Source organism: Stenotrophomonas pavanii (genome assembly GCF_900101175.1).
Taxonomy (GTDB): domain Bacteria; phylum Pseudomonadota; class Gammaproteobacteria; order Xanthomonadales; family Xanthomonadaceae; genus Stenotrophomonas; species Stenotrophomonas pavanii.
Genome location: NZ_FNFQ01000014.1, coordinates 1 through 55749 on the forward strand (window position 1 = coordinate 1; position 55749 = coordinate 55749).

Here is a 55749-nt window from a genome sequence, read left to right on the forward strand (position 1 = left end):
TTGCCCGTGCTGCCGGCCAGCGGCCGGCACTACCATCCCGCTACGGCGCGACCTTGCGCACGGTCAACGTCGCGTTCGCTTCAGCACCGCCCTCCAGCTGCAGCCGCAGCGGCAGCGCCTGGCCTTCCTTCAGCGCGCCCTTGCCCTGCATCAACATCAGGTGCAGGCCACCGGGCTTGAGCTCGGCACGCGCCCCCGGCGCCAAGGGCAGGCGTTCAACGGCCCGCATCCGGCTGACCCCGTCGACGATCGTGGTCTCGTGCAGCGACACATCTCCGAAACCACTGATGGTCGCGCCGGTGATTGCCACCGCGCTGCTGCAGCCATTGTGGATCACGCCATAGCCGGCGGTCATCGGCATCGCGGGATTCGGTGGCAGCCGCGCCCAGCCCCGCTCCATCGTGACGCAGGCCGGCTCAGCAGCGGACGCCGATGCTGCGGCCGCACACAGCACCAACAGTACGCCAACGAATGGTTTGGTTATCATCGCCCAGGTTCCTTCTTCGCAACGAGACCGCAGCATGACGACGCTCATCGAGGTGATCAACCATGGCCCCATCCGCGAACTGCGCCTGGCGCGGCCGCCGGTCAATGCACTGGACACCGACCTGTGCCGGCAGTTGATCCATGCCATCGAGCTGGCCATGGCCGAAGACGCGCACGGCATCGTGCTGTCGGGCAGCGAGCGCATCTTCACCGGCGGCATGGACGTGCCGCACCTGCTCTCGCATGGCGATGACAAGCACAAGCTGCTGGACACCTGGAACGCCTTCTTTGGCGCCGTGCGCACCCTGGCCGAGAGCCGCATTCCGGTGGTCGCGGCGATCACCGGCCACGCCCCGGCGGGTGGCTGCGTGCTGGCGTTGTGCTGCGACTACCGGGTGATGGCGCGCAGCGCCGATCCGTCGCGCCCGTATGCCATCGGCCTGAACGAAGTGCAGGTCGGCCTGATTGCACCGGAAGGCATCCAGCGCCTGCTGCGCCGTGCGGTGGGCGTGCACCGCGCCGGCGCGCTGCTGACCACCGGCGCGTTGGTGCCGGCCGAACAGGCGCTGCAGATCGGCCTGGTCGATGAGCTGGCCGAAGGTGACCTGGTGGTGGCACGTGCCGTGGCCTGGCTGCAGAACCTGCTCAGGCAGCCGCGCCAGCCGATGCTGCTGACGCGCGCGATTGCCCGCGCTGACCTGCACGAAGCGCTGCACCCGGACCTGATCCAGCTCGACCGCTTCGTCGAAGCCTGGTTCGCCCCGGATGCGCAGAACGCCCTGCAGGCGCTGGTCGCCCGGCTGGGCAAGTAAACGGTAGTGCCGGCCGCTGGCCGGCATCCGCAGCCCCCCCCAAGAGGATCATGAGGTTGCCGGCCAGCGGCCGGCACTACCGAAGATGGGGCCGCCGCCCTGACCGGTATAATCAGGCCCTCTTTCACTGCTGTGGCCGCCCCCTTGAACGACATGCCCGAACCCGTCGTCTCCGAGCTGATCGACCTGCTCACGCTGGAGCGGCTGGAGGACAACCTGTTCCGCGGGCAGAGCCGCGACATCGGCACCAAGTACGTGTTCGGCGGGCAGGTGCTGGGACAGGCGCTGGCCGCCGCGCAAGCCACGGTCGACAACGGCCGCCACGTGCACTCGCTGCACGCCTACTTCCTGCGCGCCGGCAACATCGACCACCCGATCGTCTACGACGTGGACCGTACCCGCGACGGCGGCAGCTTCTCGGTACGCCGGGTCACCGCGATCCAGCACGGCAAGGTGATCTTCTTCTGCGCGGCCTCGTTCCAGCAGGCCGAGACCGGCGCCGAGCACCAGCACAAGATGCCCGAAGTGCCGCAGCCGGAGGACATCGAACCGAACCGGCCGCTGCCGGCCGAGGTGCTGGAACGCCTGCCGATCAAGGTGCAGCGCTGGCTGTCGCGTGGAGGTCCGTTCGAGTTCCGCCATGTCTATCCGCGCGACGAACTGAACCCGCCCAAGCGTCCGCCCTACCACCAGGTGTGGCTGCGCCTGAGCGAGCCGGTCGGCGATGCCCCGGAGCTGCACCAGGCCCTGCTGGCCTACGCCTCGGACTTCCACCTGCTGGGCACGGCGACCTTCCCGCACGGCATCAGCTACTACCACCCGCACGTGCAGATGGCCTCACTCGACCACGCGATCTGGTTCCACCGCCCGTTCCGTGCCGACGACTGGCTGCTGTACTCGCTGGACAGCCCCAGCGCACAGGATTCGCGGGGCCTGGCCCGCGGCCAGTTCTTCACCCGCAACGGCGTGCTGGTGGCCAGCACCGCGCAGGAAGGCCTGATCCGCGTCGTACCCGACCAGGCAGCGGCGGCCGCCGTGCCGGCCAAGGAGTGATCCGATGCGCCAGATCTTCAGCAGCCAGCGTGTGGAAACCGTCGAAGGCGTGGCCGAGCTCCTGCGCGGGCACGGCATCGACGTCAAGGTGACCAACGGGCGCTCTTACAAGACCCGCCGCCGTGGGCAGTTCAGCTATACCGACCTGGGCAACGCCAACGCCTACCCGGCGGTGTGGATCGTGCGCGCCGACGACCAGCCGCGCGCGCGCGAGATCCTGCGCGAGGCGCGCCTGCTCGACACCACCCGCCGCGACCACCCGACCGCCGAGTTCGCCTTCCGCGATGCCCCGGAACAGGGCGGCGGCGGCCGCAGCTGGGCCTGGCGCATCCGCATCGCCCTGCTGGTGGTGATCGCCGGTGTGGCGCTGGTGATCGGCCTGCGCCACCGCAGCGCCCCGGCCCCGGTGGCGCCGGCGCCCGCTCCCCAGACGCAGCCGGCCCAGCCGGCCCCGCAGGCAACGCCGGAAGAGGAAGAAGTCCGGGTCCGCATCCAGCCATCGAAATAACCCACGGGTCGTACCCGTCGCTGGCCGGCAACTGCAAAAAGGGGACGGAGGGGATTAAGTCGTTTGTGGCACAAACGACTTAATCCCCTCCGTCCCCTTTTTTTGTCGTGAGGTTGCCGGCCGGGGGCCGGCACGACCGTGCAGAAAGCCGGTCACACTTCGCGCGCGGCTCCGTCATGGGACACAATCCCAGCAGGAGAGCCGCCGCCATGACGACGTTCGCCGCATCGATCGACCAGACCCTGGAACGCGAACTGCCCGCCGCCGCCAGCGGTTGCCAGCACGCCTACGGCCGCATCGTGCTGGCCTGCCAGAACACGGTCACCGCCATCGCGCTGGCCATCACCCGCGACCGCCAGGCCAGCGAAGACATCGCACAGGAAGCCTTCGTCAAGGGCTGGCAGCAGCTGCACCAGCTGCGCAGCTCGACCAGCTTCCTGCCCTGGCTGCGGCAGATCACCCGCAACCTGGCCCGCGACTGGCTGCGTGCCCAGCGTGGCCGACCGCTGACCGGCGAGGCGGCCGAGGTGGCGATGGGCATGGCTGCCGACCCGGCCCCGGGTGCCGCCGACCGCCTGCAGCGGGTGGAGGAAGAGATCGCCGCCGAGGACATCATCTCGGCGCTGCCCGCCGACAGCCGCGAAGTGCTGCTCCTGTACTACCGCGAAGGCCAGCGTTCGCAGCAGGTGGCCGACCTGCTCGGGCTCAGCGACGCAGCCGTGCGCAAGCGCCTGTCGCGCGCCCGCGCCCTGGTCCGCGACGGCCTGCTGCAGCGCTTCGGTGAGTTCGCACGCAGCAGCGCGCCGAGCGCTGCATTCGCCACCGCGGTGGTGTCGATGGTCCTGGTGGCCGCGCCCGGCACCGCCAGCGCCGCGATCCTGCTCAGCACCGGCGTCGGCGTGGGCGGCAGCAAGCTGGGCCTGGGCGGCGTCAGTGCCGCAGGCGGCGCAGCCATGGGTTCACTGACGGCCGCCGCCAGCCAGCTGCACCTGATACCCGCCAGCAACTGGGCCGCCGTTGCCGGGGGCGTCGTCGGTGGCATCATCGGCAGCTATCTGGGGGGCCGCTTCCTGCTGCGCTTCGCAGACACCCCGCAGGAGCGGGCGGCCGTGCGACGGTTCGTGCACCTCAATACGTTCACTGCGATGGTCGTCTGCACCAGCCTGCTGGTCTCGCTGATGCTGCAGGTGCCGCTGTGGCTGCAACTTGCCATTCTCGTCATCGGCCTGGGTACGGTGAACTACCAGTGCCTGGTGCCGCTGCAGCGCCTGATGGCCCCCATGATCGCGCGCGATTCGGCGCGGCGCGGCCGCAGCGGAACCAACTGGCAATACGAATCCGTCTACGGGCGCACCGGCATCATCGGGGCGAACGTCTTCGTGATCGGTCTGGTGGTGTATGCGCTGATGCGCAGCGGAAACGTATGACGGACAACGCCGGCACTCTGCCGGCGTTGTCGTCATTCACTGCGTTGAGCCTCAGCGCTGCGGCGCCGGTGCGCCACCGTCACGCGGGCCACCATGGCGGGGGCCGCCATGCATCGGGCCCTTGGCCGCATCGAACTCGGCCTTGCTCAGCTGGCCGTCCTTGTTGGTGTCGGCGGCAGCGAACCAGGCATCACGATGCTGCTTCATGCGCAGCTCGCGGTCGGCCTTGTCCAGGTAGCCATCCTTGTTCAGATCAAGCTGGTCAAAACGCGCGGCCAGGCGCGGATCGGCCTTGGCTTCCTCGCGGCTGATGCGACCGTCCTTGTTGACGTCCAGCGTGGCCCAGCGCTCACCGCCATGGCCGCGGCGGCCATGCTGCCAGCGCGGCAGTTCGTCGCGCGAGAGCTTGCCGTCCTTGTTCTTGTCCAGCTCGTCGAACTTCGCTGCCAGGCGCGGGTTGGCGGCCGCCTCGCTGCGGTCGATGACGCCGTCACCGTTGGTGTCCAGCTTGGCCGGGCGCGGTGCCGGCGTGGCCGGGGTGTCGGCGGCCAGCGCGATTCCGGAAGCAGAGGTGCCCAGCAACAGGGCCAGCAGCAGGGGGGTACGGATCATGAGGTCACTCCTGGGGATGGGAACAGCGTCGGGGTAATCACTTCACCCTCGAGGGACAACAACGCCCGGACGCGACATCGGTTGACGCCGCTGCCGGTTCCGTTCATCCGGCGGACAGTCGCCGCCACTGCGACGGGCTGGGGCTATGCTGTGTCCATGGCGATCCATGGCGACAGAGACGACGAACTGCGACTTTTCCAGACCGGCGAGCACCCTTGCGGGTACTGGTCGGACCGGGTGGCACGCGACCTGGTGCTGGACCCGAACGACCGCCGCCTCGGCGCGCTCTATCCACTGGCACTGAGCTGGGGCTTCCGCCGCAGTGGCGACCTGGTCTACCGGCCGCACTGCGCGCACTGCCAGGCCTGCGTCGCAGTGCGGATCCCGGTGGCACGCTTCGCTCCGGACCGCAGCCAGCGCCGCTGCGCCGCCCGCAATGCCGACCTGGAGGTGCGGATCACCGCCGCCACCGCCCGCGACGACCTGTTCGCGCTGTATCACCGCTACCTCACCCACCGCCACGCCAACGGCGGCATGGACGACCACGGCCCGCACGAGTTCGAGCAGTTCCTGATCGGCAGCTGGTCGCACACCCGCTTCATGGAGATGCGCCTGCCCGGCCACGACGGCCAGCCCAGCCAGCTGCTGGGGGTGGCGGTGACCGACGTCACCGAGCACGGGCTGTCGGCGGTCTACACCTTCTTCGACCCGGACCACGCCGCGCGCGGGCTGGGCACCTTCGCGATCCTGCAGCAGATCGAATGGGCACGCCGCGAGGGGCTGCCGCACGTGTATCTGGGCTACTGGATCCGCGGCCACCAGAAGATGGACTACAAGCGCCGCTTCCATCCGCTGGAGGCGTATGACGGCCGCCGCTGGCACGATTTCGACAATGATCTGGACGGGCGCTGACAAACCGCTGACACCGGGCCGGGTGCACAATACGGCCCATGAACATGACCCGACGCCATCCCCTGATCCTCGCCCTGGCCCTGCTCTGCGGCGCCACGGCCCCTGCCTTCGCCACGTCCCCTGCGATGACCGAAAAGCCGTCCGCTGCGCTGCGCCTGGCCACCTACAACACCTCGCTGTACTCCGATGACGCCGGCGGCCTGATCAAGGAGCTGGAAGGCGACAGCGAGCACGCGCGCAAGATCGCCGCGGTGCTGCAGCAGGTGCGCCCGGACCTGGTGCTGCTGAACGAGTTCGACTTCGACGATGCCCATCTCGCCGCCGACCTGTTCCAGAAGCGCTACCTGGAAGTGGCCCAGCCTGGCGGCGGCAAGCCGCTGCATTTCGCCTACCGCTACCTGGCCCCGGTCAACACCGGCGTGCCCAGCGGCCTGGACCTGGACAACAACGGCGTGGTCGGCGGCGAGGGCCGCAGCCGTGGCAATGACGCGTGGGGCTACGGCCTGCACCCGGGCCAGTACGGCATGCTGGTACTGTCGCGCTACCCGATCGATGAAGCCAAGGTGCGCAGCTTCCAGCTGCTGAAGTGGAGCGCGATGCCCGGTGCGATCCGCCCGGTCGACCCCCGCACCGGCCAGAGCTTCTACAACGATCATGTGTGGTCGCAGCTGCGGCTGTCGTCGAAGTCGCATTGGGACGTGCCGGTGAAGACCCCGGCCGGCGTGGTGCACGCGCTGGTTTCGCACCCGACCCCGCCGGTGTTCGATGGCCCGGAAAAGCGCAACGCGGCGCGCAACCATGACGAACTGCGCCTGTGGCAGGAATACCTGTCCAAGGGTGACAAGCCCTGGCTGTGCGACGACAAGGGCCAGTGCGGCGGCCTGGCGCAGGATGCGCGCTTTGTGATCCTCGGCGACCTCAACAACGACCCGGCCGATGGCGATGGCCGCCATGAGGCGATCGTCGAGCTGATCGAGAACGCCCGCGTGCTGCGCTACCCCACCCCGCGCAGCGTCGGCGGCGAGCAGACCAGCCTGGCCTATGCGGCCAAGGGCATCGAGCGCAAGGGCGCGCCGTTCCACGCCACCGGCGATTTCGGCCCGAAGTCCGGCACGATGCGCCTGGACTACGTGCTGCCCTCGACCGGTTTCGAGTACGTGGGCAGCGGCATCTTCTGGCCGGCCAATGAGAGCCCGGAAGCGAAGATCGCCGACGGCAGCGACCACCACCTGGTGTGGGTGGACGTGCGGTAGCGTCGACTGGGTAGAGTCGACTGTTGGTCGACTGCACGGTGGAAAAAGGGGACGGAGGGGATTAAGTCGTTTGTGGCACAAACGACTTAATCCCCTCCGTCCCCTTTTTCGGTTTACGGGCGCAGTTCGACGCCGATGGCGTCGGCGGCATCACGCGCGATGGCGCGTGCTTCGTCGATGGTTGCCGCGCGCGCCAGGGTCACGCCGACGCGGCGGTGGCCATGCACGCTCGGCTTGCCGAACAGGCGCACGGCGGTGTCCGGCACCTGCAGTGCGGCGGCGACGTTGTTGAAGTACGGCACGCCCTCGCCGTGTGCCAACAGCGCGCACGAGGCCGACGGGCCGCTCTGGCGGATCACCGGAATCGGCAGGCCAAGGATGGCGCGCGCGTGCAGCGCGAACTCGCTCAGCTCCTGCGATACCAGCGTCACCAGACCGGTGTCGTGCGGGCGCGGCGACACTTCACTGAACCACACCTCATCACCCTTCACGAACAGCTCGACACCGAACAGGCCCCAGCCACCGAGGTCATCGGTGATCGCGCGCGAAATCTCTTCGGCACGCGCCAGTGCCGCGCTCGACATCGGCTGCGGCTGCCAGCTTTCGCGGTAGTCGCCGTCCTTCTGCAGATGGCCGATCGGCGCGCAGAACGAGGTGCCACCGGCATGGCGCACGGTCAGCAGGGTGATCTCGTAATCGAAGTCGATGAAACCCTCGACGATGCAGCGGCCGGCGCCAGCGCGGCCACCGGTCTGTGCGTACTCCCACGCCGGGGCGATGTCCGCTTCGCTGCGCAGGGTGCTCTGGCCCTTGCCCGAGGACGACATGACCGGCTTGACCACGCACGGCAGGCCAATGGCGGCCACGGCAGCACGGTACTCGGCCTCGGTATCGACGAAGCGGTACGGCGAGGTCGGCAGGCCCAGGGTTTCGGCGGCCAGGCGGCGGATGCCTTCGCGATCCATGGTCAGGCGTGCGGCGCGCGCAGTCGGGATCACCCGCAGGCCCTGCTCCTGCTCCAGCTGGACCAGGGTCTCGGTATGGATGGCCTCGATCTCCGGCACCACCAGGTGCGGCTGCTCCTGGGCGATCAGCGCACGCAGCGCCATGGCATCGAGCATGTCGATCACGTGCGAACGGTGCGCGACCTGCATGGCCGGGGCATCGGCATAGCGATCGGCGGCAATCACCTCCACGCCCAGCCGCTGCAGCTCGATGGCCACCTCCTTGCCGAGTTCGCCCGAGCCCAGCAGCAGCACGCGGGTGGCGGAGGGGGACAACGGAGTTCCAAGCTTGGCCATGGCGGTTCCAGCAACGGTGTGAAGGCGGAGGGGCATTCTAGCTGGCCGGGCACCCCGGGCAGGGCGTCCGACGAACGGTCGCCCCAATGTGATATCACTTTGATATCTTGAATCGAATCCTCAAGGACGTACCGCCATGAAAGAGAAGTCGCTTGCCTCCCTCAACGGCCTCGGCACGCTGGCCGGTGCCCTGCTCGTCGCCCTCGCCGGCGCTGCCCTGTTCGTACTGGGCGTGGCCGCCAAGGCCAGCACCGGCTCGCCCAACCTGCTGCTGATGCTGCTGGGTGCGCTGCTGGGGGTCCTGGGCGTATTCATCCTGGCCGGCCTGTACACCGTCCAGCCCAACCAGGCCGCGGTGCTGAGCCTGTTCGGCAAATACGTGGGTACCGTGAAGGACAACGGCCTGCGCTGGAACAACCCCTTCTATGCCAAGCGCCGGGTCAGCCAGCGCGTGCGCAACTTCGAGAGCGGCAAGCTGAAGGTCAACGAGCTCGATGGCAGCCCGATCGAGATCGCCGCGGTGATTGTCTGGCAGGTGGTCGACGCCTCCGAGGCCGTCTACAACGTGGACGACTACGAGAGCTTCGTGCATATCCAGTCCGAATCGGCGTTGCGCGCGATGGCCACCAGTTACCCCTACGACCAGCACGAGGACGGCCAGCTGGCGCTGCGCAGCCACGCCAGCGAGATCTCCCAGCACCTGAAGAACGAACTGGCCGAGCGCCTGGCCGACGCGGGCGTGCAGGTGATCGATGCGCGCATCAGCCACCTGGCCTACGCCGCCGAAATCGCCCAGGCGATGCTGCAGCGGCAACAGGCCAACGCGGTGATCGCCGCGCGCACGCGCATCGTGGCCGGTGCGGTGGGCATGGTCGAAATGGCCCTGGCCGAACTGCAGAAAAACGGCGTGGTTGAGCTGGACGAGGAACGCAAGGCGCACATGGTCAGCAACCTGCTGACCGTGCTGTGCTCGGACCGCGGCACCCAACCGATCGTCAACGCCGGTTCGCTGTACTGAACCACCCTCGCAACGGGGCGCCCCACCGCCCCGCCAGGAGTTTTCATGAGTGAGAAGAAAGCCTATCCGCTGCGCATCAACGCCGAGGTCCTGGCCGCCGCGCAGCGCTGGGCTGACGACGAGCTGCGCAGCCTCAACGCGCAGATCGAATACGTGCTGCGCGACGCCCTGCGCAAGGCAGGACGCCTGCCAAAACCCACGCCATCGCCGGAGGACAAGGAATGAGCACGCGCTGGAGCTACCAGACCATCGAGGTCAAGACATCCATGATGGGCGTCCTCAAGGCCGAGGACGTCCAGGCCGAGCTGACCCGCCAGGGCCAGCTGGGCTGGGAACTGGTCAACATCATCATCCCGGCACCGATGCGCCCGGCGATGCTGGTGTTCAAGAAGCAGGCCTGAACCATGACTGCCAGCGATCCGAAGCAGTACGAGGTGGCCGAAAGCTCGCCGTTGCGCGTGCTGTGGATCGTGCTGCCCCTGCTCGCCGCCTTCGTGGCCTGCCTGTATGCGCAGCTGTACAAGGCACCGGCGACGGCACCCTGGATTGAAGTGACGCTGTCGCCGCCCTGGTTCCGGATGGGCGGCAGCGCCGCCTGGAGCCTGCTGGTCATTGCAGCGCTCGGCGTCGGGCTGGGCGCAGCGTTCTTCCGCCGCCGGGTGGAACTGGCCGATGACGTGCTGGACGTGCGCTCGACGATGTACCGCCGCCGTATCCCGGTGACGCAGCTGCGGCTGGACCAGGCCGAGGTGGTCGATCTTGCCCGCGACCGCCGCTATGGCATCCGTTTCAAGACCAACGGCTATGCGATGCCGGGCTTCTACTCCGGGCACTTCCGCCTGCAGGGCGGCGGCAAGGGCTTTGCCCTGGTCACCGACCGCAGCCGCGTTCTGGTGCTGCCGGTACGCGACGGCAGCGCGCTGCTGCTCAGCCTGGACCGGCCGCAGGTACTGCTGGACGCACTGCGCAAGGTGGCCGCACCGGCGCCGCGGCAGTAAGCTGCGGCGATGCAACGACGCGCGCCCCTGCTGATCAATACCGAGGCCATCGAGCTGTGGCCCGCCCACCTGCTGCGCGCACGCAGCACCCTGGATGCCCGCCTGCTGTCGCAGGCACAGTGGGTGCTGCGGCGCAAGCGCGATGGCCGCTTCCTGGCGGCGGTGACGACGCATGGCGTGCATTCGCTGGTACCGCGCCTGCCGCGCGAACCCGGGGTCGAGGAGGCTCTGGCGCTGCTCGATGCAGCGGCGGCGCGGCCGTTCGGCGCTGCGCTGCAGGATCAGTGGTTGCCACTGGCGGGCCTGCAGCAGCGCCTGCAGCAGCTGGGCCTGGATGCCCAGCGCTATGCCGACGACAGCGGCCTGCCATTGGAGCCCGAACCGTGCCTGCTGCACTTCGCCGGTCGTGACCGGTTCGGCCGCCCGCTGTGGCTGCGCCGCGGCGCCGCGCAGGGATGGCGGCGGATGCGCCTGCACGCGGCACGGGAGGGCATCGCGCTCGACGCAATCTCCGGCTTCCGCAGCCATGCCTACCAGTTGGGCATCTTCGAGCGGAAGCTGGCACGCGGGCTGAGCGTGGCGGAGATCCTGAAGGTCAATGCCGCACCGGGGTTCAGCGAACACCACAGCGGCCACGCGCTGGACATCGGCACACCGGGCGATGCACCGGCCGAAGAATCATTTGAAGCCACCGACGCGTTCGCCTGGCTACAGGCCCATGCCGGCAGGCATGGCTTCCATCTGAGCTACCCGCGTGAAAACCCGCACGGCATCGTCTACGAACCCTGGCACTGGTGCTGGAGACCGGCCAACGGCTGAGCCCCGCGTGGCGCCCGCACGCGGAATGGAACGAGAGAGCAGAGACAAAAGCGGACCGCTTCGCTCGAAGCCGAGCATGGCTCGGCTCTACAGCCGCTGCCGCGCAACGCCCCCATGTAATGCCGGGCCATGCTCGGCTGTACCCCGAATTGCCCTCACCGCCTCAACGCATTGATCGCCAGCAACACCCAGCCGGCCATCATGCTGGTGCCGCCGATCGGCGCCATCCGCGTCGGCCACTGCCACAACGCCCCGCCCACCAGACTGCCGGAAAACAGCAGCACGCCCAGCAGCAGCACGTACAGCGCCAGGTGCGCGATCGCTCCGTGCGCGCGCGGCCCCAGCGCCACCAGCACCGCGCCATGCGCGAACGCATACAGCGCTGCCAGGTTCAGGTGCTGCTGCGCCAGCGGGTCGGCTACGCCGTGCGATGCGTAGGCAGACAGGCCGATCGAGGCAGCGGCCAGCAGCGCACCCACGCAGGCCAGCAGGGACGGCTTACGCGCGCGACGTTCAAGGTTGAACATGAAGGCTCCTTGCGCAGCACCCCTCACCGGGTGCGGAATAAAAAAAAACGCGCCGCAGTCAGCGGCGCGTTTTCGTGTCCAACACTACATGGGACAGCCGAGGCTTACTTGACGGCCCAGTAGATGTCGTAGGTACCTTCGGGGGTGAACGACTTGTCGATGCCGTCCTTCCAGGTTTCGTACGGGCGGTCGATGACTTCGTTGCCCGAAGTCACGGCCCAGGCACGCAGGCCGTTGCGGGCCACGTCCAGGCCCGCCATGTGGCCGGTGTAGGCCGCATGCGCCGAACGGTGCGGAGCAACGTGCACGTACTTGACCGGTGCGCCGCCGTCGATCTTGACGGTCAGCTCGTCGGCAGCAGCACCTTCAGCACCCTTCTTCTTCACCGGCTGGGCGATGTCGAAGGCGTACTTCTCCTGGCCGAAGTCGGTGGTGATGATGCGGAACGGACCGGCGGCTTCAAGGCCATTGGCCTCCATCACGCGCTTGATCCACTCCTGGTTGTCCTTGATCGACTTGGTGATGGAATCCTGGCCGCGGTCCACGTTACCAGCGTTGACCACCAGCAGGTTCTCGGCCGGCACTTCCACGATGGCCAGGTCGGTCAGCGGGGCTTCCGGGGTGCGGTAGTCGACGTTCGGAACGCTGGCGAGCATGTTGGCGATGCGCGACAGGCCCAGCTTGATGTCATCGCCGATCTGGCGGCTGACATACAGGCCGGCGTAACGGCCGAACAGGTCAAAGCCGTACTTCACCGAGTAGTCCTGGGTGATCTTGACGTTGCGACCACCCTTGCCGGTCGGCTCCAGGTTGAAGGTGGTGACCTTGTCGTGACCCTTGGTGGCGTCTTCGATGGCGATCACAACACGCTTGTTCTCTTCGGCTTCGGTGATCTTCCAGGAACCGGTACCCAGGTCCTTGGAGTTGAAGTCGAGGGTGGCACCGGTACCGGACGCCGGGCCGGACAGCTTCAGTTCAACGGCGGGATCGCGCAGTACCAGCGGGTTCCAGTCCTTGAAGCGGCGCAGGCTGCTGACCGTGTCGTACACGATCGTCATCTTGCGGTTGGTCTCGATGCTTTCGGTGATGTGACGCTCGCCCGGCAGACATACGCCAATGATGACGAACAGGCCAGCCACGATCCCCAAGGCGATCAGGAACTCGATAATACGGGTCATTCAGAGAGTCTCCGGGGCCGATCCCACGGCCGGGTTGATTGAAGCGAAGCGCCAATCCTAGCAGGCTTCGCGGGCATTGTTTATCGGGATTGGCGCACCGGTTTCCGTGCCGGCTGCGTATTTGTATGGACAAAGAATTCGAAGGGTAACGCATACCGCTGCCCGGCAAGTAGGGGGCAACCTTGGCGGGAACCCTTGGGCGCTACCCAAGTCCTTGTACCAAAAGGAATTTTGTCAGACCAACTGGAGTTCAAACGCCTTCAGTACGGCCCGCGTACGGTCGCGCACGCCCAGCTTGGAGAGGATGTTGGAGACGTGGTTCTTGATGGTGCCCTCGGCCACGCCCAGCGAGTTGGCGATCTCCTTGTTGGAGAAGCCACTGGCCATCAGCCGCAGGATCTCGGTCTCACGGTCGGTCAGCGGGTCCGGGCGGTCCAGGCTGACGAACTCGTTGCGCATGTGCTCCAGGCCGGAGAGCAGCCGCTGGGTCACCGCCGGCTGCACCAGCGAACCGCCATCGGCCACGGTGCGGATGGCACCGACCAGCTGCGCCAGGGTGACATCCTTGAGCAGGTAGCCCTTGGCACCGGCCTTGAGCCCGGCCAGCACCAGCTGGTCATCGTCGAACGTGGTGAGGATGATGGTCGGCGGCAGCTGTTCCTGCCGCGACAGCACCTGCAGGGCCTCCAGGCCCGACATCACCGGCATGCGCATGTCCATCAGCACCACGTCGGGGCGCACCTGCGGTATCAGCTCGACCGCCTGCCGGCCGTCGCCGGCCTCGGCCACCACCTCGATGCCGTCGTCGAGCGCCAGCAGGGAGCGGATTCCCTGCCGCACCAGGGTTTGGTCGTCGACCAGGCAGACGCGAATCATCAACGCACTCCTTCAGGAACCTTGGTAAGGGCGGCCACCAGCACCGTTGCCGGCACCGTTGCCCGCAGCCGGAAGCCTTCACCGGGGCGGGTCTCGATCTGCAGCTGGCCGCCACATTGTTGCAGGCGCTCGCGCATGCCGCGCAAGCCATTGCCCACGTTGACCATATCCGCGCCGACGCCGTCGTCGCGGGCCTCCACCACCACCCGGTCGGGGGCTTCACGGTACACCTTGATCCACAGGTGGCGGGCACTGGCATGGCGCACCGCGTTGGTGATGATCTCCTGGGTGCAGCGCAGCAGCACGTGGGCCCGCTGCGGGTCCTCCACGTTCAGCGGATCCTCGATGTCCAGCTGGATGTCCAGCGAGGGCACGTTCTCGGTCAGCGGGCGCAGCGCCGCCGCCAGGTCGATGGCACCGGTCTCGCGCAGCTGGCTGACCACTTCGCGCACGTTGCCCAGCAGCAGCTTGGCCAGTGCATGCGAGCGCTTGACGTGGTCCAGCGCCTGGCCCTCTGCCAGGTGGCCGGCCACTTCCAGGTTCAGGGTCAGCGCGGTCAGCTGGTGGCCGAGCAGGTCATGCAGCTCGCGCGAAATGCGGGTGCGCTCGTTGACCCGCGCACTCTCGGCCAGCAGGGCCCGGGTGGCGCGCAGCTCCGAATTGAGCCGGCGCTGCTCGTCGCGGGCCTCGGTCTGCTGTCGCGCGACCAGGCTGGTCACGAAGATGAACATGGAAAAGCCGCCATACAGCAGCGACTGCATCACTGCTTCGAACAGCGGGAAGCGCAGCAGCATGTAGTAGACCGGCGCGACCGCCAGCTGGCTGACCAGCAGCCACAGCACTCCCAACCGCACCGACAGCATCCACGGGATGACCCCGGCGGCCACCATCATCAGGATGCTGCCCAGGCCCGAGCCGCTGAGGAAGCTGACCCCCAGCGCCGAGATCGTCAGCAGCAGCAGCAGGCCACGGTCCAGCCAGCTGGTATGGCTGTCGCTGCGCAGGATGCGGGTGAGCCAGTAATAGGCGGTGCCGAAAGACAGATAGGCGACGAACAGCAGGATCGCCCAGCCGCCCATGTCGCTGCGGCTGTGCAGGTTCTCGAACTGCGAGTAGGCCAGCGGCAGGCCGACCATGACCCAGGTGAACAGGCCGGCCAGACGGAGGACGCGGGTATGGCTGAGGACTCCCAACATGCCAGCACTCTACGGGCCCGGGCTGCCTCGCGCACTCCCACGGAAGTCATGCCTGCCCGGTCGCCTGTTCATGCCGCAGCCCACCCCGGGCATGCAATAATCGTGCGCAGGGTCCCTTGATGGACCAACCGCGTTACCCCACGGAGTCACAATGTCGATTGTCATCCGCGACGTGCGCGAGCACGAGCTCGATTCCGTCCTGGCTTTGAACAACAACGCTGGCCTGGCCATCCTTCCCCTGGATGCGGCACGACTGCGCCTGTTCTATGAGACCGCTGAGTATTTCCGCGTCGCCGAGCGCGACGGCAACCTGGCCGGTTTCCTGATCGGCTTCGGCAGCGACAGCCAGCACGACAGCAGCAATTTCGCCTGGTTCAAGCAGCAGCTGGACACCCCGTTCTTCTACATCGACCGCATCGTGGTCGCCAGCCGCCGCCGTGGCGGTGGTGTCGGCCGTGCGTTCTACGCCGACGCGCAGAGCTTCGCCGAGCTGCGCTACCCGCAGATGACCTGCGAGGTCTTCCTCGACCATGGCGCCGATGCCGCCCTGCTCTTCCACGGCAGCTTCGGCTTCCGCGAGCTGGGCCAGAACACCATGCCGCAGGTCGATGTGCGCGCCAGCATGCTGGCCAAGGAACTGTGCAGCTACCCCTGGGTCAAGGAGACCTACGGCGGCAAGCTGCCGGATGTGGCATGGACACGCGCCCGGCAACTGCCGGCGCAGGCACAGCGGCCGACGGGGACCTGAGCGTGGCGGTGAATTTCGATTACGAACAGGCCGGTGAACTGAAGATCGGCCAGGTGGGCATCGCCAACCTGCGCATCCGTACCCTTGACGTCGAGCGCCTCGTGCAGGAAATGCGCGAGCGCGTGACCCGCGCCCCGAAGCTGTTCGGCCGCGCCGCGGTGATCCTCGACTTCGGCGGCCTGAGCCAGGTGCCGGACGTGGCCACCGCGCAGGCGCTGGTCGACGGCCTGCGCAGCGCCGGCGTGCTGCCGGTGGCGCTGGCCTATGGCACCAGCGCGATCGACCTGCTCTCGCAGCAGCTCGGCCTGCCGTTGCTCGCCAAGTTCCGCGCGCAGTACGAGCGTGCCGAGGCCGAGCAGGCCCCGCCGCCGCCCGCACCGGAACCGCGCCGGGCAGCCCGTGCCGAGCCGAAACCGGCCCCGGCAGCGCCGGTGGCCAAGGTGGCCGACGCCGCCGCGCCGCAACCGGGCCGCATGCAGCTGGGCAACGTGCGTTCGGGCCAGCAGCTGTACGCGGAAAACTGCGACCTGACCGTGATGGCCACCGTCGGCGCCGGCGCCGAGGTCATCGCCGACGGCAGCATCCATATCTACGGGACTCTGCGCGGCCGCGCGCTGGCAGGGGCCCAGGGCAACACCGCGGCACGTATTTTCTGCCGTGATTTCCATGCGGAACTGGTCGCCATTGCAGGCCATTACAAGGTACTGGACGATGTCCCGGACAACCTGCGCGGCAAGGCCGTGCAGGTGTGGCTGGAACAGGACCAGATCAAGATCGCTGCGCTGGACTGACGCAGCACCCAAACAGAATCATCAGGAGAAGTCCTTTGGCTGAAATCATCGTAGTCACCTCCGGCAAGGGCGGCGTCGGCAAGACCACTTCCAGCGCGAGCCTGGCCTGCGGCCTGGCGCGGCGCGGCAAGAAGGTGGCCGTGATCGACTTCGACGTCGGCCTGCGCAACCTCGACCTGATCATGGGCTGCGAACGCCGCGTGGTGTACGACTTCGTCAACGTCGTGCACGGCGAAGCGACCCTCAAGCAGGCCCTGATCAAGGACAAGCGCTTCGACAACCTGTACGTGCTGGCTGCCTCGCAGACCCGCGACAAGGACGCACTGACCCAGGAAGGCGTGGGCAAGGTGCTGAAGGACCTGGCCGCCGATGGCTTCGACTACATCATCTGCGACTCGCCGGCCGGCATCGAGAAGGGCGCCTTCCTGGCGATGTACTTCGCCGACCGCGCGGTTGTGGTGGTGAACCCGGAAGTGTCGTCGGTGCGCGACTCCGACCGCATCATCGGCCTGCTCGATTCGAAGACCCACAAGGCCGAATCCGGCCAGGACGTGCCGGCCTTCCTGCTGCTGACCCGCTACACCCCGGTGCGCGTGGAAAGCGGCGAGATGCTGAGCATCGCCGACGTCGAGGAAGTGCTTGGCCTGAAAGCGATCGGCGTGATCCCCGAATCGGGCGACGTGCTCAACGCCTCCAACAAGGGCGAGCCGGTCATCCTGGATGTCGAATCCGCTGCCGGCCAGGCCTATGAAGACGCCGTCGCGCGCATCCTCGGCGAAGAACGCCCGATGCGCTTCACCAACGTCGAGAAGAAGGGCTTCTTCAGCAAGCTGTTCGGAGGGTAAGCATGGGCCTGTTTGATTTCCTCAAAGCGAAGAAGACCACCGCCGAAACCGCCAAGAACCGCCTGCAGATCATCATCGCGCAGGAACGCAGCCACCGTGGTGGCCCGGACTACCTGCCGCTGCTGCAGCGCGAGCTGCTGGAAGTGATCAAGAAGTACGTGAACATCGACGTCGATGCGGTGAAGGTCGACCTGGTGAAGGATGGCCAGCACGATGTGCTGGACATCTCCGTGGCGCTGCCGGAAGGCCCGGACAAACCCTGATCCCCTGCCCCGCCCGTGCCTGCATGGGCGGGGCTGCCCGACCCGCATGACCGATACGACAACCGCCGTGGACATCACCTGCGTGGGCGACATCGCCTTCGCCGATGCGCAGTGCCTGCTCGCCGCGCATGGCCTGCAGCTGCACCACGTGGCCGACGGCGAGCCGATTCCCGGCAGCTACTGGGGCGAGCCCGAGGCCGGCATCATCGCCAGCAACGTGTACGTGCGCGACGACACGCCCGTGCACTCGATGCTGCACGAGGCCTGCCACCTGATCGTGCTGCCGCCGGAGCGGCGGGCGCAGGTGCATACCGACGCCACCGACTCGGTGGCCGAGGAAGACGCCACCTGCTACCTGCAGATCGTACTGGCCGGGCAGCTGCCCGGCGTCGGCAGCCAGCGGCTGATGGCCGACATGGATGCCTGGGGGTATACGTATCGGCTGGGGTCTACGAAAGCGTGGTTCGAGCAGGACGCCGAAGACGCGAAGGCGTGGCTGGTCGAACGCGGCTTGCCGGTGGCGTAAAGCCGCAGGCGCGGTTGGCCACGGGCGCGTGGCGACGCGTCGGACCTCGCGGCGCCCCTCTTTTCACTCGGCGCGGTTCGAGCAGGACGCCGAAGACGCGAAGGCGTGGCTGGTCGAACGCAGCTTGCCGGTGGCGTAGCGCATCGGTAGTGCCGGCCGCTGGCCGGCAACCTCATGAACCCGTGAGGCATCACCGGGTTGCCGGCCAGCGGCCGGCACTACCCCATCAGCCCTGCCCGGCCAGTGCGCGCAGGGTGATGCCGACGATGTAGGCCAGGTAGGTGCCGGTGGCATAGCCCATCGTACCCAGCAGCACGCCCACCGGTGCCAGCGCCGGATGGAACGCGGCCGCCACCACCGGCGCCGAGGCCGGGCCACCGATGTTCGACTGCGAACCGATGGCGAAATAGAAGAACGGCACCTTCAGCAGCTTGCCCACGCACCACAGCAGCACGATGTGCACGGCGATCCAGATCAGGCCAAGCAGGAACAGCCACGGGCGATCCAGCAGCGCCAGCAGATCCATCTGCATGCCGATGCAGGCGATCAGGAAATACAGCAGCAACGAACCCAGGCGCGATGCCCCCGCCCCTTCCAGGTTGCGTGCGCGGGTGAAACTCAGGCTCAGGCCCAGCGTGGTCGACAGCACCACCACCCACACGAACGGCGCGTCCAGGCTGAACTGCGAGGCCCAGCTGACGTTGGCCTTGAACCAGGCCGCCAGCGGCGCACCGATCGCATGTGACAGTCCGACGCCACCGAAGGCCACGGCCACGATCAGCATCAGGTCGGTCAGGCTGGGAATGCGTTCGTGCTCGGCCTGGAAGCGCGCGATGCGCTCCTTCAGTTCGTCGATGGCCGAGGTATCGGCACCACTGCGTGCGTCGATCTTCGCCGCGCGCCCGGCCAGGAAGATCAGCGCCGCCATCCACACGTAGCCGACACCGACATCGACCACCGCGAACTGGCCGAAGGTGGTCGCATTGACGTCGAACACTTCGCGCATCGCCAGCATGTTGGCGCCGCCACCGATCCAGCTGCCGGCCAGCGCCGCCATGCCGGCCCAGGTGTCGCCGGCCACGGTGTCGGGATGGATCGCGCGCATCACCAGGAACGCCACCACTGCGCCCAGCATGATGCTGGCCGAGGCGCCCAGGTACATCAGCACCAGCTTCGGGCCGAGCCGCAGGATGCCCTTGATGTCCACTGCCAGGGTCAGCAGGATCAGCGCCGCCGGCAACAGGATGTCGCGCGCGATCGGGTTGTAGAGCCGGGTGTTCTGGCCGTCGATCAGGCCCACAGTGTTGTAGATGCCGGGAATCAGGTAGCACAGCAGCAGTGCCGGCACGAAGGTGTAGAAGCGCTTCCACAGGCCCTGCTCGCGCGAGGCGGTCCAGAACACGGCACCGAGCGTGGCGGCGATCAAACCGAAGACGACGATGTCATTCTGGATCAGGGCGTTCGAGGGCATGCAGGCGCTCTGGGTAGTGCCGGCCGCTGGCCGGCAATCTCGTACAGGTGGGAAGCGGCAAGCGGTTGCCGGCCAGCGGCCGGCACTACCAGAAAACAGAAGCGCCGCCCCGGAGGGCGGCGCCGCAACCCTCAGTTGCCGATGTGCTGCTTCAGCCAGGCATTGACGGTGTCATGCCACAGGATGCTGTTGTTCGGCTTCAGCACCCAGTGGTTTTCATCCGGGAAGTACAGGAACTTCGATTCGATGCCCTGGCGCTGGGCGGCGGTGAACGCGGCCAGGCCCTGCTCGACCGGGATGCGGAAGTCCTGCTGGCCGTGGATGACCAGGATCGGCTTCTTCCAGTCCGCCACGTGGTTGACCGGGTTGAACTTCTCGTAGTTCGCGGCCTTCTGGTACGGCGTGCCGCCCTGCTCCCACTCGGTGAACCACAGTTCTTCGGTGGCGTAGCCCATCATGCGCTGGTCAAACACGCCGTCGTGGTTGACCAGGCACTTGAACGGGCTGTTCCAGTTGCCGGCGATCCAGTTGACCATGAAGCCGCCGTAGCTGGCGCCCAGCGCACAGGCCTTGTCACCGTTGAGGAAGGAATACTTCTTCAGCGCCGCATCCCAGCCCTTCTGCAGGTCTTCCAGCGGGCGGTCGCCCCAGTGCTGGCTGATCGCATCGGTGAACGCCTGGCCGTAGCCGGTGGAGCCGTGGAAGTCGATCATCACCACCGCGTAGCCCTGGCCCGCATAGGTCTGCGGGTTCCAGCGGTAGCTCCAGCCATTGCCGAAGCTGCCCTGCGGGCCGCCATGGATCAGGAACGCGACCGGGTACGACTTGCCTTCCTGGTAGTTGTGCGGCTTGACCACGTAGCCATGCACGGTGTCGTTGTTCCAGCCCTTGAACTCGAACTGTTCGTAGTCGCCGAAGCTGACGTCCTTGAGCACCTCACCGGCGGCCGGGGTCAGCGCGCGCAGTTCGCCGATGGCTTCGCCCGCGGCCGGCAGCAGGCCGACCAGCACCTGGTCGTTGCTCTTCAGGCTGTTGCGGGTGATCGCCACGCTGTTGCCGGCCACGTCGACCGCGGTCACGCTGCCATCGCCGATCAGCTTGGTCGCCTTGCCGCTGGCCACGTCGATCTGGAACAGCGGGTGCTCGCCGAGGTCATCGGCGGTGGTGTAGATGCTGGCGCCGTCGGCGGACAGGGTGATGCCACCGGCCGAACGATCCCACTGCGGCGCGATCTCGCGGGTCTTGCCGCTGGCCAGGTCCATCGCCATCAGGCCGAAGCGGTCGGCCTCGAAGCCCGGGCGCTTCATCGCGCGGTAGAACAGGGTCTTGCCGTCGGCACTGAACACCGGGCCGGCATCCCAGGCCGGGTTGGAGGCCGTCAGGTTGACCGGCGCCTGCTTGCCGGCGGCGTCGAAGCGGTACAGGTCGAAATTGGTCGACCACGGCTCCTGCTTGCCGGCCACGCGGATGCTGGCCACCACGCTGGCGCCATCCGGCGACCACGCGAAGTCATCATTGCCACCGAACGGCTTGGACGGGGCATCGCCGTCGATGGTCGCGCTCAGCGCGGAAGCGCCCTTGACCGCGCCGGCCTTGGCCGTCGGCAGCGGCGCGACGAACAGGGTGTTGCGGCGGCCGTCGTTCCAGGTGTCCCAGTGGCGCACGAACAGCGAATCGAAGACCTTGCCGCTGGCCTTGGCGCCGGCCACGTCCTTCAGCTTCTTCTCGGTGCAGGCCAGATCCGAGGCACAGGCCTGGAACACGCCGGCGCTGAACAGCACGCGGTCGTCCTGCGGCGACACGTGGTAGCTGTCCACGTCGACCGGGAAGTCGGTCAGCTGGCGCGGGGTGCCGCCGCCGATCGGCTGTGCATACAACTGCTGGCTGCCGTTCTTGGCGCTGAGGAAATAGACGGTCTGGCCATCGGCCGACAGCGAAGCGGAATTGACGTTCCAGCCGGCCGGGGTGATCTGCTTCGGCGGCGCTGCGTCGCGGGTGCGCAGGTTGCGCGCGAACAGCGCGGTGGAGGCCTTCAGGTTGGCGTCCACGCTGCGCTTGGCGAACACCACGGTGCCGCCGTCAGCGGTCAGTACCGGTGCGGAGACGCGGTCCATGGCCACCATGTCGCGGACGTCCAGGCCGCGGGCAGCGGCGACGCTGGGCAGGGCGGCCAGCAGGCTCAGTGGCAGCAGGGCATGACGCAGTTTCATCGGGGTCTCCGCAGGACGGCAAAAAACCGATGGTAGGCCCGTGCGGCCGGGGCTGCCAAGGCCATCGGTCATGGCCGTGATCGAGCAGCCGCCAGAAAAGGCAAACCCCGCCGAAGCGGGGTCTGCGGTAGTGCCGGCCGCTGGCCGGCATTGCGTTGGCGTTGCCGGCCAGCGGCCGGCACTACCCTTCCCTTACGCCTTGGCGTACTTGCCGGTGCGGTAGATCAGCCAGCCGACCAGGAACAGCACGGCCAGGCCGATCCACTGTGCGCCCGGCAGGTGGAACGGCACGGCCAGCACGTCGGCGCGGCTGCTGACCACGATCGGAATCGCGATGGCGATGCCCATCAGCGCTTCGCCGGTGATCAGGCCAGCGGCGAACAGCACGCCCGGCTTGTGCACGCGGTCGCGGCCTTCTTCGTCATCGGCACGCACCTTGTGGAAGCGCTCGACCAGGTGGGCGATCAGGCCGCCGAGGAAGATCGGCACCATCAGCTCCAGCGGCAGGTAGATGCCGATGGCGGCGGCCAGCACCGGCACGCGGAAGCGGGCGTTGCGCGCCTTCAGCCAGCTGTCGAAGGCGATGATGGCGGCACCGACCACGGCACCGATGCCGATGAACGTCCACGGCAGTTCACCACCGAACAGGCCCTTGGCCACCGAGGCCATCAGGTTGGCCTGCGGCGCAGCCAGCGCGTTGGGGTGCAGCTCGGACTTCACGCCGATGCCGTAGGCGGTGGCCAGCAGGTTCAGCACCGGGGCCATGATCAGCGCGCACGAGAACGCGCCGATGCCCAGCATCAACTGCTGCTTCCACGGGGTGGCGCCAACGATGTAGCCGGCCTTGAGGTCCTGCAGGTTGTCACCACCGACGGCGGCGGCACAGCACACCACCGCGCCGATCATGATCGCGGCCACCGCACCCAGCGGCGCACCGCCGGCACCGACCGGCTTGAGGCCATCGGCGCCCAGCAGCACCACCAGCACGGCCGAAGCGAACAGGATGGTGGAGATGGTGATGCCCGAAACCGGGTTGTTGGACGAGCCGATCAGGCCGGCCAGGTAGGCCGAGACCGAAACGAACAGGAAGCCGGCGACGATCATGATGAGGGTCATCGGGATCGACACGTGCCACTGGCCGACGATGGCCTGGTACAGGGCCAGCAGCGGCAGCACGAAGACCACCAGGGCGACCAGCATCCACTTCATCGGCAGGTCGCGCTCGGTGTGCGCCAGCACCGGGCCACCGCTCTTGCGGGCCGCGGCGAAGCCGCTCTTGACGCCGTTGAGCAGCGACTTGCGCAGCGAGATCAGGGTCCAGATGCCACCGATCAGCATTGCGCCGACGCCCAGGTAGCGCATCTTCGCGCCCCAGATGGCGAACGCGGCCTCGGTGGACGAGGCGGTGGCGACCGACGCGGCCAGTGCCGGATCGGTGTTCATGAAGAACGCCTGGTAGATCGGAATGGCGATGTGCCAGGTGAGGATCGAGCCGGACACCACCACGATGCCGACGTTGAGGCCGACGATGTAGCCCACGCCGAGCAGTGCCGGCGACAGGTTGGTGCCGATGAAGGCGGTGACCTTGGAGCTGCCAACGTAGGCCGAGGTGGCCCAGGCATCGGGAATCAGGCGCATGCCGCTTTCCGCGGCCAGCTTGACGAAGGCACCGATCACCGCCGACAGGCCGAGGATCTTCAGGCCCGGGCCCGGGTTCTCACCGGCCTTGAGCACTTCGGCTGCCGCCTTGCCTTCCGGGAACGGCAGCGGGTCTTCGACGATCATCGAACGGCGCAGCGGCACCGAGAACAGCACGCCCAGCAGGCCGCCGAGGCCGGCGATGCCCAGCACCCACCAGTACTTGAAGTCCGGCCAGTAGCCCATGATCACCAGCGCCGGGATGGTGAAGATCACACCGGCGGCGATCGACGAACCGGCCGAGGCGCCGGTCTGCACGATGTTGTTCTCGAGGATGGAGCCACCGCCCAGCAGGCGCAGCACGCCCATGGAAATCACCGCGGCGGGAATGGCGGTGGCGATGGTCAGGCCTGCGAACAGACCGAGGTAGGCGTTTGCGGCCGACAGCACCACCGCCAGCACGATGGCCAGGGCCACTGCGCGGAAGGTGAGCTGCTTGGGCGCAGCGTCGTGGTTCATGGAAGCCCCTGCTGGCAAAAAATCCCTGCCACGCTAGCGTTCAGGGCAGATCAAGTCCAGCGTGCCAAAGGATGGGGCGGCCGCCGCAGCGCAACGGCGCGGTGCGTGGCCCCGGAATCGGCAGACCCGGCAAAGTCCGGCTGGGATCGCCGCAATTGATATGTTATATCTTAATGCTGCCCTGTCGTTGCCGCATCGCATGCCCCCTTCCTCCCCTTCCCGCCTGGCCTCCATCGACCAGCTGCGCGGCACCGTCATGTTGTTGATGCTGCTCGACCATGTGCGCGAGACCTTCTTCCTGCAGCACCAGGTGAGCGACCCGATGGACGCAGCGACGGTCTCCCCTGCGCTGTTCGCCTGCCGCCTGCTGGCCCACCTGTGCGCCCCCGTGTTCGTGCTGCTGACCGGGCTGTCGGCCTGGCTGTACGGCCAGCGCCAGGCGGATCCGCGCGGGGCCACGGCCGCGTTCCTGCTCAAGCGCGGGCTGTTCCTGGTGGTGCTGGAGCTGACCCTGGTGAATTTCGCCTGGACCTTCCAGCTGCCGCCGCAAACGCTGTACCTGCAGGTGATCTGGGCCATCGGGCTGAGCATGATCGCGCTGGCCGGCCTGCTGTGGCTGCCCCGCCCCGTCCTGCTGGCGGTCGCGGTCGCGGTGGTGGCCGGGCACAACCTGCTGGATGGTGTGCGGGTGCAGGGCAACGGCCTGCTGGCGGTGGTATGGAAGGTGCTGCACCAGCGTGACTGGATCGAGGCCGGCACGCTACGCCTGCGCACGTCCTATCCGCTGCTGCCCTGGATCGGGGTGATTGCGCTGGGCTACCTGATGGGGCCGTGGTTCGGCCGCGAGCGCGCGCCGGAGCAGCGCCAGCGCTGGCTGCTGTGGGCGGGCGTCGGCGCGCTCGCCCTGTTCGTGCTGCTGCGCTTCGCCAACGACTACGGCGATGCGCCCTGGCAGTACCAGGCCACCACGCTGCGTACCTGGCTGAGCATCTTCAACGTCACCAAGTACCCGCCGTCCTTGCAGTTCCTGCTGCTGACCCTGGGGGTGGGACTGTTGCTGCTGCGGCTGTACGAATGGCCGCCGCTGGCGCGGGCACTGCAGCCGCTGGCCGATATCGGCGCCGCGCCGATGTTCTTCTACCTGCTGCACCTGTACGTGTTGAAGGGGCTGTACCTGGCCGCGTTGGCCGCGTGGGGCCCGACCCAGGGCACGCTGTATGCGCTGGATTCGGTCAGCGGCCTGCTGCTGGTGGCCTGTGCGCTGGCCGTGGGGCTGTACCCGCCGACGCGGGCCTTCGCGCGGTTCAAAGCGCGAAGGCGCGATCTGCCATGGTTGCGATACCTGTGAGCGGCGGCCGCCGGGGAAGCGCGATCCCTGCATGGCGTGGATCCACCAGCGGCTGCCCGCCCAGGCCCGGAGGCCTATAATCGCGCCCTTTCCGCTGTCCCTGCCGTCGATGACCGTTGCCGCCTCCGCTTCCGACGACTTCCTGGGCCATCCCAAGGGCGTCTACGTCTGTTTCTTCACCGAGATGTGGGAGCGCTTCTCCTTCTACGGCATGAAGGCGCTGCTGCTGCTGTACCTGACCAAGTACCACCTGTTCGGCGACAAGGCCGGCCTGGACCTGCTCGGTGCCTATGGCGGCCTGGTGTACTGCATCCCGGTGTTCGGCGGCATGCTGGCCGACCGCTGGCTGGGCATGCGCCGGGCGGTGCTGTTCGGCGGCATCCTGCTGGTACTCGGCCACCTCGGCATGGCCTTCGAAGGCCACGCCGCGTACCGGGTGAACGGCGAAGTGGTGCGCGACACCTCGGCGCTGGCGGTGACCTACCTGTCGCTGGCGCTGATCATCATGGGCGTCGGCTTCCTCAAGCCGAACATCTCCACCATCGTCGGCAAGCTGTACGCCAAGGACGACCCGCGCCGTGATTCGGGCTTCTCGCTGTTCTACGCCGGCATCAACCTGGGCGCGCTGTTCTCTTCGCTGGTGTGCGGCTTCCTCGGTGAGGCCTACGGCTGGAAATACGGTTTCGGCGCGGCCGGTATCGGCATGCTGGCCGGCCTGGCGATGTTCCTGTGGGGCCAAAAGTACCTGCAGGGCCATGCCGAACCACCGCAACCGGCGGCACTGAAGCAGAAGGTGCTGGGCCTGCCGCGCGAATGGCTCATCTACCTGTGCGCGGTGCTCGCTGTGCTGCCGGTGGCGTGGCTGATGTGGGCTGCCGGCAACGGCGCGTTCGCGCTGGGCGGTGAAATCAGCCTGGCGCTGATGCTGATGGTGGTGGTGCTGGGCGGCGTGCTGGTCTGGTTCGCCTGGTTCACCGGCACGAAATGCACGCCGGTGCAGCGCCAGCAGATGATCGCGCTGATGGTGCTGATCTTCCTGGCGCTGGTGTTCTTCACGATGTACGAGCAGTCCTACGGCTCGTGGGTGACCTTCACCGACCGCCTGCTGACCAAGGACATCGTGCCCGCGCTGGTGATCACCGGCGGCACGCCGCTGCCGTGGTCGATCCTCTCGCTGCTGCTGGCACCGCTGGGCTTCGTGGTCAGCGCGCGCCTGTCGGAACGGCGCCCGGGTTCGGCCGCACCGCGCGCGTTCTTTGCCGCCATTGTCGTGCTGATGCTGGTGCTGCTGGTGCGCGACTGCCTGGTGATTCCGCAGACCGCCGGTTCGCTCACCTATCTCGGCGGCCTGTTCCTGGTGCTGCTGGCACCGGCCTTCGCCGCGCTGTGGACCTGGATGGACCGCCGTGGTTGGGAACCCGGCAAGCCGGTCAAGTCGGCCTGGGGCCTGGTGATTGCCGCGCTGTCGTTCGTGCCGCTGGCGCTGGCTGCTCAGCAGGTCGGCGCCACCGGCGAGATGGCCAGCGTGTGGTGGCTGGTGCTGGCCTACTTCCTGCTGGCCAGCGGCGAGATGTGCCTGTCGCCGGTCGGCCTGTCAGCAGTGACCCAGCTGGCCGTGACGCGGGTGATGAGCCTGATGATGGGCACCTGGTTCCTGGCTACCGCGTTCTCGGAAACGCTGGCGGCCCTGTTCGGCAAGCTGGCCGCGATCGAGGTGCCGGAAGGTGAATCGCTGGACATGGTGGCTGCCGCAGGCGCCTATGCGCACCTGTTCTGGCTGCTGATGTGGATCGGGCTGGGTTGCGCGCTGGCCGCCTTCCTCGCCGCGCCGCTGCTGAAGAAGATGATGCACGGGGTGAAGTAACCCGCGCACATGTGGAAAACCAGGGCGGCGGAACGATCATCCGCCGCCCTGTCAGCTCAGGGCGCCTTGTCCTTGCCGGCCGCGGGCGCGGTCGTCGCGGTCTTGCCCCCCAGGCTGCGCGCCAGGAACGCCAGCAGCTTGTCGTAGTACTCGCTGCGGTGCGCCTCGGTGTAGAAGCCGTGGCCTTCGGTCTTGTAGTACAGGCTTTCCACCGGCGTGCCGGCGCGCTTGAGCGCCGCTTCCATGCGCTCGGTATGCTGGATCGGCGCGCGCTTGTCTTCGCCACCGGCGGCCAGGAACACCGGCACCTTGATCCGTTCGGCCAGGTTCACCGGGGACACCGCGCCCAGCTTGGCCGGGTCACCCAGCCATTCGCGCAGGTAGGTCACGCCTGAGCCGCGGTCCTGGATGTCGCCGCGGGTGTACATCATCGGCAGATCGTAGACACCCACATAGCCGGCCGCGCACTGGTACAACCCGGGCTCGCGCGCGGCCCCCATCATCGCCGAGTAGGCCCCGTAGCTGGCACCGTAGATGCAGATGCGACGGCCGTCGGCGATGCCTTCGCTGATCGCCCAGCGGGTGGCATCGGTGACATCATCCTGCATCGCCGCGCCCCACTGCTGCGCACCGGCCTGGGTGTGGGCCCGGCCGTAGTTGCCCGACCCACGGAAATTGACCTGCAGCACGGCATAACCGGCGGCGGCCAGCATCTGGGTTTCGCGGTCGTACTGGCCGGAATCGAAGATGTCGAACGGGCCACCATGCGGCATCACCACCATCGGCAGGTTGCGGCCGTTGCTGCCGGCCGGCAGGGTCAGGAAGCCGTGCAGTGGCAGCCCGTCGCGGGCCTTCAATGCAATCGGCTTCACGCTGGCGCTGCGCTCGACGTCGATCCAGTCGCTGCGGCTGATCAGATGGTCGGCCTTGCGCGCCACGGTGTCGTACACGTAGAAATCGCCCGGGTTCGAGCCCGACCACGTTTCCACCAGCACGACGCGGCCGTCGCGGGTGCTGGAGGTGATGTAGACGGCGCCCCCGAAGGCGGCTTCCAGGCTGCGATACAGGCGTGCCTCCGGCGACTTCTCGTCGAAGAACCGGGTACGTGGCGTATCGCCCAGATAAAGCGCGCCGACCGGCACATGGGTGCCAGGGCGATGGATGATGCGGTACGGATTGACCACCTCGTCGCGCAGCAGCGTGGCGCGCTCGCCGGTCTGCGGGTTCCAGCTGACGATCGCATCCGGGCCCTGGGTCTGCTCGACGTTGAGGTAGGCCACGCTGTCATCGGCCGAGAAGCCGAGGGCGGTTTCGATGCGCTTGCTGACGGCCTCGTCGTTGATCAGCTTCCAGGTGTCGCCGCTGCGTTCGCGGAAATACAGCTTGTTGACGTTGTCGCTGCCCGAGCCGTGCACGAAGCGCACTTCGCCGGCGCCATCGGTGGTGAATTCGCCGCGCCGTACCGGCGAAGACGCCACCCGCGAGCGACGACCCGTGGTCACATCCATGCGGTCGACGCGGGTGAACGGATCCTCGGCCAGCGGCCATACGGTCACCAGCACGTTGCGCTCATCGCCCGGCAGGTCGTCGGCCAGGAAGGCGGCCACCGCTTCGACCTTCTTCGGCTGGATGCGGGTTCCCGGGCCGTTGCTCTCCACGCGGTAGCCCACCAGCAGTTCGCCGCGATTGCCGTTGGCATCGATGGCGTAGAGTTCGCCGGTGGGATTGGGCTGGTCGAGCGAGCCCCACTTCTGGGCCAGGCCGATCAGCAGGCGCTCGTTGCTGACCCAGTCGAATTCCTGCGCGTGGTTGCGGCTGGGTGGCCGGAAACTGCCGACCATCTGCTTGTCCGTCAACCGCAGCACGGCGATCGCGGTGGCGTCCTCCATCGGCACCGTCGCCGCCACATACTCGCCCCCCGGCGAAATCTTGATATCGGTGAAGCTCTCCCGACGCAGGTACTGCGTCAGGTCCACCGCCCCCACGCTGCCTGCGGCAACGCCCCCGATGACGGCCAGTGCGGCCGCCAGAATCGTCCTGTGCATCCTTCCCCTGCTCCTGTGGACACCTTGTCCTGGTGGCCGATTCTAGGCAGGGCCATGGGTTTCCCGCCAGAGCCGGAAAAGACGACGGCACCGTTGCCGGTGCCGTCGTTGCCACTACCTTGGAGAGAGAGTCAGGACGTGGGTTCGGGGGGCGTGCGCCGGGTCAGTGGACCCCGCGCACCGCCAACATGAGGGCCAGGATGCTGAGGATCACCGCGATGGTGCCGTCGAGCACGCGCCAGGTGCTGGGCTTGGTGAACAGCGGCGCCAGCAGGCGCGCGCCGAGGCCCTGCGCGGTCAGCCACAGGCAGCTGGCGGTGACCACGCCGGCGGCGAAGGCCATGCGGGCGTTGCCGAAGTTCTCGGCGATCGAGCCGATCACCATCATGTCCAGCCAGAAGTGCGGATTGATCAGCGAGAAGCCGACCGCGGCGATCAGCACCGCGCGGCGGCTGCCGTCGTCGCTCTCGGCGTCGCCCATGCCACCGCCACCGGCGATCGCACGGCGTGCCGACTTCATCGCATACCAGGCCAGGAAGGCCACGCCGGTCCACAGCACGGCGCTGGTCAGCCACGGCAGCGCCGAGGTGAGCGTGCGCAGGCCGGCCACGCTGGCGAAGATGAAGATGGCATCGATGGCCGCGCAGGTGGCGACCACCGGCACGATGTGCTTGCGCAGGATGCCCTGGCGCAGAATGAAGGCGCTCTGGGCGCCGACCACGGCGAACAGGCCGATGCCGGTAGCTGCACCAGAGAACCAGGCACCGAGGCCGGTGCTGGCGGAGATGACCGAGAACATGGGATTCACTGCCTTGTATTGCTTGGGGGGACGGTGCCTCGCGAAGGCGGACAGCACCGGAACGGGCGCCATTGTCGCGCCGCAACATGAAAAAGACGAGCTAAACTTTCTAAACCAACATTAGCGGAGCTTAATTCGATGCGCATCGATCATGCCCAGCTGCGCGCCCTGGCCGCAGTGATCCGCGAAGGCAGCTTCGACCGCGCCGCGCAGTCGCTGAATGTCACGCCGTCGGCCATCTCGCAGCGGGTCAAGGCGCTGGAGGACCGGATCGGCCGCCTGCTGGTCAAGCGTGGCACCCCGGCCACCGCCACCGCCGAGGGCCAGTTGCTGGTGCAGCTGGCCGAGCAGACCGCCCTGCTGGAACACGATGCGCTGCACCGCATGGGCCTGGCCGATGAGGACCTGCCCCAGGCCAGCATCCCGGTGGCGGTGAACCACGACAGCCTGGAAACCTGGTTTCCGCAGGCCGCCTACCAGTTCGCACAGACCACCGGCACCACCCTGGACCTGCGTGTGGAAGACCAGGACCACACGGTGGAGCTGCTGCGCCAGGGCACGGTGCTGGGCGCGGTGACCACGCTGGACGAGCCGGTGCAGGGCTGCCAGATCCATGCGCTGGGCAGCATCCGCTATGCAGCGACCTGCACCCCCGAATTCCGCGAACGCCACTTCGCCAAGGGCGTGACCGCGCAGGCGCTGGCACAGGCGCCGGTGCTGGTGTTCAACCGCAAGGACGAAATGCAGTCGCGCTTCGCCCGGCGCATGGCCGGCGACGACCTGCCCAGCACCGCACCGACCTGGTGGATTCCGTCCACGCGCGCCTTCGTGCAGGCCAACCTGGGCGGCATGGGCTGGACGATGAATCCATTGCCGCTGGTCAAGCGGCACCTGGACGCCGGGCGACTGGTCTACGTGCGCCAGCGCGCGTGGGAAGACGTGCCGCTGTACTGGCAGCACTGGAAGGGCGACGTGCAGACCATGGCGCTGCTGACCCGCGCCGTGCTGGACGCCTCCTCGGCACTGATCCGGCGCAAGCGCTGACGCACAGCGCAAAAAGGGGACGGAGGGGATTAAGTCGCTTTAGGCCGATACGACATCCAAGGCAAATGCGACTTAATCCCCTCCGTCCCCTTTTTCCACACCGGGTCCATGGGTGATGCGGATACTGATCGGCCGATCATCGAACGGGTCTGACTCGGGCGCTGCCTGGCCTTGCCCGACGCTGTCTGCGACGGGGCCGCGAAAGGTCGGATGCTGCGTTGCATCAAAAACGGACCGGTTCCGGTTAGAATCACCGGTGGATGTTGCAAGGCGTTGTTTCTTCACGCCCTTTCCCTGCCCCACGCGCATCCTGACCCCTTCCCCTCCGCCAACGATCCCGCCCCCATGAAGAAATTTGGCAAGGCTCTTCTCGCCCTGCTCGTGCTGCTGTTGCTGGCCGCCGCGCTGTTCCTGTACTGGCCGCTGACCCAGCGCTCGGTGCCCGCCGCCAGCAACGACAAGCCCGTCGATGTTGTGCTGGTCGGCGCCGGCATCATGAGCATCACCCTGGCCACCTACCTGCAGGAACTGCAGCCGGACTGGAACATCCAGGTCTACGAACGCCTCGACGGCGTCGCCGGTGAAAGCTCCGATGGCTGGAACAACGCCGGCACCGGCCACTCGGCGTTCGCCGAACTGAACTACACCCCGGAACTGCCCGACGGCAGCATCGAGACCAAGCGCGCGGTCGGCATCGCCGAATCGTTCGAGGTCTCGCGCCAGTTCTGGTCGCACCAGGTCAAGCAGGGGCGGCTGAGCCAGCCCAGCGACTTCATCAACCCGACCCCGCACATGAGCTTCGTCTGGGGTGATGACAACATCGCCTACCTGCACAAGCGCCAGCAGGCGCTGGTGAAGAACCCGCTGTTCTACGGCATGCAGTACTCCGAGGATCCGGCGCAGATCAGGCAGTGGGCCCCGCTGCTGATGGAAGGCCGCGATCCGAAGCAGAAGGTTGCCGCAACCTGGATGCCACTGGGCACCGACGTCAACTTCGGTGTGATCACCCGCCAGCTGACCAGCGGCCTGCAGCGCAGCCCGAACTTCAGCCTGCACCTGAACCATGAAGTGACCGCGCTGCGGCAGAACGCCGACAAGAGCTGGAACGTGACGGTGAAGGACCTCAAGGCCGGCACCGAGTCCACCACCCACGCCCGCTTCGTGTTCATCGGTGCCGGTGGCGCCGCGCTGAAGCTGCTGCAGATGTCCGGCATTCCGGAGTCGAAGGACTACGCCGGCTTCCCGGTCGGTGGCCAGTTCCTTGCCTTCCAGGGCCAGGACGTGACCTCGCGCCATGGCGTGAAGGCCTACGGCATGGCCGAGACCGGTTCACCGCCGATGTCGGTGCCGCACCTGGATGCACGCAAGCTGGACGGCAAGCCGGTGGTCCTGTTCGGGCCGTTCGCGCTGTACAGCACCAAGTTCCTCAAGCATGGCTCGTGGTGGGACCTGTACTCGTCGGTGAACCACAACAACGTCGGCCCGATGCTGGAAGTGGGCAAGGACAACCTGGACCTGGTGCAGTACCTGATGGGCCAGGCGCGGTTGAACGATGCCGACCGCCAGGCCGAGCTGGTCAAGTACTTCCCCAATGCCAAGCCGGGCGACTGGAAGCTGGTCACCGCCGGCCAGCGCGTGCAGATCATCAAGCGTGATCCGCTGAAGGGCCCGGTGCTGCAGTTCGGTACCGAGATCGTGACCGACAAGGACCACACCCTTGCGGCCCTGCTCGGTGCCTCGCCGGGTGCGTCGACCTCGCCGCCGATCATGCTGGACCTGATGGCCAAGGCCTTCCCGGAGCAGATGAAGGCCGGCTGGGAAACCCGCCTGCGCGAGATCGTGCCGTCGTACGGGCGCAAGCTCAACGACAGCGCCGCGCTGGTGAACGAGATCCGTACCCTGACCAGCCAGACCCTGCACCTGCCGTACCTGGAGGTGCCGGTGGATGCGAACGCCGCATCGCCCAGCCCGGCCGCCGCGGCACCACCAGCGGCCCCGGCGCCGGCCAAGGAAAAGCGCAATGCCAACGAGGAACTGCAGGCGCTGTAAGCCGGCGCGTTCCCCGTGATGCAGGCAGGCGGCCACCTTCGGGTGGCCGTTTGCGTTTGTGCGGCAACGGGATCCGGCCCCGCCAGCGGCGCAAAGCGTGGCAGCTCCCCCGGAATGAAGCGAATTGTAATGTTGTTGGGAATTATTTACATTTGCATCCTGCGCGGTAACCGCGCGTCTCCCGGATGAACCTGACCGTGCCCGAAGCCGCCGCCCCGGGTGCTGGACGACTGTTGCCGCCCTTCCCCGACTCAACGCTTCGAGCCCATCATGTCCCTGACCTTCCGTAACCGCCTGCCCCGCCGTGCGCTGCTGCCGGCCGCTTTGCTTGCGTCGATGGCCCTGCTGGCCACGGCCAGCGCGTTCGCCGCCGCCGACGGCACGGCCGACGCCAAGACCCTGGACCGGGTCAGCGTGCGTGCCGAGCAGTCGGCTCCGCCGGCCAGCACCACGCGCCTGCCGATCACCCTGCAGGAAACTCCGCAGTCGGCCACCGCGATCAGCCTGCAGCGCCTGCAGGACGAATCGCTGTTCAGCATCAACGACGTGTTGCGCAACGTGACCGGCGTCAGCGTGTCCTTCTATGACACCCAGCGCCCGCTGTACTACGCACGCGGCTTTGCCATCACCGACTTCCAGGTCGACGGCATTCCCACCTACAGCGGCTCGACCAACCAGGAATACGACACCGCCTTCTACGACCGCATCGAAGTGATCCGCGGTGCCAACGGCCTGCTCAGCGGCGCCGGCGTGCCGTCGGCCACGGTCAACCTGCTGCGCAAGCGCCCCGGCAAGGAATTCGACGCGTCGTTCTCGGTCAGTGCCGGCAGTTGGGACTACCGCCGCATGGAAGCCGACGTGACCGCGCCACTGACCGATGACGGCCGCTTCCGCAGCCGCGTGGTCGCCGCCTATACCGATCGCGGGCTGTACTACGACCGCTACAACGAGAACAAGATGGCCGGCATGGCGGTGCTGGAAGGCGATGTCACCGACAGCACTACGGTCACCCTTGGCTACCAGACCCAGGACAACAACCCGACCGGCTCGACCTGGGGCACGGTGCCGTTCTTCGACAACCAGGGCAACTTCGCGCACCTGCCGCGCGAGACCAACCTGTCGCCGAAGTGGAGCTACTGGAAGCGCGAGAGCAACACCGCCTTCGCCAACCTGGAACAGCGCTTCGGCGACAACTGGCTGTTGAAGGTCAACACCGCCTACACCCGCGGCAACGTGCAGAACGTGCGCCTGTACGGCACCGGCAACCCGGACCCGGTGACCGGCGCGGGCATCTACCTGCGCGCGGCCGCCGGCGATTCCAAGGACACCCGCCGTAATGTCGATGCCTACCTGACCGGCAGCTTCCCGCTGTTCGGCCGCGACCACGACCTCACGGTCGGCGCGCAATGGTCGGACCTGGAAGGCACCACGAACACCGTGGCGCTGAACTTCCCGACCGACTGGGCCCGCTGCGGCAGCGAACGCTGCTACTACATTCCCAACGTGCACAGCTGGAACGGCGACATCTCCGAGGTGACCTACACCCGTACCGGCGCACGCCGCGTGGCCAAGACCACGCAGAGCGGCGTCTATCTGGCCACCCGCCTGCACCTGGCCGATCCGCTGTCGCTGATTGCCGGTGCGCGCCTGAGCCGATGGGAAACCCTCAGCCGGTCCTACAACGCGGCGGGTGCCTACACCGGCACCAGTGGTGCCTACAAGGTGAGCGATGAGGTCACCCCGTATGTGGGCCTGGTCTATGAGATCACCCCGAACGTGTCGGCCTATGCCAGCTACACCGAGATCTTCAATCCGCAGAACTACAAGGACCGCAACGAGAACCTGCTGGCGCCGGTGCAGGGTTCGAACCTGGAAGCGGGCATCAAGACGCAGTGGTTCGAGGGCCGCCTGACCGCCAATGCGGCGGTGTTCGAAGCCAAGCAGGACAACTACGCGGTGCGTGACATGGGGGTGCCGGAAGGCACGCTGAGCGACGGCAGCTCGGCCTACATCGGCGTCAACGGCACCAAGGCGCGCGGCTGGGAGATGGACGTCAACGGCGAGATCCTGCCGGGCTGGACGGTCAATGCCGGCTACACCCACGTCAAGGTGACCCGCGCGGCCACCGACCTGCTGTACGCCAATCCGCCCAAGGACCTGTTGCAGCTCAACACCCAGCTGCAGCTGCGCGGCGCGCTCGAGCGCCTGAGCGTCGGCGGTGGCCTGCAGTGGCAGAGCAGAGTGCAGGGCTACAACATCGCCTACCCGCTCGGCGGCACGGTGACGGTGAACCAGCCGGCGTACACCCTGGTGCAGTTCAACGCCAACTACCGCATCAGCGACAACTGGACCGCGACGCTGAGCGTGCGCAACGCGCTGGACAAGACCTACTGGGCCAACCTGGACTACAACAACTACGGCGAGCCGCGCTTCGTGTCGGCCAGCCTGCGCTGGAAGTTCTGAGCGACTGGAAAGGGCCGTGCCGGCCGCTGGCCGGCTCCCCGTCCTCCCGCATCGCGTGGAGCCGGCCAGCGGCCGGCACTACCCGGATCCCTGAATGGGCCCGCCTCGCGCGGGCCCTTCCTTTTGCTGCACTGCAGGTTGCGCCCGCCCTCATAATTATGGCGTAATTATTTCACCACCCATCGGAAGCCGGTCGATGAACCCGAGCTGGGATACGTTGGAACGCAGTCGCCAGACGCGCCTGGAACGGGCCGCGCCGTGGGCCCGGGGACGCAGCGTTGCCGCCAGCGACATCGGCGACCTGCTGCATGCGCTGCTGGAACCCGGCGACAAGGTCTGCCTGGAAGGCAACAACCAGAAGCAGGCCGATTTCCTCGCCCAGGCGCTGGCCGACCTCGACCCGGCGCGGGTCCATGACCTGCACATGGTGCAGTCGGTGCTGTCCCTGCCCTCGCACCTGGATGTATTCGAGCGTGGCATCGCCTCGAAACTGGACTTCTCGTTCTCCGGCCCGCAGTCCGTGCGGCTGGCCAACCTGGTGGCCGAGGGGCGCATCCAGATCGGCGCCATCCACACCTACCTGGAGCTGTTCGGCCGCTACTTCATCGACCTGACCCCGCGCGTAGCGCTGGTCGCAGCACAGGCCGCAGATCGCCACGGCAACCTGTACACCGGGCCGAATACCGAAGACACCCCGGTGATCGTCGAGGCCACGGCGTTTGGAGGCGGCATCGTCATTGCCCAGGTCAACGAGATCGTCGACACCCTCCCCCGCGTCGATATCCCCGCCGATTGGGTCAACTTCGTGGTGCAGGCGCCGCGTCCCAACCACATCGAACCGCTGTTCACCCGCGACCCGGCGCAGATCTCCGAGATCCAGGTGTTGATGGCAATGATGGCGATCAAAGGCATCTACGCCGAGTACGGCGTCAACCGCCTCAACCATGGCATCGGCTTCGACACGGCCGCCATCGAACTACTGCTGCCCACCTACGCCGAATCACTCGGGCTGAAGGGAAAGATCTGCCAGCACTGGGCGCTCAATCCACATCCGGCGCTGATTCCGGCAATCGAATCGGGCTTCGTGAAGTCGGTGCATTCCTTTGGTTCCGAACTGGGCATGGAGAAGTACATCGCCGCACGCAGCGATGTGTTCTTCACCGGTGCCGATGGCTCGATGCGCTCCAACCGCGCGTTCTCGCAGACCGCCGGCCTGTATGCCTGTGACATGTTCATCGGCTCGACGTTGCAGGTCGACCTGCAGGGCAACAGCTCCACCGCCACCCGCGACCGCATCGCCGGGTTTGGCGGCGCGCCGAACATGGGCTCGGATGCACGTGGTCGCCGCCATGCCAGCGACGCCTGGATCAAGGCCGGCCAGCAGGCCGCGCGCCCGGGCGAGATGCCGCGCGGGCGCAAGCTGGTGGTGCAGATGGTGGAGACCTTCCGCGAGCACATGGCACCGGCCTTCGTCGAACGGCTCGATGCCTGGGAACTGGCCGAGCGCGCGCAGATGCCGCTGCCGCCCGTGATGATCTATGGCGACGACGTCAGCCATGTGCTGACCGAGGAAGGCATCGCCAACCTGCTGCTGTGCCGCACCCCGGAAGAACGCGAACAGGCGATCCGGGGCGTGGCCGGCTACACCGCAGTGGGCATGGGCCGCGACCGCGCGATGGTGGAGAACCTGCGCGACCGCGGCGTGATCCGTCGTCCCGACGACCTCGGTATCTCGGTGCGCGATGCCAGCCGTGACCTGCTGGCGGCGCGGTCGGTGAAGGACCTGGTGCGCTGGTCCGGCGGCCTGTACGACCCGCCCAAGCGCTTCCGCAACTGGTAAGGGGCTGAGCATGGAAACCCTCGACTATCGATTCGACGGCCGCACCCGCGTGCAGTTCCCGCACGATGCGGTGCTGGTGGGCGTGCTGGCTTCGGGCAACCTGGAGATCCTGCTGGAGCCTGTGGCACAGGAGGGTGCGATGACCGTGCGCATCATCACCGCTGCGCAGGGCTTCGGCAGCATCTGGCAGGCGGTGATCGCCGACTTCGCGCACCGCCATCCGCTGTGCGACGTGCGCGTGTCGATCAATGACGCCGGTGCCACCCCGGCGGTGGTCAGCCTGCGCCTGGACCAGGCCGTGGAAACCCTGCTGGCCGGAGGCAAGCCATGAGCCACGTACAACGCCACAGCTATTACGAAGCCGATGCACGCGAACGCATTGCCGGGCTGGTCGACGCGGGTTCGTTCCGCGAGTTCCTCGGCCCGGCACGGCGGATGACGAGTCCGCACCTGGCCCAACTCGACCAGCCCGCGGCGTTCGACGACGGCATCGTGGTCGGCGAAGCCACGCTGCGGGGCAAGCGCGTGCTGCTGGCCGCACAGCAGGGTGCATTCATGGGCGGCGGCGTGGGCGAGGTGCACGGCGCCAAGCTGACCGGGCTGCTGCGCCGCGCCGCCGACACCCGGCCTGACGGCGTGCTGCTGCTGCTGGATACCGGCGGCGTGCGCCTGCACGAAGCCAATGCCGGGCTGATCGCCATTTCCGAAATCATGCGCGCCACCCTGGGTGCACGCGCTGCCGGCGTGCCGGTGATCGCGCTGATCGGCAGCGGCAACGGCGCCTTCGGCGGCATGGGCATCGTCGCCCGCTGCTGCACCACGGTCATCATGTCCGAAGAGGGGCGCCTGTCGCTGTCCGGCCCGGAAGTGATCGAGACCGTACGCGGCGTGGAAGAGTTCGACTCACGCGATCGCGCGCTGGTCTGGCGCGTGACCGGTGGCAAGCACCGGTACCTGATCGACCAGGCGCAGGTGCTGGTGCCCGACACCATCGCAGCGTTCGCGCAGGCCGCAGCCAATGCGCTGCAGCCCGACACCAGCAGCAGCGATACCGACACGGCGCTGAGCGCCCTGCAGGCCCGCCACGCCGCGTTGAAGGCTCGCGTGCAGGCCTGGGGCGATTGCCGCGACGGTCTGGAGATCTGGGCCCGCCAGGGCATCGCCGAACCCGAGCGGCTGCCAGTGTTGGACACCGATGCCTTCCTCGCCGCCACCGCTGGCCGGAGCCTGCCATGACTGCACCGCTGCAGACCCTGTTCGATGCGCTGTTCCCTCGTGGGCACGCCATTGCGGTGGACGATTCGGTACTGACCGGCAGCGCAGCCACCGACGATGGCGAGGTGACCGTGATCGGCACCACCGACCGCATCGAGGTCGGCGTCGACCATGCGCTCGTCCTGGCCGAAGCCGTGCTGGCCAGCACCGCCGCGCACCCGCAGCGGCCGATCGTGATGCTGGCCGATACCGCCGGCCAGCGCCTGGCGCGGCGCGATGAGCTGCTGGGCATCAATGGCTACTTTGCACATCTGGCGCAGACGCTCGACCTGGCGCGCCGGCGTGGCGCGCGCCTCGTCACGCTGGTCTACGGCGAATCGGTCAGCGGTGGCTTCCTGTCCTTCGGCCTGATGGCCGACCACATCCACGCCCTGCCCGATGCGCAGGTGCGGGTGATGGACCTGCGCGCGATGGCACGGGTGACCAAGCAGCCGCTGGAGAAACTGCAGGCGCTCAGCCAGAGCTCGCCGGTGTTCGCCCCGGGCGTGGCCAACTACGTGGCGATGGGCGCGGTGGAATCGGTGTGGGAAGGCGACCTTGCCCAGCACCTGCTGCGGGCCCTGCGCGCGCCGGTCGAAGGCGACCTGCGCGCCGCACGCGGCGCTCAGCGCGGCGGTCGCATGCTGGCCGCACGCGTGGCCGCAGCCGTGAGCCAGGGCGATGCCTGAGCGGCTGCCCCGCCATACGCTGGTCTGGCTGTCAGCGTACGCCGGCTGGCAGGCAGACATCGCCGCGCATGAACCGCGCTTGGCCGCCTGGTTTGCGCAGGGCCTGCCGGCCATCGTCGCCCGGCGTGCCGCCGACGATGCCGATCCCCGCCTGCGCCTGGGCGTACCGCTGCCGCCCGCCGAGGGCAAACTGCGCCTGGCCCTGCGCGTGCCTGCACACGATGTGCTGCGCACTGCGCCACCACCGGCGCTTCAGGCGGTGCTGGAAGGCGACGTGGTGCAGGACTGGCAGCGCCCCCTGCAGGCACTGCAGGACATCGCCGCGGCGCGCGTATTCGGAGCCTTCGCTTGGCAGCACCTCACTGGACTGCACTATGTGCACGCGCGCTCGGACATCGATCTGCTGTGGCGGATCGATACCACCGCGCAGGCCGACGCCCTGGCTGCAAGGCTGCAGGCATGGGAAACGCGATACGGCCGACGGGTCGATGGCGAACTGTGCCTGGCCGACGGCGCCGCCGTGAACTGGCGGGAATACGCGGGGCGCAGTCGCGAGGTACTGGTCAAGCGCCCGGCCGGCGCCGCGCTGGAACTGCGAGAGTCCGTATTCGCCGCTGCCGGGGTGAGCGCATGAACGCCGTCGCGCAGCCGACTGCCCGGCCGGCCGCCGCCGTGGACTGCGCGCGCCTGGGGCGCCTCGCCGTTGCCAGCCTGCATGCAGAACTGGCCCTGGCACCGAAACCGGGACTGGTCACGCCGTTCGACCGCGGCAGCCATCACGACATGGATGCGCGTACGTTCCTGCGCAGCCTGTTCGCGCTGCGCCACTATTTCACCGCCGTGGCCCGCCTCGGTGCAGCCGGGGCGGACTTCGAGGCGATGCGCCGGTGTGGCATTGCCGCCGAAGCCGCGATGCTGCGCGCGACCGGCGGCATCAACACCCATCGTGGCGCGGTCTTCAGTCTCGGCCTGTTGGTGGCGGCCGCCGCGGCCTGCCGCTCCCGCTTGGGCCATGCGGCCACCGGTGAGCAGGTCTGCCTGGAAGTCCGTCGCTGGGCTGCGGACTTCGCACGGGCACCGCTGGATGCAGGTAGCCCGGGCCAACGTGCGCGCGCCCTGCACAAGGTGCCAGGCGTGCGCGAACAGGCCACCGCCGGCTACCCGCTGTTGCGCGAGGTGGCGCTGCCGGTCCTGCGCGATGCACTGGCCAATGGGCTGGCGCGCGAGGCCGCGATGTGTCACACGCTGATGCAGCTGGTCGCACACACCGACGACCTCAACCTGCTGCATCGCGGTGGTGCTGAAGGCCTGCGCTGGGCGCAGCAGCAGGCCCGTCGTTTCCTGGCCGAAGGTGGTGCCTTCGCACACGATTGGCGGCCGCGCCTGCACGTCATCGCCGACGCCTTCGTTGCACGCCACCTCAGCCCCGGTGGCAGCGCCGACCTGCTTGCCTGCAGCCTGTTCCTGCTGCAGCAGGAGGGCACATGAGCCTTGCCCTGCTCTGCCCTGGACAGGGCGCGCAACATGCGGCGATGTTCGATCGCGTGCGCGACGTTGCTGCTGCGCGGCTGGTGCTCGATGCCACGGACGAACTGCTGGGCCGCGATGCATTCGCCGCCGCGGCGGCCGACGACCGCTTTGACAATGCGAAGGCGCAGGCGCTGCTGTGCGCGGCCAGCCTGGCGCACTGGCAGGGCCTGCGCGAGGCATTGCCAACGCCGACAGTGATCGCGGGCTACAGCATCGGGGAGTTGGCCGCGCATGCCATCGCCGGCAGCTTCGACACCACGACCTGCCTTGCCCTGGCCGCGCAGCGCGCGCGGCTGATGGATGCCGCCAGTCCGGATGGTGCCGGGCTGCAGGCAGTCCTGGGGCTGGACCGCATTGCCGCGCAGCGCCTGTGCGATGCGCACGGCGCGTTCATCGCGATTGCCAATGGTGATGACCACTTCATCCTGGGGGGTGCACGGCCGTCGCTACTCGCCTTGGCGGCAGATGCACAGGCGTTCGGCGCGGAAATCCGTCCGTTGCCGGTCCATGTGCCCGCGCACACGCCGCTGCTGGCCGGCGCGGTGGCGTCGTTTGCCGCCGTGCTCGAAGCAGCGCAGATGCGGGCACCACGCCTGCCCCTGCTGGCCGGCATCGACGCGCGACCGGTGCGGGATCGCACAACGGCGGTCCACACGCTGTCGGCGCAGCTGGCGCAGACCATCGAATGGGCGCAGGTGATGCGCCAGGCCTTCGAGCGTGGCGCGCGGGTGTTCCTGCAGCTGGGCCCGGGCAACGCATTGGCGCGCATGGTCGCGCCGGCCTATCCGTGCTGCGAGGTACGCGCGGTGGAAGAGTTCCAGAGCCTTGAAGGCGCCGCGGCCTGGGTCCGCAGTGCGCTGCAACGGCGGCAGTAACGGGTTCGAGCAGTACGTATCACGCAACACGCTGTACGTCGCCTTACCCCGGGGATGGCGGGTCTCCATCCGCGCTGTACGTGAGTCACGTGTCTGGGAGGGCGCATGAGTCCACAAATCGCAACGATCATCGGTCTGGTGATCATGTTCATCGTCGCCACGGCGATGCCGATCAACATGGGGGCCGTCGCCTTCGCGCTGGCCTTCATCATCGGCGGGCTGTGGGTCGACATGGGCGGCAAGGAGGTCCTGGCCGGCTTTCCCGGCGATCTGTTCCTGACCCTGGTCGGCATCACCTACCTGTTCGCCATCGCGCAGAAGAACGGCACCATCGACCTGCTGGTGCACTGGGCAGTGAAAGCGGTGCGTGGCCATATCGTGGCCATTCCGTGGGTGATGTTCGTGATCACCGCGGTCCTCACCGCGTTCGGCGCGCTGGGCCCGGCGGCGGTCGCGATCATCGGCCCGGTCGCCCTGCGCTTTGCCAAGCAGTACAACATCAATCCACTGATGATGGGCCTGCTGGTCATCCATGGTGCGCAGGCCGGCGGCTTCTCGCCCATCAGCGTGTACGGCAGCATCACCAATGGCGTGGTGCAGAAAGCCGGGCTGGAAGTGACCGAGATGGCGGTGTTCCTGACCAGCCTGGGCTTCAACTTCATGATGGCGACGATCTGCTTCTTCGCTTTCGGTGGCATCGCCCTGCTGCGTCGCGGCTCGATCACCGCAGCAGGAACGATCGGCAGTGCGGAACTGGCGATGGCCGGTGGCCCGCAGGCGTCATCGCGCCAGTTCGCGATCGAAGGCCATGGCGCGCTGGTCGCGGCGGGCGGCGGCACCCTGTCCAACGATCCGGCGGCGTTGGATGCGGTCAGCCTGACCCGGGAGCGGTTGTTCACCCTGATCGGCCTGCTCGGCCTGGGCGTGGCCGCGCTGATCTACAACCTCAACGTCGGCCTGGTCTCGATCACCGTGGCGGTGGCGCTGGCGCTGCTGTCGCCGCAGAGCCAGAAGGGCGCGGTCGACGGCATCAGCTGGTCCACCGTGCTGCTGATCTGCGGCGTGGTGACCTACATCGGCGTACTGGAACATGCCGGCGCGGTGGACTTCATCGGCAACGGCGTCTCCGACATCGGCATCCCGCTGCTCGGCGCGCTTCTGGTCTGCTACGTCGGCGGCATCGTCTCCGCATTCGCCTCGTCGGCCGCGGTGCTCGGCGCAACGATTCCATTGGCCGTGCCGTTCCTGATGCAGGGTCACCTCAGCGCCGCTGGCGTGATCTGCGCGCTGGCGGTGTCGTCCACCATCGTCGATGTCAGCCCGTTCTCCACCAATGGCGCACTGGTGGTGGCTTCGGCAGCCAAGGAAGAGCGCGAGAGCCTGTTCCGTCGCTTCCTGGTGTACAGCGGCCTGGTGGTGGCGCTGGGGCCGTTGCTGGCCTGGCTGGTGTTCGTGGTGCCGGGCTGGATGTAACCGCCATCGGGTCGTGCCGGCCGCTGGCCGGCGCGACCTGGCGTTACACTCTGCGCATGGCCATTGCCCCTGCCCCGCGGTCACCGAAGAAGCGCGCGCCTCTGTACGAAGAGGTGGCCGAACACGTGCGCGAGCGCATCTATGACTACCGGTTGCCGCCGGGCGAGTGGATCGACGAGCCCGCGCTGTGCGAAGAACTGGGTATCAGCCGTACGCCCCTGCGCGAGGCGTTGAAGCTGCTGGCAGCCGAAGGCCTGGTACAGATCGATGCCGGTCGTGGCAGCCGGGTCACCCGGCTGACGCTGGAAGACCTCAACCAGCTGTTCCCGGTGATGGCCATGCTGGAAGGCCGTTGCGCCCACGAGGCGGTCAGGCACATCGACGATGCCGGCGTGCAACAGCTGGAGGCCCTGCATGCGGCGATGGAAGCGGCGGCGGCCGAGGGCAACATCGCCGAGTACTACCGCAACAACTACCTGATCCACGAAACCGTGCAGCATTACGCCGGCAACCCGTGGCTGATCCGCATCACCCACGACCTGCACCGCATCCTGAAGATGCATCGCGGCCGCCAGCTGCTGACCCCGGGGCGCACCGCGCAATCGCTGGCCGAGCACCGCGAGCTGATGGAGTGCTTCCGTCGCCGCGACGCGCAGGCCGCCGAACGCACCATGGAACGCCACCTGCTCAGCCAGGGCCAGGCCCTGGCCGCCTATGTGGCGGCAGGCGGGCTGTTGAACGTACCGGCGCCCTTGCCCACCGAAGGCGGCGGCTGAGCGGATGTGGTTGCCGGCCAGCGGCCGGCACTACCGGACGGGACCTTGGTTGGGCTGTCTAACGTGCCGTGGGCGCTTGCCCGCCGAAGGCGTCTGCTGAGCGGATGTGGTTGCCGGCCAGCGGCCGGCACTACCGGGACGGGGCCTTGGTTGGGCTGTCGAACGTGCCGTGGGCGCTTGCCCGCCGAAGGTGGCGGCTGAGCGGAAGAGGTTGCCGGCCAGCGGCCGGCACTACCGGACGTGAGCTTGGTTGGGCTGTTGAACGTGCCAGGGGCGCTTGCCCGCCGAAGGTGGCGGCTGATGGGATGTGGTTGCGGGCCAGCGGCCGGCACTACCGGACGTGAGCTTGGTTGGGCTGTTGAACGTACCGGCGCCCTTGCCCACCGAAGGCGGCGGCTGAGCGGATGTGGTTGCCGGCCAGCGGCCGGCACTACCGGACGGGACCTTGGTTGGGCTGTCGAACGTGCCGGGGGCGCTTGCCCGCCGAAGGTGGCGGCTGAGCGGAAGAGGTTGCCGGCCAGCGGCCGGCACTACCGGACGTGGCCGTGGTTGGGTAGTGCCGGCCGCTGGCCGGCATCCCGTAACGTCTCGTCAATCGCCACCACCGCAGCTGCCGCCGTCGCCGCTGCCACCGTCGCTGCCGCAGTCCGGGCTGCCGTGGCTGTGCTGGCCGGCGCCGTCGCCGGAGTAGCCACCCGCGTGATCGTAGCCACCGCCGAGACTGTTGTCGCCCCGGATCCCGGAGCCGTCGGCCGTGGCCACCGCCATGCACAGGATCGCGCCGACCGCCGGCAGCAGCCAGACCAGCAGCAACTGCACGGTCCGGCCACCCGCCGACAGGCCATCGCGCCTGGCGATCACCACGGTGGCCACCACGTTCAGGCCCAGCACCAGCAGCACCAGCAGAAGGGCAACGATCAGCATTCGGCGACTCCGTGCCTGGACTGCGGGCATTATGGCCTGCCCCTCCGGCAATGGCCCTGCCCGTCATGAAGATGGGACAATGCAGGGCGCGCCGGCCTGCCTGCGGGCCGCCGGCGCCCCCCGCACCACACGGAAGAAGAAGAACAACAACATGCTGAAAGTCATTTTCGATACCGACCCGGGCGTCGACGACGCCCTGGCCCTGCTGTACCTGCACAAGCACGCCCAGATTGACCTGATCGGCGTCACCACCACCTTCGGCAATGCCTCGGTGGAGTCGACCACGCACAATGCGCTGTACCTCAAGCAGGCCTGGGGCTTTGCCGCTCCGGTCGCACGCGGCGCCGAAGGCCCGCTGCAGCCGGAGGCCACCCCGGAAGCCTGGCCAGTGCACATCCATGGCCACAATGGCCTGGGCAACCATCCGGTGCCGGCCCGTCTGGACGTGGCCGCCGATGCGCGCCCGGCCCATCAGCTGATCATCGATCTGGTCCGCGCCCATCCGGGCGAAGTGACCCTGGTCGCGGTCGGCCGCATGACCAACCTGGCGCTGGCGCTGCAGCAGGCCCCGGACATCGCCGGCCTGGTGCGCGGCGTGGTGATCATGGGCGGCGCCTTCCATGTCAACGGCAACATCACCCCGGCCGCCGAGGCCAACATCTGGGGTGACGCCGAAGCGGCCGACGTGGTGTTCACCGCCAGCTGGCCGGTCACCGCGATCGGCCTGGACGTGACCACCCGCGTGGAAATGAACCGTGACGGCCTGGACACGCTGGCTGCGATCGGCGGTGCCGATGCCGAACTGGTGCGCGCGCTGTCGCAGGACTACGTGGACTTCTACCTGCAGGCCGGCCACAAGGGCATGGTCGTGCACGACTGCTGCGCCTGCATCGCGCTGACCCGACCGGAGCTGTTCCAGTTCGAACGCGCCAGCGTGCGCGTGGCCACCGACGGCGTTGCCCGCGGCATGACCATTCCCAAGCCGGAAGGCCTGGCATTCGGTCCCAGCGTGTGGGACGGCCACGTGGTGCAGTCGATCGCCATCGGCGTGGATGCGGCCGCGGTACTGGCCGACATCGAGCAGACCCTCAAGGTCTGACCCGCTAGCGCTTGGCCCTGCCCGGGACCGTCTCGGGCAGGGTCCACAGCACCGGCAGCACCAGCACCGCCACCAGCGCGATCATCGCGCCTGGCGCTGCTGCCCAGCCGCTGCGTTCCACCCACCATTGCGCCAGCCACGGCGTCGCACCGCCGAACACCGCCGTGGCCATGGTTACGCCCAGCGCCAGACCGCTGACCCGGCCTTCGCCGGGAAACTGCTCGGCCGTGGCCGGTGCCGCCACCGCGCTTACGCCGCCGGCCACGCAGGCCAGCAGCACCGCGGCCAACGCGATGCCCAGCGGCGGCGCCTGTGCCATCCACGCGAACAGGGACAGCGGCAGCAGCGCCGCCAGCACGGTCAGGCCCAACAACATCGGCCGTCGTCCGACCCGGTCGGACAACGCGCCACACAACGGTGTGATGGCGATGACCGCGACCGCCGCGATCGTCGACAGCCACAGGGCATCGCCCTCATCGTGGCCACGCGCATGCAGGAAGGCCGGTACGTAGGTGATGCCCACGTAGTAGGTGATCGATCCCAAGGCGGAGATCGCAAAGGTGCGCGCCACCGCCAGCGGGTGGTTGCGCAGCACGTGCCGAAGCGGCGTGGCCGGGATGCTGCCCTCGCGCCGCTGGCGTTCGAACTCGGGCGATTCGTGCATGCCCGAGCGCCCAACCAGGATCACCAGGGCCAGCGCCGCGCCGACGAAGAACGGAATGCGCCAGCCCCAGCTGTCCAGCTGCACGGTGGGCAGCAGCGCCACGGTCAGCGCGGAGATCGCTACCGCCAGCAGCGCGCCCACCTCACTGGCCGCCGAGGCCAGCGAGGTCACCAGGCCCCGCCGTCGCGCCGGTGCGCTTTCCAGCAGGTACGCCACGACACCGGTGTATTCGCCGCCCACCGAGAACGCCATCACGCAGCGCAGTACCAGCAGCAGCACGCCCGCCAGGGTACCTGCGGTGGCCGCGGTCGGCAGCAGCGCGGTGGCCAGCATCGCCGCAGCCATCAACGCCATCGAGGCCAGCAGCATCCAGCGCCGGCCAAGCCGGTCACCCAGGTGGCCAAAACACAGCGCGCCCAAGGGGCGCATCAGGTAGGACACGGCGAAGCCAGCCAGGGTGACCAGCAGGGCCTGTTCGCCGCCACCGAAGAACACCCGCGACAACACCGTGGCGAAATACAGGTACAGGGTGAAGTCGTACCACTCCACCACCGTGGACAGGCCCGCCACCCACATCGAGCGCTGCCGCGCCGCGGTCATTGCCTCTTCGCCTTCAACAGCTTCGATCCTGGTTGGGCACGTTGCATGCAGCGTGGCACGGACGGGGTGAAATACCGGTCATCGGCCATCCATTGCCGGCATGTACTGGACTTCATGGCCGGTGACGCCCCCGTCGTCGAAGCGGAAGCAGGCGTGCGCCTGCCCGCGAACCCAAGGACCGAGCAACTCAGCCCGGCAACTGCAATTCCGCCCGCAGCCCGCCACCTTCCCGGTTGTACAGCTGCAGCGAGCCGCCCAGCGACTGCGCCAGCTGCACCGCGATGGCCAAGCCCAGGCCAGTGCCACCGGTATCGCGGTTGCGCGAGCTTTCCAGCCGATGGAACGGCGCCAGCACTGCCTGCAGCTGGTCCTCGGGAATGCCAGGGCCACGGTCGGAAATGCTGATCCACACTCTGCCGGCGTCATCACGGCCGGCGTCGATCTCGGCGGCACCGGCGTAACGCAACGCGTTGTCGACCAGATTGCCGACCACCCGGCGCAGCGGCTGCGGCCAGGTCTGCACGACCAGTCCAGCGAGCGCACCACCACTGACCGGCTTGCCCATGTCCTCGTAGTCGCCGACGACACTGGCCAGGAATGCGCCCAGGTCCATCGCCACTGGCGCGCCACTGGCGACGTGGCTGCTGCGCGCATAGGCCACGCCCTCACGCACCAGTTGCCCCAGGTGGTCGAGGTCGGCCAGCAGCCGCTGCTGGGTGCTGTCTTCAGGCAGGGCTTCCACCCGCAGCTTCATGCGCGTGATGGGGGTCTGCAGGTCATGCGAGATCGCGGCCAGGATCTGCAGGCGCTCACTGACATGGCCACGAATGCGTGCCTGCAGTGCGTTGAGCGCGGCCGCCGCGCCGCCCACTTCCGCAGGGCCATCTTCAGGCAGTGCCGGCCCGTCCTTGCCCGGCTGCAGATGCTCCACCGCATGCGACAGCTGCTGCAGCGGCCGCATGGCCAGGCGCACTGCCAGCCACGCGCACACCAGCAGCAGCGCCAGCTGCACCAGCAGCACGGCGGGCAACCAACGCGCCAGCGGCAGCCCCGACGGCGTGACTTCAATGGTCACGGGGGTGCCGTCGTGCAGGCGCAGTTCCACCTCGAACCGTTCCGGCAGGCGAGCCACCTGGCGCGCCTGCAACGGATAGCGGTGCTGCAGGCTGTCATCGATGACCGTGGTGACCTGGTGCGCGCGATCGGTCTGCAGCCCGGGTCCGGCCGCAGCCGGGCGCAGCAGGTAACGGTAGGTGCGCCGCTCCAGCCGGGGCACCCAGGCCGCGCGCTGGTCTGCGGGCAGGTGTTCCAGCAACGCGACGCTCACGGCCACATCCTCGTCGAGGTTGCGCAGCATCATGCTGCGGGTGGACTGGTCGCGTTCGAAGAACAGCAGGCCGAACGACAGTGCGTGGGCCAGCGCCAGTCCGCCCAGCAGCACCAGCAGCAGCCGCGCCGACAGCGTGCGCGGCCAGCGTGGGCGGCGTGCGGCGGTGTTCATTCGTCCGGCCCCAGCAACTGCACCGGCACGCTGAACACATAGCCTTCGCTGCGCACGGTCTTGATGTAGGTCGGCTCGCGCGCGTCATCCCCCAGGCGCTGGCGCACGCGGCTGACCAGCAGGTCGATCGAGCGATCGAACAGTTCGGCATCGCGACCCTGGGTGAGGCTGAGCAGCTGGTCGCGGCTGAGCACCCGATTGGCGTGGTCGAGGAACACGCGCAACAGGCGGAACTCGGCGCCACTGAGTGGATATGCGGTGTCCTGCGCATCCAGCAGATGGCGTGCGGTGGTATCGAGGCGCCACTCGCCGAAGGCCAGCTGGCGACCGGCTTCGCTCACCTGCAGATTCGGCGGCAACATCCGGGTACGGCGGATCACCGCAGTGATGCGTGCCAGCAGTTCGCGCGAAGAGAACGGTTTGGTCACGTAGTCGTCAGCGCCCATTTCCAGCCCGATGATGCGGTCGGTTTCGTCGTCGCGGGCGGTCAGCAGCACCACCGGCACGGCGCGATGCTTGCCGGCGCGCAGGTTGCGGCACAGGCTCAGGCCGTCCTCGCCCGGCATCATCACGTCCAGCACCACCAGATCCACGGCATGGGTATCCATCAGCGCGCGCATGGCCCGGCCACCGTCGGCCTGGCTCACGCGCAGGCCGTTGCGTTGCAGGTAATCGGCCAGCATCTGGCGGATCTCGCTGTCATCGTCGACGACCAGGATATGCGGTACGTGGTTCATTGCGTTCTCGATGAAGACGGAGGTCAGGGCCGCGCTGCGCGGCCATGGTAGCGCGGCTCAGGGGCTGGCCAGCAGGCGCTGGATCTCGGTTTCAGTGCGTGCGTAGTCGCCCTCGCCGTAATGGCGGTAGACCACCCGCCCCTGCCGGTCGAGCAGGTACAGCGCGGGCCAGAAGCGGTTGCCCCAGGTGTTCCAGATCCGGTACTGGTTGTCCTGCACCACCGGCCAGGTGATATCCAGCCGCGTGATGGCCCTGCGCACGTTGCCAGGCAGCCCTTCATAGGCGAACTCCGGGGTATGCACGCCGATCACCCGCAGCCCCTGCGGCGCGTAGCGTGCATGCCACTGGTGTACATACGGCGCCACGTTGAGGCAGTTGCTGCAGGTGTAGGTCCAGAACTCGACCAGCACCACCTGCCCCCGCAACTGCTCCAGTGTGAGCGGCGTGCTGTTGTGCCAGGGCCCGCCACCATCGAACCCGGCAGCGGGAACGGCCTGGGCCGGCTGCGCATCGGCCTCCGGGCTGGGCCAGGCCATCAACAGCGCAGCCCCACCCAGCAGTCCCATCAGCAACGGCAGCGCGTACGCACGCAGCGCGGTCATCGCTCAGCCCCCCTGCTCGGCCAGCGGCAGCTCTGCCGGCTTCACTCCCGCCGCTTCCAGGATGCTGTCAGCCACCTGCGCCGGATGCGAAAGCAGCGACACATGGCTGCTACCGATCGATTGCAGCTGTGCACCGATGCGACGTGCGGTCGCGGCCTGCAGCTGCGGCGACAGCATGCGGTCATCGCGGCTGAGCACGTACCAGCTCGGCTTGCTGCGCCACGCCGCAACGCTCACCACTTCGCCCAGCGCGCTGGCCTTCAACGGGACCTGCGTGCTGTACAGCAGCGTGGCGGACTTCTTCATCACATCCGGCGCGAAGTCCTGGGCGATGGCATCGGCCGGCAACGTCAGGTAGCCGTCCCTTTCCTGCAGTCGGGCAAGGCCCGGACCGACCGGAAAACCTTCGCCCTGTTGCGCCGAAGATTGCCCTGCATCCGGTGCGAAGGCCGCCACGTACACCAGCGACTGCACCTTCGGGTCATTGCCCGCTTCGGTGATGACCGTGCCACCCCAGCTGTGGCCGACCAGCACCACCTTGCCGGGCGCGGCGGCAATCGCGCGGCGGGTGGCGGCGACGTCGTCGGCCAACGAGGTGAGCGGATTCTGCACGGCCACCACTGGCAGCTTCCAGTCTTGCAGCGTGCTGATGACCTTGCTCCAGCTGGAGCCATCGGCGAACGCGCCGTGCACCAGGATGACGGTGGGCGGTGCAGCGGTATCGGCCTGGCCAGCGAAGGCGGGGGCGGCGGTGCCAGCAAGGGCGAGAGCGGCGGCGAGCAACGAGGTACGGATCATGGGGAAGCACTCCGGTGTTGGGAGTGGCCATTTCCGCCTGCCGGTGTATCGGCGCTGTTTCTCCGTGGCGCGGAGTTGTACCGGACTGTAGGGCGCAGGCGGGTTTCTACATTGGGATACATTCCGGCGCCGGTCCTGGCCGGGCACTGCCGGGTGGATATCGCCCCCCGCACGCGGGCGCGCAACGTCCCGATGTGGCTCAACGCATCGTCTTTGTATCTGACTGTACGAAACCCGGGCGCGGCCACAGTCGCTGACAAAACCCCGGGCAACGGCACACGTTGCCGATACCTGCGCCGCCTGAAATGGCCTCCATCGACCACTGGCCCGCAGGACACCACCATGATCAGCACCGCCTCTTCCGTATATACCCCCCGACTGGACGCCGTCGGCCGCTGGCTGTCACCGCTGGCGCTGCGCACGCTGCTGGCCTGGGAGTTCTTTGAATCCGGCCGCGAGAAGCTGGGCGGCCAGAACTGGTTCGCCGACCTGGAAGGCCGCTTCCCGTTCCCGTTCTCCACCCTGCCCGCGTCGCTGAACTGGCAGTTGGCCACGTGGCTGGAACTGGTGGGTGCAGTGATGCTGCTGCTCGGCCTGGCCACGCGCTCGGTGGCCTACGTCTTCTGGGTGCTCACCATCGTTGCCATCGCCGCCGTGCACTGGCCCGACCAATGGAACGGCCTGGGTGAACTCTGGCAGGGCTATGCGATCACCGACCAGGGCTACGGCAACTTCAAGCTGCCGCTGCTGTTCCTGGCCATGCTGCTGCCGTTGATCCTCAACGGCGGTGGCGCACTCAGCGTGGACCGGCTGCTGGCCGGCCCCGGCCGCGCCACGGCAGGCAATGACGGCCTGGGTTGGGGCGTCAGCCTGATCGCCCTGCTGCTGCCGGTTGCCGCGCTGCTGCCCGGCATCGGCTTCGGCGGTGCCCTGCTCGGCGGTGTGCTGCTGCTGGTCCATCTGCTGCGCCGTCGCCGCGCCGCCTGAGCCGACTCCCCTGTTCCCGCGCGCTTCGCTTTCCGTCGCCTCTTCGGCGGCGTCCATCCCGCACGCCCCGCGTGCTTTCCCAAGGAGTCACCACCATGTCCATCTCGACCAAGAACACTTCTTCCTTCCGCCTGCCGCGCATCGGTGCCATCGGCATCGCCCTGGCCGGTGGCCTGCTGCTGGCCGGCCAGGCCGCCGCGATCCAACCGCTGGCGATCAGCGCGGTGGCCATGAGCGCCGCCGCCGAAGGCAAGTGCGGTGAAGGCAAGTGTGGGGCCAACAAGGCCGCCACCGGCAAGCCCGCTGGCAAGGCCAAGGTGGCCGAGGGCCAGTGTGGCGAAGGCAAGTGCGGCGACGCCTCGTTTGCCCGCACCGACCGCGACCACGACGGCCGGGTCTCGCGTGCCGAGTTCAACGCTGTGGCTGCCACGCGTGCCGCCGAATTCGACCGCATCGACACCGACCACGACGGTTACATCAGCGAACAGGAGGCGCACGACTACCTGCGCAGCGTCTACACCGCCAACGGCAAGCCGATGCCCAAGGGCCTGTTCGCCCGCGTTGCCGACTGATCGACGTCCAACCGGCGCCGCCATCAGGGCGGCGCCCTCTCGCTGGAGCATCCGCCATGTCCCTGCCCCTGCCCCCCACTGCTGCCGGCCTTGGCCTGCGCCGCGGACTGATCGACGAACTGCTGGCAACACCGGCCGGCAGCATCGACTTCCTTGAGGTCTCCCCCGACAACTGGATCGGCGTCGGCGGTGCCCATGGCGCCGCGCTGCGCCAGCTGAGCGAGCGGCACCCCTTGACCTGCCACGGCCTGTCGCTGTCGCTGGGCGGTCCTGATCCGCTGGACCGCACCCTGCTGGCGCAGACCCGTGCCTTCCTCGACCTGCACCAGGTACAGCTGTACAGCGAACACCTGAGCTACTGCGCCGCCGGTGGCCACGTCTACGATCTGCTGCCACTGCCATTCACTGCCGAGGCCGTTCACCATGTCGCCGGTCGCATCGCCCAGGTGCAGGACGTGCTGGGCCGGCGCATCGCCGTGGAGAACATCTCCTACTACGCCGTTCCCGGCGCGGACATGAGCGAGATCGACTTCATCAACGCCGTGCTCACCGAGGCCGACTGCGACCTGCTGCTGGACGTCAACAACGTCTTCGTCAACGCCTGCAACAACGGTTACGACGCCTTCGAATTCCTGGCCCGCGTGCCGTCCCAGCGTGTCGCCTCGCTGCACGTGGCGGGCCACTTCGATGAAGACGATGGCTTCAAGATCGATACCCATGGTGCGCCGGTGAAAGGCGTGGTCTGGGCGCTGTTGCGCGAGGCCTACATGCGGGTGGGCGTGCGTCCCACGCTGCTCGAACGCGACTTCAACTTCCCGCCACTGGCCGAGCTGCTGGCCGAGGTTGCGCAGATCCGCCAGGTGCAGGTTGAGGCATGTTGGCCGGAGGTGGTCCATGGCTGAGTCGTTGGCCACCCTGCAACGGCGTTGGGCCGACCATGTGCGCGACCCATCAGTGGCCGCACCCGATGGCATCGAGGCACGCAGGCTGGCGGTATACCGCCGCCTGTGCATCGACAGCCTGGACACTCTGCTGGCCGGCAGCCTGCCGCACCTGCGACAGCAGTTGGGCACGCCGCGCTGGCGCGACACGGTGGAGCACTACTACGCCCGCCACACCTGCCAGACCCCGTTGTTCCCACGGATCGCCGACGAGTTCGCGGCCTGGCTGGCGGTGCAGGACACGCTGGCACTGCCGGGCTGGGCGGCGGAACTGGCGCACTACGAGAGCACACGGCAGTCGCTGTACATCGAAGCGCGTGACGCCGGGCGTGCGCTGTGCCGCGCTGCCGTGGGCAGTGATGTGCTGGCGGTGTCGCCGTTGGCAAGAGTGCTTGGCTACCAGTGGCCGGTGCACGAGGACAAGGACGAGGACGAGGACGAGGGGCCGGGGTCGGTGTTGAGCGCTGCGCCCACGCTGCTGCTGATCCGGCGCCTCGCCGATTTCAGCCTGCAGGTCGAGCAACTGTCGCCGCTGGCCTACGCGCTGCTGTCGGTCTTTGGTGACGACGGCGCGCCGGTGGATGAGGCACTGCAGGTGTTGTCCGAAACACATGGCGTGGCAACGGATGCATTGCGCGTGGCCTGCGCGCCCGTTCTGGATGAACTGTGCGCGGCAGGCGTGCTGGTTGCATTGCCTTCTTCCTGAGGTTGCCGGCCAGCGGCCGGCACTACCCGTTCCCTGACCGGCCAGCGGCCGGCACTACCCGTTCCTTGACCGGCCAGCGGCCAGCACTACCCGTTCCTTGACCGGCCAGCGGCCGGCACGACCCGCCCACTACTTCGAGGTCTCACCATGGCTGCATCCAATACTCCCTTCCTGCACGGCTGGCGCCTGTTCGTGGCCATCGCCGTGGTCCTGATCGCGTTCGCACTGGCGGCCTTCGCCCTGCATCCCGATGCAGCCGAAGGCAGCCGTGCGGCGATCCGGGTCACTGCACGCACGTCGTTCCTGCTGTTCCTGGCGGCGTTCACGGCATCGTCGTTCGCCAGCCTGCTACCGGGCCCACTCACCCGGTTCCTGCTGCGCGAACGGCGCACCGTCGGTTTGTCCTTCGCGTTCTCGCACCTGCTGCATGCAATCGCCATCACCAGTTTCGGCATCCTCAATCCGGCGTTCTGGCCTGCACGATCCGCGCTGGCCAACCTTCCGGGCACGGTGGGCTACCTCGCCATCCTGGCGCTGGTCATCACCTCGCACCGGGGGCTCGCCCGGCGCATGGGGCCCACTGCCTGGCGTCGCCTGCACGTCACCGGCATGTGGATCATCGCGGCGGTGTTCACCTACTCGTACTTCAAGCGCGTGCCGGGCAACGTCTGGTATGCGGTGCCATCGGCACTGCTGTTCACCGCCTTCGTGGTGCGCTGGATCGCCAAGCGGGCGCAGGCGCTGCGCCGAAGCGCCCATGCGCGGCCACCGCTGCGGACGGCCTGACGACCCGGGGCCAGATCCCTTTCCCCAGGAAAAGGGATCTGACCCACTCCAGGTCACGGTGCGCGGCGCAGTGTCACCAGGGTGATCTCCGACGGCACGCCGATGCGTGCCGGGAAACCGGCCCAGAGGCCCGCACCATTGCTCACGTACAGCGTCATCCCATCCACGTCGTAGCGGCCGGAGACGAAGCCACCATTGGCCCGCTTCACCAGTTGGTCCATGCCGATGATCTGCCCGCCGTGGGTATGGCCGGACAGCTGCAGTTTGACGCCGCGCGCCGCTGCCGCACGTGCATTGCGCGGGCGGTGATCGAGCAGGATCACGGGCGCGGCGGGATCGGCGCCGGCCAAGGCGGCGTCCAGATCCGGCAGCGGCAGGCCGTAGCGTGCGGCCACCGGATCGGTGACCCCGGCAATGGTCAGCGCCGCGTCGCCACGCCGCACCTGCAGGTGGCTGTTCTCCAGCACCTGCATGTGCAGCGCGCGGAACGCCTGCATCCATGCCTGGTACTGCGCGTAATACTCGTGGTTGCCGGTGATGGCGACGACACCGTCCGGCGCCCGCAGATCCGCCAGTGGGCGCGCGTCGTCACGGCGGGCCTCGACACTGCCGTCGATCAGATCGCCGGTGATCACGATCAGGTCCGGCGTCAATGCGTTGCTCTCATCCACCACCCTGCGCACCCAGTCGCCGGTCAGCAGACGGCTGGCATGGATGTCGGTCAGCTGCAGCACGCGATAGCCGTCGAACGCAGCGGGCAGCCCGGCAATGCTCACCTCGATCTGCCGGGGCTGG

Annotated in this window: 55 protein-coding genes (1 of these 55 only partly in view); 36 read left to right on the forward strand and 19 right to left on the reverse strand. The window is 67.9% G+C overall.

What is annotated here, in order from left to right; all coding sequences use genetic code 11:
* Nucleotides 1–40 precede the first annotated feature (40 nt).
* Complete coding sequence (locus BLS66_RS18845; protein WP_074726529.1) at nt 41–487, reverse strand: copper chaperone PCu(A)C; 447 nt, start codon at nt 485–487, stop codon at nt 41–43.
* A 34-nt stretch (nt 488–521) separates the two neighbouring features.
* Between BLS66_RS18845 and BLS66_RS18850 the strand changes: the two genes are divergently transcribed.
* From BLS66_RS18850 to BLS66_RS18865, 4 genes are all read left to right on the forward strand, one after another.
* On the forward strand, nt 522–1298 hold the full coding sequence (locus BLS66_RS18850; protein WP_053462457.1) for an enoyl-CoA hydratase/isomerase family protein: 777 nt from the start codon (nt 522–524) through the stop codon (nt 1296–1298).
* Between the two features lie 153 nt (nt 1299–1451).
* Complete coding sequence (gene tesB, locus BLS66_RS18855; protein ID WP_032953622.1) at nt 1452–2351, forward strand: acyl-CoA thioesterase II; 900 nt, start codon at nt 1452–1454, stop codon at nt 2349–2351.
* Between the two features lie 4 nt (nt 2352–2355).
* On the forward strand, nt 2356–2859 hold the full coding sequence (locus BLS66_RS18860) for a pathogenicity-like protein (protein ID WP_074726530.1): 504 nt from the start codon (nt 2356–2358) through the stop codon (nt 2857–2859).
* 209 nt (nt 2860–3068) lie between these two features.
* Entirely contained in the window at nt 3069–4286 is a 1218-nt protein-coding gene (locus tag BLS66_RS18865) for an RNA polymerase sigma factor (RefSeq protein ID WP_074726531.1), read from the forward strand.
* 51 nt (nt 4287–4337) lie between these two features.
* On the opposite strand, the gene BLS66_RS18870 is transcribed toward BLS66_RS18865, so the two are convergent.
* Nucleotides 4338–4898 carry an EF-hand domain-containing protein gene (locus BLS66_RS18870; protein WP_057494147.1) on the reverse strand — a complete coding sequence of 187 codons (561 nt, stop codon included), beginning with the start codon at nt 4896–4898 and terminating at the stop codon, nt 4338–4340.
* A gap of 156 nt (nt 4899–5054) precedes the next feature.
* Here BLS66_RS18870 and BLS66_RS18875 point away from each other — a divergent pair, with 156 nt between their 5' ends.
* Both BLS66_RS18875 and BLS66_RS18880 read left to right on the forward strand, forming a co-directional pair.
* Entirely contained in the window at nt 5055–5810 is a 756-nt protein-coding gene (locus tag BLS66_RS18875) for an arginyltransferase (RefSeq protein WP_005408547.1), read from the forward strand.
* A 38-nt stretch (nt 5811–5848) separates the two neighbouring features.
* Nucleotides 5849–7063 (forward strand): endonuclease/exonuclease/phosphatase family protein, encoded by a 1215-nt coding sequence (locus tag BLS66_RS18880; protein ID WP_074726532.1) that lies wholly within the window; start codon nt 5849–5851, stop codon nt 7061–7063.
* A 113-nt stretch (nt 7064–7176) separates the two neighbouring features.
* Here BLS66_RS18880 and purT read toward each other — a convergent pair whose 3' ends face one another.
* Nucleotides 7177–8364 (reverse strand): formate-dependent phosphoribosylglycinamide formyltransferase, encoded by a 1188-nt coding sequence (gene purT, locus BLS66_RS18885; protein WP_049431763.1) that lies wholly within the window; start codon nt 8362–8364, stop codon nt 7177–7179.
* Nucleotides 8365–8500: 136 nt separating this feature from the next.
* Here purT and BLS66_RS18890 point away from each other — a divergent pair, with 136 nt between their 5' ends.
* The 5 genes from BLS66_RS18890 to BLS66_RS18910 are packed head-to-tail and all read left to right on the forward strand — an operon-like array spanning nt 8501 to nt 11199.
* Nucleotides 8501–9382: an SPFH domain-containing protein gene (locus BLS66_RS18890; protein WP_064237890.1), complete on the forward strand. Its 882-nt coding sequence runs from the start codon at nt 8501–8503 to the stop codon at nt 9380–9382.
* A 45-nt stretch (nt 9383–9427) separates the two neighbouring features.
* The gene (locus BLS66_RS18895) at nt 9428–9607 is read left to right on the forward strand and encodes a type II toxin-antitoxin system antitoxin (protein WP_005408543.1); all 180 of its coding nucleotides are present in this window, start codon (nt 9428–9430) and stop codon (nt 9605–9607) included.
* The gene (locus BLS66_RS18900) at nt 9604–9783 is read left to right on the forward strand and encodes a DUF4177 domain-containing protein (RefSeq protein ID WP_049464927.1); all 180 of its coding nucleotides are present in this window, start codon (nt 9604–9606) and stop codon (nt 9781–9783) included. The genes BLS66_RS18895 and BLS66_RS18900 overlap by 4 nt, the downstream gene beginning before the upstream one ends.
* Before the next feature lie 3 nt (nt 9784–9786).
* Nucleotides 9787–10380, forward strand: a complete 594-nt coding sequence (locus BLS66_RS18905; RefSeq protein ID WP_049464929.1) for a PH domain-containing protein — start codon at nt 9787–9789, stop codon at nt 10378–10380.
* Nucleotides 10381–10389: 9 nt separating this feature from the next.
* Nucleotides 10390–11199 (forward strand): M15 family metallopeptidase, encoded by an 810-nt coding sequence (locus tag BLS66_RS18910; RefSeq protein WP_074726533.1) that lies wholly within the window; start codon nt 10390–10392, stop codon nt 11197–11199.
* Nucleotides 11200–11354: 155 nt separating this feature from the next.
* Here BLS66_RS18910 and BLS66_RS18915 read toward each other — a convergent pair whose 3' ends face one another.
* From BLS66_RS18915 to BLS66_RS18930, 4 genes are all read right to left on the reverse strand, one after another.
* On the reverse strand, nt 11355–11726 hold the full coding sequence (locus tag BLS66_RS18915; RefSeq protein WP_049464934.1) for a DUF423 domain-containing protein: 372 nt from the start codon (nt 11724–11726) through the stop codon (nt 11355–11357).
* A gap of 104 nt (nt 11727–11830) precedes the next feature.
* On the reverse strand, nt 11831–12904 hold the full coding sequence (locus BLS66_RS18920; RefSeq protein WP_049464936.1) for a polyketide cyclase: 1074 nt from the start codon (nt 12902–12904) through the stop codon (nt 11831–11833).
* 234 nt (nt 12905–13138) lie between these two features.
* Entirely contained in the window at nt 13139–13780 is a 642-nt protein-coding gene (locus BLS66_RS18925; RefSeq protein WP_006424175.1) for a response regulator, read from the reverse strand.
* Nucleotides 13780–14976, reverse strand: coding sequence for a sensor histidine kinase (locus BLS66_RS18930; RefSeq protein ID WP_049464938.1), 1197 nt, complete (start codon nt 14974–14976; stop codon nt 13780–13782). The genes BLS66_RS18925 and BLS66_RS18930 overlap by 1 nt, the downstream gene beginning before the upstream one ends.
* 151 nt (nt 14977–15127) lie before the next feature.
* Here BLS66_RS18930 and BLS66_RS18935 point away from each other — a divergent pair, with 151 nt between their 5' ends.
* The 5 genes from BLS66_RS18935 to BLS66_RS18955 are packed head-to-tail and all read left to right on the forward strand — an operon-like array spanning nt 15128 to nt 18149.
* The gene (locus BLS66_RS18935) at nt 15128–15724 is read left to right on the forward strand and encodes a GNAT family N-acetyltransferase (RefSeq protein WP_005415684.1); all 597 of its coding nucleotides are present in this window, start codon (nt 15128–15130) and stop codon (nt 15722–15724) included.
* A complete protein-coding gene (gene minC, locus BLS66_RS18940; protein WP_049464940.1) occupies nt 15670–16515 on the forward strand; it encodes a septum site-determining protein MinC in 846 nt (281 codons plus the stop codon). The genes BLS66_RS18935 and minC overlap by 55 nt, the downstream gene beginning before the upstream one ends.
* 35 nt (nt 16516–16550) lie before the next feature.
* Entirely contained in the window at nt 16551–17360 is an 810-nt protein-coding gene (minD, locus tag BLS66_RS18945; RefSeq protein ID WP_006424120.1) for a septum site-determining protein MinD, read from the forward strand.
* Nucleotides 17361–17362: 2 nt separating this feature from the next.
* Nucleotides 17363–17623: a cell division topological specificity factor MinE gene (gene minE / locus BLS66_RS18950; protein ID WP_005408532.1), complete on the forward strand. Its 261-nt coding sequence runs from the start codon at nt 17363–17365 to the stop codon at nt 17621–17623.
* Between the two features lie 46 nt (nt 17624–17669).
* Nucleotides 17670–18149, forward strand: a complete 480-nt coding sequence (locus tag BLS66_RS18955) for a hypothetical protein (RefSeq protein WP_074726534.1) — start codon at nt 17670–17672, stop codon at nt 18147–18149.
* Nucleotides 18150–18375: 226 nt separating this feature from the next.
* Here the strand turns inward: BLS66_RS18955 and BLS66_RS18960 are convergent, their stop codons facing one another.
* From BLS66_RS18960 to BLS66_RS18970, 3 genes are all read right to left on the reverse strand, one after another.
* Entirely contained in the window at nt 18376–19620 is a 1245-nt protein-coding gene (locus BLS66_RS18960) for a DUF819 family protein (protein ID WP_074726535.1), read from the reverse strand.
* A gap of 131 nt (nt 19621–19751) precedes the next feature.
* Nucleotides 19752–21830: an alpha/beta hydrolase family protein gene (locus tag BLS66_RS18965; RefSeq protein ID WP_053506289.1), complete on the reverse strand. Its 2079-nt coding sequence runs from the start codon at nt 21828–21830 to the stop codon at nt 19752–19754.
* Nucleotides 21831–22022: 192 nt separating this feature from the next.
* On the reverse strand, nt 22023–23987 hold the full coding sequence (locus BLS66_RS18970) for an OPT family oligopeptide transporter (protein WP_049465191.1): 1965 nt from the start codon (nt 23985–23987) through the stop codon (nt 22023–22025).
* Nucleotides 23988–24186: 199 nt separating this feature from the next.
* Between BLS66_RS18970 and BLS66_RS18975 the strand changes: the two genes are divergently transcribed.
* Entirely contained in the window at nt 24187–25335 is a 1149-nt protein-coding gene (locus BLS66_RS18975; protein ID WP_049465218.1) for an acetyltransferase domain-containing protein, read from the forward strand.
* 109 nt (nt 25336–25444) lie between these two features.
* A complete protein-coding gene (locus BLS66_RS18980) occupies nt 25445–27199 on the forward strand; it encodes a peptide MFS transporter (RefSeq protein ID WP_074726536.1) in 1755 nt (584 codons plus the stop codon).
* A gap of 56 nt (nt 27200–27255) precedes the next feature.
* On the opposite strand, the gene BLS66_RS18985 is transcribed toward BLS66_RS18980, so the two are convergent.
* Both BLS66_RS18985 and BLS66_RS18990 read right to left on the reverse strand, forming a co-directional pair.
* Nucleotides 27256–29244 (reverse strand): alpha/beta hydrolase family protein, encoded by a 1989-nt coding sequence (locus BLS66_RS18985; protein WP_074726537.1) that lies wholly within the window; start codon nt 29242–29244, stop codon nt 27256–27258.
* A 163-nt stretch (nt 29245–29407) separates the two neighbouring features.
* Nucleotides 29408–30043: a LysE/ArgO family amino acid transporter gene (locus BLS66_RS18990; RefSeq protein WP_074726538.1), complete on the reverse strand. Its 636-nt coding sequence runs from the start codon at nt 30041–30043 to the stop codon at nt 29408–29410.
* Nucleotides 30044–30181: 138 nt separating this feature from the next.
* Between BLS66_RS18990 and BLS66_RS18995 the strand changes: the two genes are divergently transcribed.
* The 12 genes from BLS66_RS18995 to BLS66_RS19050 all read left to right on the forward strand — a co-directional run bounded on the left by BLS66_RS18995 (nt 30182) and on the right by BLS66_RS19050 (nt 44036).
* A complete protein-coding gene (locus BLS66_RS18995) occupies nt 30182–31087 on the forward strand; it encodes a LysR family transcriptional regulator ArgP (protein ID WP_049416399.1) in 906 nt (301 codons plus the stop codon).
* Nucleotides 31088–31432: 345 nt separating this feature from the next.
* Entirely contained in the window at nt 31433–33136 is a 1704-nt protein-coding gene (mqo, locus tag BLS66_RS19000; protein ID WP_057494155.1) for a malate dehydrogenase (quinone), read from the forward strand.
* 270 nt (nt 33137–33406) lie between these two features.
* Entirely contained in the window at nt 33407–35599 is a 2193-nt protein-coding gene (locus BLS66_RS19005) for a TonB-dependent siderophore receptor (RefSeq protein WP_074726539.1), read from the forward strand.
* A gap of 196 nt (nt 35600–35795) precedes the next feature.
* Nucleotides 35796–37439, forward strand: coding sequence for a malonate decarboxylase subunit alpha (mdcA, locus tag BLS66_RS19010; protein WP_074726540.1), 1644 nt, complete (start codon nt 35796–35798; stop codon nt 37437–37439).
* 10 nt (nt 37440–37449) lie between these two features.
* Nucleotides 37450–37770: a malonate decarboxylase acyl carrier protein gene (mdcC, locus tag BLS66_RS19015; protein ID WP_074726541.1), complete on the forward strand. Its 321-nt coding sequence runs from the start codon at nt 37450–37452 to the stop codon at nt 37768–37770.
* A complete protein-coding gene (locus BLS66_RS19020; protein ID WP_074726542.1) occupies nt 37767–38675 on the forward strand; it encodes a biotin-independent malonate decarboxylase subunit beta in 909 nt (302 codons plus the stop codon). The genes mdcC and BLS66_RS19020 overlap by 4 nt, the downstream gene beginning before the upstream one ends.
* The gene (gene mdcE, locus BLS66_RS19025) at nt 38672–39382 is read left to right on the forward strand and encodes a biotin-independent malonate decarboxylase subunit gamma (RefSeq protein ID WP_053462438.1); all 711 of its coding nucleotides are present in this window, start codon (nt 38672–38674) and stop codon (nt 39380–39382) included. Before BLS66_RS19020 ends, mdcE begins: the two co-directional genes overlap by 4 nt.
* Nucleotides 39375–40016, forward strand: coding sequence for a malonate decarboxylase holo-[acyl-carrier-protein] synthase (mdcG, locus tag BLS66_RS19030; protein ID WP_053462437.1), 642 nt, complete (start codon nt 39375–39377; stop codon nt 40014–40016). The genes mdcE and mdcG overlap by 8 nt, the downstream gene beginning before the upstream one ends.
* On the forward strand, nt 40013–40870 hold the full coding sequence (gene mdcB, locus BLS66_RS19035; RefSeq protein ID WP_053462436.1) for a triphosphoribosyl-dephospho-CoA synthase MdcB: 858 nt from the start codon (nt 40013–40015) through the stop codon (nt 40868–40870). Before mdcG ends, mdcB begins: the two co-directional genes overlap by 4 nt.
* Nucleotides 40867–41787 carry a malonate decarboxylase subunit epsilon gene (gene mdcH, locus BLS66_RS19040; RefSeq protein WP_074726543.1) on the forward strand — a complete coding sequence of 307 codons (921 nt, stop codon included), beginning with the start codon at nt 40867–40869 and terminating at the stop codon, nt 41785–41787. Before mdcB ends, mdcH begins: the two co-directional genes overlap by 4 nt.
* Before the next feature lie 105 nt (nt 41788–41892).
* Nucleotides 41893–43260, forward strand: a complete 1368-nt coding sequence (locus BLS66_RS19045; protein ID WP_049465216.1) for an SLC13 family permease — start codon at nt 41893–41895, stop codon at nt 43258–43260.
* A 56-nt stretch (nt 43261–43316) separates the two neighbouring features.
* Entirely contained in the window at nt 43317–44036 is a 720-nt protein-coding gene (locus tag BLS66_RS19050) for a GntR family transcriptional regulator (RefSeq protein WP_049441166.1), read from the forward strand.
* 591 nt (nt 44037–44627) lie between these two features.
* Here the strand turns inward: BLS66_RS19050 and BLS66_RS19055 are convergent.
* A complete protein-coding gene (locus tag BLS66_RS19055; protein ID WP_074726544.1) occupies nt 44628–44960 on the reverse strand; it encodes a hypothetical protein in 333 nt (110 codons plus the stop codon).
* A gap of 151 nt (nt 44961–45111) precedes the next feature.
* Here BLS66_RS19055 and BLS66_RS19060 point away from each other — a divergent pair, with 151 nt between their 5' ends.
* Complete coding sequence (locus tag BLS66_RS19060) at nt 45112–46059, forward strand: nucleoside hydrolase (protein WP_074726582.1); 948 nt, start codon at nt 45112–45114, stop codon at nt 46057–46059.
* Nucleotides 46060–46063: 4 nt separating this feature from the next.
* Here BLS66_RS19060 and BLS66_RS19065 read toward each other — a convergent pair whose 3' ends face one another.
* From BLS66_RS19065 to BLS66_RS19085, 5 genes are all read right to left on the reverse strand, one after another.
* On the reverse strand, nt 46064–47323 hold the full coding sequence (locus BLS66_RS19065) for an MFS transporter (RefSeq protein WP_074726545.1): 1260 nt from the start codon (nt 47321–47323) through the stop codon (nt 46064–46066).
* A 187-nt stretch (nt 47324–47510) separates the two neighbouring features.
* Complete coding sequence (locus BLS66_RS19070) at nt 47511–48824, reverse strand: sensor histidine kinase (protein ID WP_074726546.1); 1314 nt, start codon at nt 48822–48824, stop codon at nt 47511–47513.
* Entirely contained in the window at nt 48821–49561 is a 741-nt protein-coding gene (locus tag BLS66_RS19075; protein WP_053462431.1) for a response regulator, read from the reverse strand. The genes BLS66_RS19070 and BLS66_RS19075 overlap by 4 nt, the downstream gene beginning before the upstream one ends.
* 57 nt (nt 49562–49618) lie before the next feature.
* Nucleotides 49619–50164 (reverse strand): redoxin family protein, encoded by a 546-nt coding sequence (locus BLS66_RS19080; protein WP_057494166.1) that lies wholly within the window; start codon nt 50162–50164, stop codon nt 49619–49621.
* A gap of 3 nt (nt 50165–50167) precedes the next feature.
* Complete coding sequence (locus BLS66_RS19085) at nt 50168–50962, reverse strand: alpha/beta fold hydrolase (RefSeq protein WP_057494167.1); 795 nt, start codon at nt 50960–50962, stop codon at nt 50168–50170.
* Between the two features lie 342 nt (nt 50963–51304).
* On the opposite strand from BLS66_RS19085, the gene BLS66_RS19090 reads away from it, so the two are divergent.
* The 5 genes from BLS66_RS19090 to BLS66_RS19110 all read left to right on the forward strand — a co-directional run bounded on the left by BLS66_RS19090 (nt 51305) and on the right by BLS66_RS19110 (nt 54954).
* Nucleotides 51305–51949 carry an HvfX family Cu-binding RiPP maturation protein gene (locus tag BLS66_RS19090; RefSeq protein ID WP_057494168.1) on the forward strand — a complete coding sequence of 215 codons (645 nt, stop codon included), beginning with the start codon at nt 51305–51307 and terminating at the stop codon, nt 51947–51949.
* A gap of 95 nt (nt 51950–52044) precedes the next feature.
* Nucleotides 52045–52521: an HvfA family oxazolone/thioamide-modified RiPP metallophore gene (locus tag BLS66_RS19095; protein WP_057494169.1), complete on the forward strand. Its 477-nt coding sequence runs from the start codon at nt 52045–52047 to the stop codon at nt 52519–52521.
* 56 nt (nt 52522–52577) lie between these two features.
* On the forward strand, nt 52578–53423 hold the full coding sequence (locus BLS66_RS19100) for an HvfB family MNIO-type RiPP peptide maturase (RefSeq protein WP_074726547.1): 846 nt from the start codon (nt 52578–52580) through the stop codon (nt 53421–53423).
* Nucleotides 53416–54168 (forward strand): HvfC family RiPP maturation protein, encoded by a 753-nt coding sequence (locus tag BLS66_RS19105; RefSeq protein ID WP_074726548.1) that lies wholly within the window; start codon nt 53416–53418, stop codon nt 54166–54168. Before BLS66_RS19100 ends, BLS66_RS19105 begins: the two co-directional genes overlap by 8 nt.
* 147 nt (nt 54169–54315) lie before the next feature.
* On the forward strand, nt 54316–54954 hold the full coding sequence (locus tag BLS66_RS19110) for a ferric reductase-like transmembrane domain-containing protein (protein ID WP_074726549.1): 639 nt from the start codon (nt 54316–54318) through the stop codon (nt 54952–54954).
* A 53-nt stretch (nt 54955–55007) separates the two neighbouring features.
* Here the strand turns inward: BLS66_RS19110 and BLS66_RS19115 are convergent, their stop codons facing one another.
* Nucleotides 55008–55749, reverse strand: partial view of a metallophosphoesterase gene (locus tag BLS66_RS19115; RefSeq protein WP_074726550.1) — the 3' portion only. It continues 395 nt past the right edge of the window; 742 of the gene's 1137 nt are visible here — the last part of the coding sequence; its start codon lies off the right edge, out of view; it ends in the stop codon at nt 55008–55010.

Coding starts and splice junctions, on each gene's coding strand:
- BLS66_RS18845 (WP_074726529.1), bottom strand. CDS start 487: ATGATAACCAAACCATTCGTTGGCGTACTGTTGGTGCTGTGTGCGGCC.
- BLS66_RS18850 (WP_053462457.1), top strand. CDS start 522: ATGACGACGCTCATCGAGGTGATCAACCATGGCCCCATCCGCGAACTG.
- tesB (WP_032953622.1), top strand. CDS start 1,452: ATGCCCGAACCCGTCGTCTCCGAGCTGATCGACCTGCTCACGCTGGAG.
- BLS66_RS18860 (WP_074726530.1), top strand. CDS start 2,356: ATGCGCCAGATCTTCAGCAGCCAGCGTGTGGAAACCGTCGAAGGCGTG.
- BLS66_RS18865 (WP_074726531.1), top strand. CDS start 3,069: ATGACGACGTTCGCCGCATCGATCGACCAGACCCTGGAACGCGAACTG.
- BLS66_RS18870 (WP_057494147.1), bottom strand. CDS start 4,898: ATGATCCGTACCCCCCTGCTGCTGGCCCTGTTGCTGGGCACCTCTGCT.
- BLS66_RS18875 (WP_005408547.1), top strand. CDS start 5,055: ATGGCGATCCATGGCGACAGAGACGACGAACTGCGACTTTTCCAGACC.
- BLS66_RS18880 (WP_074726532.1), top strand. CDS start 5,849: ATGAACATGACCCGACGCCATCCCCTGATCCTCGCCCTGGCCCTGCTC.
- purT (WP_049431763.1), bottom strand. CDS start 8,364: ATGGCCAAGCTTGGAACTCCGTTGTCCCCCTCCGCCACCCGCGTGCTG.
- BLS66_RS18890 (WP_064237890.1), top strand. CDS start 8,501: ATGAAAGAGAAGTCGCTTGCCTCCCTCAACGGCCTCGGCACGCTGGCC.
- BLS66_RS18895 (WP_005408543.1), top strand. CDS start 9,428: ATGAGTGAGAAGAAAGCCTATCCGCTGCGCATCAACGCCGAGGTCCTG.
- BLS66_RS18900 (WP_049464927.1), top strand. CDS start 9,604: ATGAGCACGCGCTGGAGCTACCAGACCATCGAGGTCAAGACATCCATG.
- BLS66_RS18905 (WP_049464929.1), top strand. CDS start 9,787: ATGACTGCCAGCGATCCGAAGCAGTACGAGGTGGCCGAAAGCTCGCCG.
- BLS66_RS18910 (WP_074726533.1), top strand. CDS start 10,390: ATGCAACGACGCGCGCCCCTGCTGATCAATACCGAGGCCATCGAGCTG.
- BLS66_RS18915 (WP_049464934.1), bottom strand. CDS start 11,726: ATGTTCAACCTTGAACGTCGCGCGCGTAAGCCGTCCCTGCTGGCCTGC.
- BLS66_RS18920 (WP_049464936.1), bottom strand. CDS start 12,904: ATGACCCGTATTATCGAGTTCCTGATCGCCTTGGGGATCGTGGCTGGC.
- BLS66_RS18925 (WP_006424175.1), bottom strand. CDS start 13,780: ATGATTCGCGTCTGCCTGGTCGACGACCAAACCCTGGTGCGGCAGGGA.
- BLS66_RS18930 (WP_049464938.1), bottom strand. CDS start 14,976: ATGTTGGGAGTCCTCAGCCATACCCGCGTCCTCCGTCTGGCCGGCCTG.
- BLS66_RS18935 (WP_005415684.1), top strand. CDS start 15,128: ATGTCGATTGTCATCCGCGACGTGCGCGAGCACGAGCTCGATTCCGTC.
- minC (WP_049464940.1), top strand. CDS start 15,670: ATGGACACGCGCCCGGCAACTGCCGGCGCAGGCACAGCGGCCGACGGG.
- minE (WP_005408532.1), top strand. CDS start 17,363: ATGGGCCTGTTTGATTTCCTCAAAGCGAAGAAGACCACCGCCGAAACC.
- BLS66_RS18955 (WP_074726534.1), top strand. CDS start 17,670: ATGACCGATACGACAACCGCCGTGGACATCACCTGCGTGGGCGACATC.
- BLS66_RS18960 (WP_074726535.1), bottom strand. CDS start 19,620: ATGCCCTCGAACGCCCTGATCCAGAATGACATCGTCGTCTTCGGTTTG.
- BLS66_RS18965 (WP_053506289.1), bottom strand. CDS start 21,830: ATGAAACTGCGTCATGCCCTGCTGCCACTGAGCCTGCTGGCCGCCCTG.
- BLS66_RS18970 (WP_049465191.1), bottom strand. CDS start 23,987: ATGAACCACGACGCTGCGCCCAAGCAGCTCACCTTCCGCGCAGTGGCC.
- BLS66_RS18975 (WP_049465218.1), top strand. CDS start 24,187: ATGCCCCCTTCCTCCCCTTCCCGCCTGGCCTCCATCGACCAGCTGCGC.
- BLS66_RS18980 (WP_074726536.1), top strand. CDS start 25,445: ATGACCGTTGCCGCCTCCGCTTCCGACGACTTCCTGGGCCATCCCAAG.
- BLS66_RS18985 (WP_074726537.1), bottom strand. CDS start 29,244: ATGCACAGGACGATTCTGGCGGCCGCACTGGCCGTCATCGGGGGCGTT.
- BLS66_RS18990 (WP_074726538.1), bottom strand. CDS start 30,043: ATGTTCTCGGTCATCTCCGCCAGCACCGGCCTCGGTGCCTGGTTCTCT.
- BLS66_RS18995 (WP_049416399.1), top strand. CDS start 30,182: ATGCGCATCGATCATGCCCAGCTGCGCGCCCTGGCCGCAGTGATCCGC.
- mqo (WP_057494155.1), top strand. CDS start 31,433: ATGAAGAAATTTGGCAAGGCTCTTCTCGCCCTGCTCGTGCTGCTGTTG.
- BLS66_RS19005 (WP_074726539.1), top strand. CDS start 33,407: ATGTCCCTGACCTTCCGTAACCGCCTGCCCCGCCGTGCGCTGCTGCCG.
- mdcA (WP_074726540.1), top strand. CDS start 35,796: ATGAACCCGAGCTGGGATACGTTGGAACGCAGTCGCCAGACGCGCCTG.
- mdcC (WP_074726541.1), top strand. CDS start 37,450: ATGGAAACCCTCGACTATCGATTCGACGGCCGCACCCGCGTGCAGTTC.
- BLS66_RS19020 (WP_074726542.1), top strand. CDS start 37,767: ATGAGCCACGTACAACGCCACAGCTATTACGAAGCCGATGCACGCGAA.
- mdcE (WP_053462438.1), top strand. CDS start 38,672: ATGACTGCACCGCTGCAGACCCTGTTCGATGCGCTGTTCCCTCGTGGG.
- mdcG (WP_053462437.1), top strand. CDS start 39,375: ATGCCTGAGCGGCTGCCCCGCCATACGCTGGTCTGGCTGTCAGCGTAC.
- mdcB (WP_053462436.1), top strand. CDS start 40,013: ATGAACGCCGTCGCGCAGCCGACTGCCCGGCCGGCCGCCGCCGTGGAC.
- mdcH (WP_074726543.1), top strand. CDS start 40,867: ATGAGCCTTGCCCTGCTCTGCCCTGGACAGGGCGCGCAACATGCGGCG.
- BLS66_RS19045 (WP_049465216.1), top strand. CDS start 41,893: ATGAGTCCACAAATCGCAACGATCATCGGTCTGGTGATCATGTTCATC.
- BLS66_RS19050 (WP_049441166.1), top strand. CDS start 43,317: ATGGCCATTGCCCCTGCCCCGCGGTCACCGAAGAAGCGCGCGCCTCTG.
- BLS66_RS19055 (WP_074726544.1), bottom strand. CDS start 44,960: ATGCTGATCGTTGCCCTTCTGCTGGTGCTGCTGGTGCTGGGCCTGAAC.
- BLS66_RS19060 (WP_074726582.1), top strand. CDS start 45,112: ATGCTGAAAGTCATTTTCGATACCGACCCGGGCGTCGACGACGCCCTG.
- BLS66_RS19065 (WP_074726545.1), bottom strand. CDS start 47,323: ATGACCGCGGCGCGGCAGCGCTCGATGTGGGTGGCGGGCCTGTCCACG.
- BLS66_RS19070 (WP_074726546.1), bottom strand. CDS start 48,824: ATGAACACCGCCGCACGCCGCCCACGCTGGCCGCGCACGCTGTCGGCG.
- BLS66_RS19075 (WP_053462431.1), bottom strand. CDS start 49,561: ATGAACCACGTACCGCATATCCTGGTCGTCGACGATGACAGCGAGATC.
- BLS66_RS19080 (WP_057494166.1), bottom strand. CDS start 50,164: ATGACCGCGCTGCGTGCGTACGCGCTGCCGTTGCTGATGGGACTGCTG.
- BLS66_RS19085 (WP_057494167.1), bottom strand. CDS start 50,962: ATGATCCGTACCTCGTTGCTCGCCGCCGCTCTCGCCCTTGCTGGCACC.
- BLS66_RS19090 (WP_057494168.1), top strand. CDS start 51,305: ATGATCAGCACCGCCTCTTCCGTATATACCCCCCGACTGGACGCCGTC.
- BLS66_RS19095 (WP_057494169.1), top strand. CDS start 52,045: ATGTCCATCTCGACCAAGAACACTTCTTCCTTCCGCCTGCCGCGCATC.
- BLS66_RS19100 (WP_074726547.1), top strand. CDS start 52,578: ATGTCCCTGCCCCTGCCCCCCACTGCTGCCGGCCTTGGCCTGCGCCGC.
- BLS66_RS19105 (WP_074726548.1), top strand. CDS start 53,416: ATGGCTGAGTCGTTGGCCACCCTGCAACGGCGTTGGGCCGACCATGTG.
- BLS66_RS19110 (WP_074726549.1), top strand. CDS start 54,316: ATGGCTGCATCCAATACTCCCTTCCTGCACGGCTGGCGCCTGTTCGTG.